We start from the raw sequence: 57,163 nt of genomic DNA, 5'->3' as shown, positions 1-57,163 counted from the left end.
GACGTTCATCAGGGTCAGGGGATAGCGTCCCCATTAAGAGACCGACTATACGCACGCATCGGCTTATGTTGTTCATCATCGGAGCTTGCAACCGGGGAGGAGTCCCTATACGCAATGACATCCCCCGCCCAAATTGCCACGCTTCAGTCGCAATGACATCAGTCAGATGGCGCGTTTGCAATTTCCTCCTCCAACTGCCGCTTAACTGCACCTGGCGAACCCGTGTGACGCGCGAGTAGATCGTAAGCGACGGGCACCACAAACAGCGTAAACAGCGTGGCCGAGCCGACTCCCGCCATAATCACGGTACCGATGACCAAACGCGATTCGGCCCCCGGTCCTGTCGAGATGATCAATGGAATGGCGCCAGCCATAGTGGTGACAGCCGTCATTAAGATAGGCCTCAATCGCGTCACAGAGGCTTCAATCAACGCCGAGCGAAACGCTTTACCCTCGTCGCGCAACTGGTTGGCAAACTCGACAATCAAAATGCCGTTTTTAGCGGCTAAACCAATCAGTAGCACTAAGCCTACTTGACTGTAGATGTTCAATGACTGGCCAGTGAGCAGCAGGGCAAGCAGAGCGCCACTCATTGCCAGTGGCACCGTGAGCATGATGACAAAGGGATGGATTAAGCTCTCGAACTGGGCAGCGAGTACCAGGAACACCACCAGTGCGCCCATTAACAATAGGAAGGCGGTGGCGCCACTAGCCTGCTGGAAGTCGCGCGATGCGCCTGCCACATTGGTTTGTGCCTCTTCTGGCAGCAACTCAGCAGCGCTCTCCTCTAGGTACGCCAACGCTTCGCCGAGCGGGTAACCATCTGCCAGGTTGGCCTCAATGGTAATCGCGCGTATGCGGTCAAAGCGATTCAGGGTGCTGGCGCCAGCAAAGTCGGAAAGCGTGACAAGGCTGGCTAGAGGAATCAGCTCACTAGAGCGCGCCGAGCGAACCTGAATGTTATCCAGCGCTCTGGGGCTATTCTGGCTACTGCGATCGCCTTCCAGGATGACATCATACTCCTCACCCTCATCCACATAGCGAGTGACATTGCGACCGCCCAACAACACTTCCAGCGTTCTGCCGATTTCCGAGACGGTAACCCCTAACGAGGCGGCACGCTCGTAGTCGATCTCTACCCGCAGTTGCGGTTGGGTCTCGTTGTAGTTGCTTTCCAGGGCTGTTAAGCGCGTATTGTTTTCACGCACATGGTCTATCAGCATATCCCGCCAGCGGGCAAGTTCCTCATACGTGCCGCCACCCAGCACAAACTGGACCGGTTTTTCGGTGCGTTGTCCAAAGCCCTGGCGCATTACAGGGAACGCTTGTACGCCGGGTAGGGTACTCAGTGTCTGGCGTACGTCGGCCATTATCTCCCAGGCGCTGCGTCGGCTGCCCCACTCGGCCATATTGACGATAATAAAGCCGCTATTAAAATTCTCGATGTTGCCGTAGCCACGAGGGGCGCGAACGACGACGCGCTCCAACTCACCGCTCTCCACTAGTGGCGTCATCCTCGCTTCGATCTCATCCATGTAGTCCATCATATAGTCGAAGGTGGCGCCTTCGGGGCCATTCACCAATACGATAAAGTTGCCGCGATCCTCCTGAGGCGTGTATTCGTTGGGCAGTGCCGTGGCCAGCCAGGCGGTGGCACCTATCAGCAATACAAACGCCGCGACCACTAGCCAGCGCATTTTGAGCATCCACTCTAGCGTGGCCTGATAGCGGCGTTGAGTGCCGCTGAGCAGCCACTGCACGGCTTTTCCAATCCGGCTGTCGTGCATGCCCGGCTTAAGAATTTTAGACGCCATCATCGGCGTAAGCGTCAGTGCCAGCAGCGTAGAGACGACTACTGCGGCGGCCATGGTCAGTGCGAACTCGGAAAATAGTCGGCCAATATCGCCTTGCAACATGCTGAGCGGCAAGAAAACCGCCACCAACACCAGGGTGGTGGCGATAACTGCAAAAGCGATTTGCCGGGTACCGCGAAAGGCGGCGACTAGCGGTGTCTCGCCGTAGTCGTGCATACGCCGGTTTATATTTTCAAGCACGACGATGGCATCATCGACAATCAGGCCGATCGCCAGCACCAGCGCCAGCAGCGTTAGCAGGTTGATTGAGAAATTCATCGCGGCCAGAGCGGTAAAAGCCCCAATAACGGCAATCGGAACGGTCACCGCAGGTACCAGGGTAGTGCGCAAATTGCCCAAAAACATAAAGATCACTACCACCACCAGGCCCATGGCGATAAACAGCGTCATAACGACCTGCTCAATCGCCCCTGAGACGAACAGCGAGGCGTCGTAGTTCAGGCTTAGCGACATGCCTTCGGGCAGGGTGCCCTGCAGCCGTTCAAGTTCGACCTGAACGGCTTCGGAGAGCTCTATTACGTTGGCCGTCGACTGCATGATCATACCCAGGCCGACCATGGGGATGCCGTTAGAGCGGAAGACAGAACGATCCTCCACCGCGCCGACTTCTACTCTTGCTACGTCAGCAAGGCGCACCAGATAGCCGTTTTCCTCCTGGTTTTGAGGAGAGCTGAGGGCGAGGCGCTGAAAATCTTCGGCGCTGGCAAAGCTGCGGGGGAGACGGACAATAAACTGACGATCTTCGGATTCAAGCGAGCCTGCCGGTAGCTCTACGTTCTCAGCCCGCAACGCATCTTCAATATCGCTAACGGTGAGTCCGCGTGCGGCTAAGGCATTGCGATCCAGCCATACGCGCATGGCGTAGTCACTGCCGCCGCCGACACGCACTCGAGCCACTCCCGGTTGAACGGAAAGGCTGTCGACCAGAAAGCGGTTAGCGTAGTCGGTCAATTCAGTTATGGAGTAATCTTCGCCGGAAAGGCTTAGCCACACCACTATCTCTTCGCTGCTATCGGCTTTGGTGACCTCTGGGTTGTCAGCGTCGTCGGGTAGGTTGCGCAGCGCGCCGGAGATACGGTCGCGAATATCATTGGCGGCGGCATTGATATCCATATCGATGCCAAACTCGATCTCGATCTGAGAGCGACCATCTTCGCTTTGCGAGGTAATTAGCTCGATGCCTTCAACACCCGCAATGCGGTCTTCTAATACCTGGGTAATACGTGTTTCGACAACGCTGGCCGAGGCGCCGGGGTAGCGGGTATCGATGGTGACCACTGGCGGGTCGATGGTGGGGTACTCTTGAAGCGGCAAACGATTGAGCGCTAGCAGACCAAAGGCAACAATCAGCGCCGCAATCACCATCGCCAGTACCGGTCGCTGTACAGAGATATCCGATAAGCGCATTAGCGGTCGGCCTCCAGCAGCGCTCGGATACCGGTCTCGTCATCGGCGATCCCGATTAACCTGGCTTCTTGTCCATCTCTGGCTAGCTGTAGACCATGAAAGACAATTAAATCGTTGGCGGTGAGCCCCTCAAGAATTTCCACCTCGCCATTGCGCCGCTCGCCGATCGCCACTTCGCGCCGTGCCAAGCGTGTGCTACCTTCACTCTGCTCAATTAGCATCACGAAGTGACGGTCACCGCTAGGCTCTATGGCAGCCTCAGGGATGACGACAGTATCGCGTACGCGCTGTTGAACGATCACTTCCATCAGCATGCCAGGGCGCAGGCGGCCGTCGGCATTATCGAGATCAGCGCGGACGCTTACGCTGCGCGTTATTGGATCCACCCGTGTGCCGATGGTGGCAATTTCACCGCTAAAGAGGGCGTCAGGGTAGGCGGCAGTCGTGGCGTTGAGCATCAAGCCTGGCGATAGGCGACCAAGAAATACTTCTGGAACGCTGAAGTCGAGCTGCATAACATCCAATTTATCAAGCGTCACCAGGTCCATGCCTGGGGTGACCAGAGCGCCAATACTGATATTGCGAAAGCCCACACGGCCGCTGAAGGGCGCTTTTATCTGGTAATTAGCCAACTCCGCTTCAATCGCTTGTATATCGGCATCTGCCTGGCGCAGCCGTGATTGGCTATCTTCTACATCGGCCCGGGCCGCCAGATTGCGTTCTTGCAGCTGGGAAGCGCGATTTGACGCGTTGCGCCGCTCTTCGCGAAGTGCCTGGGACGCCCTAAGCTGCGCCTGCTCCTCGGCATCCTCTAGGCGAATAAGCAGCTGCCCCTCTTCAACCTGCTCGCCGTCACGGAAATTGATCTCGGCAACGATGTCCGTGACGGTAGCTGATAGCGTCACGCTCTCATCAGCACGAAGGGTTCCCAAGGCTTCCAGTGGATCGGACCAGGTCGTCAAGATTGCCCGTGTGCCGATGATGGAGGGCGCCGATTGGGCGAACGTCACACTGGCAAGCAGAAGGGTGAGAGGCACAAGCGCAAGTCGCAACAGCCGTCGTCGATGAAAAGGCAAAAGCATAGAGTTCTCAGCGTTAGATAATATTTATACAATTATTGTATAGGGTAATTTGATCATATAATAATTTTTAAGTGCGACCCTGTTAGAATGCCTGCTTTTTATAGCGGGAATCGTCCTCAATATGAGCTGTCCATTATGATCTATGACGTTGTCATCATCGGCGCTGGCGCCGCAGGCTTAATGTGCGCAGCGCAAGCAGGCTATGCCGGAAAGCGGGTCTTAGTGCTTGATCATGCTAACAAAGCGGGCAAGAAGATTCTCATGTCCGGGGGCGGCCGTTGCAACTTTACCCATCTTGGCACGACGCCGCAGCACTTTTACTCATCAAACCCTTACTTTTGTATTTCGGCGCTCAAACGTTATCGTCCCGAGCACTTTGTCGAGCTGGTTGAGCGCCATGGCGTTGAACATGTTGAGAAAACGCCGGGTCAGCTATTCTGTGCCACCTCGGCCAAAGAGATTGTCCGTACGCTTCTGACCGAGTGTGAGTGGGCGGGGGCTGATATAAAACTCAGCACACAGATTACTCGCGTGGAGCAGCAGGGCGGTGCCATGCGGCTAACCACCTCGATAGGTAACATTGATGCGGGTGTAGTGGTCGTGGCGAGCGGCGGGCTTTCCATTCCGAGCATGGGGGCGACGGGATTGGGTTACGATATAGCCCGTCAATTTGGCTTGGAAGTATTCGATACCCGCCCGGGGCTGGTGCCGTTCACGCTGAGCGATACTTGGAAGGCGCGCGCAGCAGAGCTATCAGGCGTCAGCGTGCCAGTGGCCGTTAGCGCAGGCAGTCGCCGCTTTGTAGAGCCCATGCTATTTACCCATCGTGGCTTGTCTGGGCCTGCGATGCTGCAGATATCCAGCGTTTGGCAGCCAGGGGAGGCGATTAGCATTGATCTGCTGCCCGGTGAGAACGTGGCGGAGTCACTGCGCGAAGCGCGCCAAGAGACCCCCAAGCGCCAACTCTCTACCTGGCTTGGCGAACGCTTCCCGAAACGCTTGGCGCAAGCGCTGTTGGAGTGGTACCCCGACAATGACCCGGCGCGACCACTGGCCCAGTATGCCAACGCAGCGCTGGATGAGTGGGCAGGAAGGCTCAACGCTTGGCAACTGAAGCCAGCGGGGACTGAAGGTTGGCGCACCGCAGAGGTGACCATGGGCGGGGTCAATACCGAGGCGCTATCGTCCAAGACCTTTGAAGTTAAAGGCCTGCCGCAACTGCGCTTTATTGGAGAGGTATTGGATGTGACGGGAGAGCTAGGCGGGTATAACTTTCAGTGGGCGTGGGCGAGTGGCGTCGCTTGTGGGCAAGCCTGCTAGGCTAGGAAATGCGTTTCACGTACATCCTAGCCCAGTACAAAAAAGCCCAGTACAAAAAAGCCCAGTACAAAAAAGCTTTAATTAAGTAGCCACTTTGGCTAATAACTTAAGCTTTTTGAATAGCATGTAGCCCGCAAGCGCTTTTCGGCCTGCCGCCATAGCGCCACCTGGGTGGCGTGCTAGCTTATAAGCAGCAAAGCCGCCGACGGCGTAGAGCGGCAGTTTAAAGCTTTGCCAGCTTTGGTCTAGCGGCGAGGCTGCCTGCTGCAAATAGTCGCTATCCACCAAAATATCCACGCGCTGCTGCTCTAGTTCGGCTAGCAGCAGCGCTTTGCGCTCAGCGCGGCTTAAAGGTTTCGTTGGCGGTTTAGCGTTGTCTGCGGATGGTTTCATCACTTGGCTCCTCAAGCAGTGCTCGGTCTGCAGCAAGCTGTTTGAGTGTTTCTTTTAAAAGAGAGTGTTGCTTGGACTGGCGAATCGCGATGACCGCGAGTAGCAAACTGGCGCCGATTAACGCACCTGCACTGATGGCAATGGCGGTTAAGCGATAGGTATCCCAGAACAGAACCACTACTAATGCCGTCAGCGTGGCAATACCCAACAAGAGCAGCAGTAAGCTTGCTCCTGCGAGAAGCAGTAGAACCAGTAAGCGAGCACGCTCCTCTTCTAACTCAAACACCGCCAAACGCAGGCGGGTTTCGCTATTAGCAATCAGCGATTTTAGTAAGCGTTTGGCGGCAGAGAAGACGCGTTGGGTTGGACCCAAAGCCATTAGCGACGACCGAGCAGCATACCTACAACCATACCTGCAGCGGCACCAATACCAATGCTCGTCCAGGGGTTTTCATGCACGTAGCGATCACATGCATCGGCTTGATGGGTCAACGAGTCACGAGTTTCGTCATAGATACGTTCGCCGCGAGCTTCGAGGCGTGCACGGGTGTCTTTCAAACGGCGTTCGGCACGGGTACGTAGATCGTTCATCTCTCCGCTGGCATCTTTAGCGGTCGCGTTGACCAGCTCTTCAACGGTTTCACTCAAGTGGCGCAGATCATCTTTGAGTTGATCGGCTTGAGTAGAATAAGTGGGTTGACGTTTAGCCATGGAGTCTTCCTTTGACGAATGAATGGTTTAGCTACTATGAGCATAGCAGCCATTTAATAACAGACAAGCAATTGCGCCTATCGGTTCAGCCCTGTCGTACTAAATAAGGGATTTAAGCTAAACCCAAGGCTCAAGCGGTGCACGCGATGATCATAATCGATCATGCTTTCACCATATCCGTAGTAGTACTGTACATGCGCCCGCAAACTGTTGAAAGCAGGCCAGCTGTAATCAATCTGGGTGCCTATATTCCCTGCGCTGGGGTTGCCGCGTAACTGACCGCTCATTTCATGGTTATTATTGAGGCGCTTGGCGAGGCGAATATCGCCGTACCCCATGTAACGTTCGATATCCGGGTTGTCGTCGTCCTCTGAGGATTCCGGTATCCGCCAATGCGGTGCCAGGGTGAACGCCCAGTCACCGCGCTGGAAGGTGCTTTCAAGATAAACCCGGTTCCAGCTACGGGAGAGAGGATCTGAGCGACCATTAGACTGGTGATTAAGGGCAATTCGGTTGCGTGTATTCACCCAGCCAAGCGCCTCCCAGGCATTGTCAAAGTCGATGAATATTTCAGGTTCGTAGTTGGTTTCTCGGAAAGGCGATGAAGCGTCGGTATTGTAGGCTTGCCACCAGCTGCGCTGGGTGTAGCCAAAAAAGACGTCGCCGTAGTTGCCAAACACCTGTTCAGCCAGATTTACCTTGGCGCTGAACTGGAACTTAAGCTCTACGCTATCTATTTCGCTGTCGTCTGAGATATTGCGAAAGCTTTCGCGGTTCTGGTTCGTATTATAGCTAACCGGGAACAGATAATTGGTGCGGTGCGCTGTGATTGAAAACGGGTTTCGGCTCGATTCCTGTTCGAGTTCACGGCGCTCGCTCAAGTCTTCTCTGGCGGCTTCTTCAGGCAACTGCTCAAATGGCACGCCTTGAGCGGCTTCTTCGGGATTTTCTACCTGCTGCAACTGTTGATGCAGATCATATAGCTCAGCGTTGAGGGCACGGATACGCGCCTCAATCTCTTGTTGGGACTCAGCGAAGGAACTTGCACTAAACGTAGCAAGACTCAGCAGAACCAATAATTTCGTGACCGGTAGTTTTCGGATAACCATCTAAGGTGGCTCGCAAAATGAATGAATAGGCAAATGCCATGGTTGTTTCTATCACGCCGCCTGCGGAAGTCAACACCTCTGATTGCGCTGGCTATCAGAACGCCTGACAATAACCTTATTATCCGTGTCTGCGGAGCTATCGATGTCAACGAGGCATATGAAACGTGGTGAGATGCGCCTGTAAGTGGATCGTAACGTGCTTATTCTTGCTGCTTATTGTTAGCAGTGCCGCGGCCCAGGCTACATTCCCGGCCAGCATGCTCGAGCGTGTACCTGAACAGGCTGAGCTGGCATCCAGGCTTGCTCAGTTGGAAGCGCTTGAGGGCGCATTGACTGCTCAACAAACCAGCGATAAAGAAGCCTTGGAGGCCGCCCTTGATGCCTATGAACGGCTAGCCTCTGTCGATGAGCGCCTGGCCGCGTTAGATACGCGCGTAGAGCAAGCCCCAGAATTACTAACTCGTTTGCAGCGTGAGTTGAGCGAAGCCGAAGAAGCGTCACAGCAGCTTTCCGTGGCTGGTTTGAGTGACCGGCGCCTTGACGAGCTGGAAACCCTGCAAACTGAGGCGGTGGTCGAGCTTCAACAGTTGCAAAGTCAGCTAGCAGAAGTGAACTCTCAACTCCTGGCTGCGCAAACACTCCCAGAACGCGCCCAACAATCCATCGCTGAAACTCTCCAGCGCGCGGAGAGTTTACGCCGACAACACGATGAGCGCGAGGCTTTGCTAGCAGATCGGCAACTTTCGGCATTGAGTGATGCACGGCTTATACAGCTGCGCCTTGAGCGCGCACTTGCTGACCGCGAAGTAAGCTTTTACCAGCGTGAACTCAGCGCGAATAGTCGGCTGCGCGAATTGGCGCAGGAGCGCCGTGATGTTCTGATGTTGCAAATTGATTATCAAGAGCAGCAGCTCAGTATGTTGCAAGGGGTGATAGACCAACAGCGGCGTTTGGCCTCAGAGCAGGCGATTGCTGATGCCGCCCGGGATAATCCCTTAATTGCCGCTGGCCACCCATTGGTGGTGCAAGCCCAACAAGCCAACCAAACGTTAAGCCTTGAACTGCTACGGGCCACCGACCGCGCTAACAGTATCGTGCGTGAGAATATTGAAGCCCAGCGTCAGTTGGAGCATGTCCGCCAACTACAGCGCAGCCTGAATGAGCAAATTGACGCCATACGCGGAAGCCAACTGCTGTCGCGTATTCTGCGTGAGCAGCGCCAATCCCTCCCGCCATTAACCGCACGGAGCGATTTGCAGGATGAAATTGCTGATCTGCGTTTGAAGCAATTTGATTTAGTCCGTCAGCGTGACCAGTTACGCCAAAGCGAGCAGTTTGCGGCTGCGCAGCTAGCCGAAGCGGGTATAGAAGCGACGCCAGGACTGGTGGATTCACTCTCGCGGCTCTATCAGTCCCGGCGAGAGCTGGTCGAACAATTGGAGCAGTCCTATGGAAGCTTGTTGAGTGCAGCGATCGAGCTACAGTTGAATCAGCAGCAGGTGTTAACGACCACCAGTGAGCTGCTCGAAACCATTGATGAACAGCTATTTTGGGTGGCCAATAGCCGCCCGCTGGACGTTAACTGGCTGCGCCAGTTGCCGCATAATTTACGCCTGGAGTGGCAAGAGGGTGAGTGGCGTGCCATTTTGCCCACCCGTTGGCAAGGACTCTCTTGGCAAGTGCTTAACGGGGCACCGCTTGTGTTGGTGGGACTCGTGCTGATGGGGTTACGTCGCCAAATTAAGACACGCTTGGCGAACCTGCATTCACAAATCGGACGCTTGAAAAGCGACACCCAGCTGCACACGCCTAAAGCGGTGCTGCTAAATGCGCTGCTGGCGCTGCCTGGCCCATTAGCGTTAGCGGGCATTGGGGTTGGGTTGTTAGGCGCAGCGGGGCCGTTGGTAAATAGCGTTGCTCCGGCACTGCTTCAGTTAGCCTTGAGTTGGGGCGTAGTGGCATGGGTGCGCCGACTATTGGTTGCTGAGGGGGTGGCTGAGCGTCATTTTACCTGGTCACCACAATACACCGCTCGGTTACGCCAACTGTTAGGCGGGTTAGGGGTTGCTTTGGTGCCCGTCATTGCCATTGCGGCTATGTCGGGTGAAGTGGAGACTCCGTTAGCAATGCGCCCCGTTGCGCTAGCATTACTCTCGCTTGGTTTGATAGCCATGAGCTGGTGGCTGGCGCAGTTGATACTGGCGCATATCCCCATTTTTGGCGTGCGTCTGTTTCGTTTGCTGTTGGGGCTTGCGATGGCGTCGGTGCCACTGATGCTGTTGGGATTAGTCGCCTGGGGCTATGAATACACTGCGTTGCGCCTAGTAGGCAGGTTCGCCATTACGCTTTACCTGCTGGGGCTGTGGGTGGTGGTGGAAGCTACGTTGGTGCGCAGCTTGGCAGTAGCTGCTCGTCGGCTCGCCTATCGTCGTGCACTGGCCCGTCGTCGCGCTCAAGTACAAGAGGGGGCGGAAGGTGGTCTCGAAGTAGTCGAAGAGCCCCCGCTTGATATGGCGCAGATCAATAGCCAATCGCTGCGGCTTTCCAAGCTGATTGTGTTGATTGGCTTTAGTGCGCTGCTTTACTTGGTCTGGTCAGACTTGCTCTCGGTGCTCGGCTATTTGGACAACGTGTCACTGTGGGAAGCGCAAGAGGGGGATCTGGTTGATAACGCGCTATCGATATCCGACATCTTTGCTGCTCTGCTGATCGTCGCTATTACGTTTATTATGGCGGGCAACTTACCCGGCCTGTTAGAAGTAATGGTGCTATCCCGGCTGTCATTGAAACAGGGCAGCGCTTATGCGATTAGCTCGCTGCTCTCCTACACCATTGTGGGCACGGGGATCGTTATGGGGCTATCGACCCTTGGGGTTTCCTGGGACAAACTGCAGTGGCTGGTAGCCGCATTGAGCGTAGGATTAGGGTTTGGTTTGCAGGAGATTTTCGCCAACTTTATATCCGGCTTGATCATTCTGTTTGAACGTCCTATCCGTATTGGCGACACGATCACGATTGGCAATTTGCACGGTACCGTCAGCCGTATCCGCATCCGAGCGACGACTGTCACTGATTTTGATCGTAAAGAGATTATTATCCCCAATAAAACCTTTGTGACTGACCAGCTGATCAACTGGTCGCTGTCGGATAACATCACCCGAGTCGTGCTTACCTACGGCGTGGCTCACGGCTCGGACATGCCGAAGGTGCATCAACTGCTGCGCAAAGCCGCAGATGAAAACCCGCGCGTGCTAGCTGACCCTGAACCGCAGGTTTTCTGTTTAAGCTATGGGCAGCACAGCCTCAATTTTGAGCTGCGTATTTTCGTCAACGACCTGCTCGACAGGCTGTTTGCGGCCGATGAAATTAACTGTCGGGTTGATGCACTGTTTCGTGAAGCGGGCGTACGCGTGGCCTTTGAGCAGATGGATGTATGGCTTCATCCCGAGAAAGGCGAGGCGATAAAAGTGCAGTCTGCAAATCAGCTCACGCCTCCTTCGTCGACTTGAGACTCTTTTCAAGCCTCTTTCTTACGTTCCTTGATGGCATGCAGGAGGAACTCCCGATTGCCATCGCCGCCGGTAATCGGGCTCTCCTGCCAGTGGCGAATGGCGAACCCGCAGGCGTCACAGGCGCTGCGAATATTGGTTTCAACGTCGTTATAACGCCTAGCATCACGTACCACGCCGCGTTTATCGAGAGCTTCTGCGTTCAGCTCAAACTGAGGTTTAACCAGCGAGATCAATTGCCCCTCCGGCGGCAGCAGGGCGGCAATTTCAGGCAGAATCAGCGTTTGCGAGATAAATGACACATCCATAATGGCGCTATGAATGGGTTGGGCGGCAAGCACGCTTTTTAGTGCTTCATCGCTACTCATGTAACGCGCATTTAATCCCTCCAGGCACGTCACGCGTGGGTCGCCACGTAGCTCGGGGGCCAACTGCCCATGGCCAACTTCTACACCAATGACATGGCGAGCGCCAAAGCGCAGCGCGCAGTCGGTGAAGCCACCGGTTGATTGGCCTATATCGAGTACCACTGTTTCATCCAAGCGCATTTCAAGCGTTGTCAGTACCGCTTCGAGTTTCAGACCCGCGCGGGATACATAGCGCTCTTCAGGGTCCTCCTCCACTTCAAAGCGAGTATCTTCGGGCCACTTTTCTGACGCTTTAGTTAATGGCTTGCCGTTACCTGGGAGACGAATCCGGCCATGTCGAATAAGCCGCTGGGCGCGGGTACGCGAATTGGCCAGCCCTTGGCTGACCAACAGTTGATCGAGTCGCATCATAATGATTGAGAGTGTCGTTAATAGGGCGGCTTATTCTGCATCCGGTGGGGCATTAGGGCCTTGATCAGCCTGTAGTTCGACAGGCGGTAAACGCGATGCCCCCCAGCTACGGTGCAGGTAATACTTAACATTTTCCAACTCTTCACTGGTGACAGAGACTATTTCACCGCGCTCGAGTGGGTCGTAATGATAGATATACAGCCGCGATGCAAAGCGTTCGAATGGCAGTGATGCTTCACCAAAGCGTTCACCGTTACCCGATGTGCTGACAATGACGCCGTCGCCCCAATCCTGACCGCTATCGTTGTTGGGATTATAAAAATAAACCCGCATAACGTCAGAGGGGTCGAGGGACGCCCGCAAAATGGTGATGGCGTGCCAGCCAATGAAACGCGCTGCGCTATCGGTGACCGCAATGCCCGCTGGCTGTGGATGAATCAGCGGTTGGTTGCCATTGTAGTAGGGGTGATAGCTGGCGTAGAAGTGGCGTACAAAATCATCCACATCGCTTAGCTGACCGGTGGCAACATCGACATTGATGCGGAAACCACGTCCTGACCACCAGCCATGAAATTCAGGATTCACCCAGCGGTGAGGGTCGCCCTCACGACCAATGCAGCGTCGGCCCATTTCGGCATAAATGCGATCCAGATGTGGCACGACAATTAGCGACACCGGGTCTAAATCCATAGGCAGTTCAGTTGCAACGCCAGAAAGGCTCTCCATTGATGATATGGCCTGTCCCTCGAAATGCATGATGATTTCGTCATCGCGTGCTGCCCATGCCACCATCTGTAGCAGATAGTCCGGGTCATTGTAGGCCCACATGGAAAGGGCGCGTGCCGATTGGCAGGTAGGGTTATTGCCCTGTCCCACACCTAACGGTAGACCCAGCATGCATAGCACACCTTCAATCAGTCGTGCGCGGGGAGAAACAGTGTCGCCATAGGCGATAGAGAGTCGTGACTGCGCCCACTCTGAGAGCGGTAGATTAAGCTGACGCCACATTGCCGGTGCCACCGGCGGCTGATAGAGAATACCGCGTTCGAGCATTAGCGCAAGGCCGTAGACTGCCTGAGAGGTAGCAGGATAAACCCCACCACGAATCAACGCTTGAACCAGCTCACGGTAGCAGAGTAAGCAATCACGCCCGGTAGACGACAAGCCCAACGCTTCAGAGAGTAAATGATCCCCCTCTTCAAGCAGGTGGCGTAGCAACACGGCGTGGTAGGGCGATACTAAGCCGGTATCGTGCATTGCTCTGGCAAAGCCCGTGGATTCAGCCTGCAGCGCCGTCTGATCCATGTGCTCCAGTCGATCGCGATAAACATCGACACCAGGGTCTTCTCGGCAGGCCTGAGTGGGCCCGTAAAGTGAGCTGACCAAACGGTCGGCACCTTGACCACTAGCGCCTAGATCAATTGCTGGGTTGGCTTGGCAAAGGGCAATTTGGGTGATCATCTGCTTGATTGCGTCAACCTGGATAGGTCGCTGCTTTAAAATGCGCCAAATTTCATCAATCAGTTGATCGACAATATGTTCGTAGCCGATTCGATCCGCTAAGTGCTGGAAAAGCAGGCGAGGAATGGTCGCCAGGCGCCCCTGGGTTTCCCGCTCCGCCTCGCTAGGCGGTAAGAACAGTAGCCATAAATTAATCGCCATGACCTGAGTAAGGTAATGGTGCGCATGCTCTGCAGAAACCAGCGGGTGTACAAAATCGCCTTTAGCGACAGAGAGCAGTCGCAGCTCGCTTAATGACTCAATAACGACCACGTTGGCATCTGCGCTTTTCAGCGAGAAAGTCGTCAAAGTAGGCACCAAGTATTGAGGGGTTTCCCAATCAGAACCTAAAAATACACCGGCGTCCTCGAACGCTTGCGCACGTGTTTCCAGTGCTTCACAACCGCCATCCTGAAGTAATATTCGCCGCGCAGTATCCATTACTCGCGGCAGCTTGGCGGGCTTCGAGAAGGCGGGCGCCTGCGTAAGCAGGCGCACGGCGTCATCAAATTTGCTCAACAATCCATTGAGCTTGCTATCTTCTTGAGAAGACGTCACTTGATCTGTCTCCACGGTGACTCCTTATCCCAGCGTTAGCGGGGATTATACATAGAAGTCGAGGTCTTCTTGGCGTTTTAATAGGTCGCGTATGGTATGCGCATCCTCGCCTTTAAAGTAGACCAGACCCCAATGGGTACCAAACGCGGTGCGTTTAGTAACGGTTTCTTCTACTGGTGAGGTTAGCTCATGAGACTCAAAGTAGGGGTGATCTTCGGTCTCTTCGGGAATTTCCAAACGGCTGACTACACGACGGCGTGGGTATACGCCAAAGCAACCGGCAAAGCCATCGGCATCGACCACTTCTTTGGGGAAAAACTTGGCCACTTCTTCTTTCGTGGTTTTCGGGTCGAACACCAGCATTGACGCCTGATAGGCATTAAAGCCGTAAACACGTTCTAACAATTCGAAGACTTTAAAACCGGGCGGACGATACGCCACTTCGCCAAAGTACATCTCACCATCGCTGGTGACAAAGTATTCGGGGTGGATCAAACCAAACTCAATGTCGAACGCCTTGATCAACTTTTCAATCTGTTGGGTAATCTGCTCGCGGTAAATCTCAAGCTCAGGCGACGCGGGCACGAATACCGAGTAGCCCAGTGTCACGTACTCCGAGATATTCAAGAAAGCGATTTTGCCATCGTGAATCCATGCTTCAACGGCAAATTCCCAGCCATCCAGGTGCGATTCCATTAACACCGGAAACTCTTCCTCAGGGATGGTGTCCACTTCATCCGGCGTACGAATGACACGGTGGCCCAAGCAGCCTGCTTTATCGAAGGCCTTGAGGTGAATCGGGTCGTTAGGGTCGCCGTCCAGCTTTAGCAGCGTCTGGTTAACGCGCTTGAGGAAGCGCACTACGTCTTCTTTATCGTGGGCTTCTTCAAAGATACCGACGCGGATACCGCCTAACTGGGCCCGACGCTTCATCAACGCCTTGTCGCGAAGCAGTAGCGATTGACCATAAATGCGTGGATTATCAAGCAGTACGGAGTTGATGGCCCCAGCCCACTCTACGGTTTCTTCATAGAGAGGAATCGCGACATCAACACCTTTTTCTTTAAGCGTCTCGGCAATTTCCATCGAGCGATCATTAAGACGCTCAAAATTCCAAGGCACGTAGGGAATGTCGTGTTTTTGGCAATACTCTTCGGCCCAGTCAGGTGCAACGACAATGTAGCGACGGTCAAAATTCTCAGCCGCTTCAATCGCATTTAGGCTCCAGCCTAATAGAGCAATATAGCCCTTATTTGGATCCTTTTGCATGTTGATGACTCCTACTTGGTGAATAAACAGAACTGCCAAATTACCTGCCCCACCATACACGAGGGGGGCATGAGCGGCTAATGAGCGCTTTATCCGTAGCATTAACGCAGACCTTGCCAACGGCTTACCTTAAAGGCGTAGCAATAGGAATATGGTAAGCTAGGCGGTTCAACTTCATGTACAAATGGCAAGAGGAATAGGCCAAGATGGCGGCCAAGCCGATCTACCGTGTGGTGGTTCACCAGCAGGGTGAAATTTGGGATTTATACGTACGAGAAATCTTTCAGAGCGAACTCTGGGGCTTTATTGAAGTCGAGGAGTTTGTCTTTGACGATGCTTCACGGGTAGTCGTCGACCCTGCGACTGAAAAATTGCAGCGAACCTTTGATGGTGTCAAACGTAGCTACCTACCGTTAAATGCTATTGTGCGCATTGATGAAGTAGAGCGTGAAGGCCCATTGAAGGCGGTTAAAACTGATGCCCGGGTAGCAGAGTTCCCCCGTCCCTTTTCGTTGCCACCGCGCGGCGAAGGGTAAGCTTATGAGACAAACGCACCGCTAAGTTAGACGATAAGCGCTGTTGGCTTCGTCCGCCTTGCAGCGTTTTTAATCAGGACATGATGTCATGCAGGTAAATAAAATTCGTTTTCGAAATTACGCCGCTGCGGCTGGCGTTTTACTAAGTGTGGCGAGCATTAATGCTAACGCCCAATCCGATAACCAGGCATGGGTGACCGACGAGTTAAGTACCTACGTACGCAGTGGCCCGACGGATGGTTATCGCATTATTGGTACGCTAAATGCTGGCGAGCAGGTGGAAGTGCTTGAAACCAGTGGCAATTATACCCGCGTTCGCAATAGTGATGGCAATGCGGTCTGGGTATTGAGTGATGAACTGCAGGAAACACCCAGTGCCGTTGAGCAGTTACCCGCGTTAGAGGCGCAGGTTGAAGAGTTAACGGCTGAGCTTGAAGGCATCAATGAATCCTGGGAACAGCGTGTTTCCTCAATGACTGAAACCCTTGAGGTTCGTGAACGGCGTATTGCCGAGCTTGAAGCAAGCAACCAAGAGCTGGATAGCCAAGCCGAGGAGTCGCGCCAACAGGTAAGGGGACTTCAAGCTCGCCTAGAGACACAGGAAGAAGACCTGTTGATGCGCTACTTTATGTACGGCGGTGGTGTGGCTGGCGCGGGCTTGTTGGTTGGCCTGATTGTGCCGCACCTGCCACGTCGACGTAAAAAGCGTGACCGTTGGTTTTAATAGCGCGATCAACGAAAAGGTAGCAAAAGAATGAGTGATCAATGGCGCAAGCGCTGGCAAGAAGGGCGCATTGGTTTTCACCTGCAGCAGGCGCACCCGGCGCTACTGCGTCATTGGGACTCGCTTGGTGTTGCCAAGCGCACCAAGGTGCTTGTACCGCTGTGTGGCAAGAGTCTGGATATGCGCTGGCTGGCTGATGAAGGATATCCGGTATTGGGTATTGAGTTTGCCCCTGAAGCCATTGAGCAATTTTTGGCTCAGCGTAGTACCTCGGTGTCGCGATATCGCCAGGCAGGGTTCAATGTCTCCCGTCAAGGCAACGTTGAACTCTGGTGCGGAGACTTTTTTCACCTGCATATTCAGCAGGCCGCAGAAATTGGGGCGTTTTATGATCGCGCTTCACTGATAGCACTGCCGCCAGCAACCCGTCAGCGCTATGCGTTTCATCTTGCTCAACTGGTACCGCCCGGTGCCAAAGGTCTGCTGATTAGTTTGGCCCACAGCGAGGGTGATGCAGGGCCTCCCTATAGTGTCCCCGCCAGCGAAATTGAAAGCCTGTTCGCCCCTAATTTCACGTTAACGTTTCTAGAGCAGGGCAGCCCCGATGAGCGCGGCTACACGGAGAGCGTGTGGGCGCTAGAACGACGCGGGCCGCGCCTCTAAGCGTTTAGAGGGGCAGCCCGCATTTGTGCGGTTTGTGCCAAGGGAGTAGCTTAGCGGGCGAGCAATTGGCCCAGTTCAGGGTCGCTAAAAGCACGGTTCATACCATCGCTAAGTAGATCGCTCAGCATGCGTGCATTACTGTCGGCATCGGGCTTAAGGGCGTAGCCCTGAGTACGGCGCGATGTGTAAGTGCCGGTATAAGTAGTGCCCTTATTTTGTGCGATAGCGCGGAAGATACCTTCAAGACGCGCTTCGTCTACCAATGGCTGGCCGCTCTCGCCACGTGCGTAATTCAGGCTGGCAAGCTCCAGCGTCAAACTCGGACGCCCCTCGGCTTGCTCTGTAGTGGGCGTAAAGCCCATATCGCTAACGGCGCGCTCTGCTTCTTGCTGTAAGCGTGGAATCAATTCGTGGCTGCTCACGGTGATATGCGCGGTGGACATTCCGCCGCCAGCACGATTGCCAATAATATCGCTTTCGCGCCCATCTTGGGCAATTACCGTGACCTGCTGGCCGGAGCCAACCTGAGGCACCTGGGCGCTGCGTTCAGGGCTGAGTTGCAGGTACTGCGGGCTAGTACAACCGGCTAGCCAGGCGCTGGCAAGCAGAACACCTGAAATCCGTAAAAAGTGACGCCGAAACATATGTTAAATCCTTTCTAACGATCATTATCAGAGGACACTGTTATAGAAGATCAGTATAACGTATCCCGCATTCAGGGGTGAGAGTGAGCATTGCTATAGTAAAGAATTGTTTCTTACGATGAAGGGCACATCCAGATGAGCTGAATGGTAACCTGAGACTATAGAATGTAGCTTGTTGTGTGTGTCAGATAGCAAACCATATATCTGTTGACAGCCCCACGCTAATATCCACGTTATTATAAAAGGATGGATTATGTTCACCCGGCATCAGGCTTTCAATTTCCTCCCAAGATAATGATGAGCCAGGGTCTTAGCTTGGAACTCTTTGACGAGACCAGCTAACTGAACGAAGCTTCGCCAGAAGCCCGTTGTTCTTAGTGGCTTATCACTTGTGTGATGCGAATAGCCACCAAGACGAGCGATGGCAGTCATGTAAAAGGCAATGTCGTAATGTGTGCTCTGCCTGTTAAACGATCATTGATCGGCCAAGGGATTTTTTCAATTTCAGTAAAATTGCTATCGGTGAATTGGGCGGGAACTGGCGGGAAAGTGGTCTCCAGCGTGTTTCCTCGCTGATGTTTTCATTTGAGAAAAAGAGGTAGGCGACCTTTATCTTCGACCAGTCTTGAGATTCTGTGTGTGGGGGGCGTTCATTAATATTATCCGAAATCATTGCTAACATTCGGTTCAATCGTACATCACCCAGAACAAAGCCAATGATTTCTTCACTCACCCGGCGTTGTCCATCTTTGAGCCACTGCTGCCCCCCCACCCGCTACCTGGCCTGCTGTGTTGGCGGGGGCACAGCAGGCCTCCATGCTCTTTATGCAGTAGCTGGAGAGGGTTGAGCGTTAAGGCCCAGCGCCCAAAGAATAAACGCGTCTTGGCGGGCGGTATCGCGCCACGCTTTGAATCGACCGGATGCGCCGCCGTGGCCACTGCTCATATCGGTACGCATCAAAATCGGCGCTGAACCCTGCTGCAGTTGCGCCACCTGAGCATAAAACTTGGCTGGCTCCCAGTAGCTGACCCGGGTATCGAACCAACTGCCCTCAATCCATAGGGCAGGGTATGCCTGCTCTTTAATGTTATCGATAGGCGAGTAAGCGGCTATTCGCTCGGCGACCTCTGGTTCTTCAGGGTTGCCCCACTCGCTGTACTCCGCAGTGGTTAGAGGCAGCTCCGGGTTCTGCATCGTGCGCAGTACGTCTAAGAAGGGCACATCTAGCAGCGCGGCGCAGAACGCGTCAGGCGCACGGTTGATGCAAGTTCCAACCAGTAGCCCGCCGGCGCTGGCGCCATAGGCCACGACATGCCGCGGATCACTAACGCTTTGCTCAACCAGTGCCTCGCGAGCTGCCAGGAAATCATGAAAGCTGTTTTCCTTATGGGCCATCTTGCCGTTTAAATACCAAGGTTCACCGCGTTCACCGCCACCTCGCACGTGAGCAACAGCAAAAGCTGCGCCGCGCTCTAGTAACTCTAACCGGGCGATAGAGAACCAAGGGTCTAACGCCTCGCCATAAGCGCCGTAGCCATACAGCAGCGTGGGTAAAGGCTGATCCGCTAGATCGGCACGCATGACGACTGACACCGGCACCTGCTCACCGTCATGGCTGGTGGCCCATAGGCGCTTACTGATTAATTGCTCAGGCTGAAGATTGCCGTAAACGGGCACACGTTTGAGCAGCGTGCGTTCGCCGCTGGTGAGATCAAGTGCGAACCAGCTGGGCGGCTGGGTAAACGACTCTTCGCGCAAGTGCAGTACCTGGCTATCAAAGTGTGGTGCATCTTCCAGTAGTTGCGAACATGGCTGTTCGGGCAGGGTCAGGTACTCATCCAGCGTGCAGGCATGCTGCGCGTCAAACACTAATCGCCTTAAACGCACCTGCGCTAGGTCATGATCGCGCTCACCCAGCATCAGCCCCCAGGAGAACGCATCAACGCCTTCAAGCGTAGCCTCTTCACGGTGAGCGATTAAAGTTAGCCAACCTAATTGGCGCTGGCCAAGCTGGCTTTCCGGTAGATAATCAAGCTGGAAGTGAGCACCTGCTTGATTATGCAGTCGGTAAAAGTTGCCCGGGCGGTGGTCAATGCTGTACTCCACCCCCGCTTGGCGCTGCTGAATGCACCGCGGCGTCTCGGCAGGGGTTTGTGCAGGCAGCAAATGAATTTCGCTGGTGTCCTTTGAGCCGCTTTCGAGCAGCAGCCAAGATCTTGAACGCGTTTTGCCAATGCCAATCCAGAACTCCGGATCATCCTCACGCAGCACCAGCTCAGGCGCTAGTGAGGCGCTGGGAGTGTCCAGGTTTAGCAGTATGCGCCATACGCTATCGGGGCGCTGGGTGTCATCAAAGCGGGTAAAGAGTAGGGTGGCTGTGGTGGCCGTTTGATCTTCTGCCCAGCATAGGCCAGCGCCAATATCGCTGAGCAGTTGAACGGGTGATCCGTTAGGCAAGGCTTTCAGCCAGAGCGTAAACCGTTCATCCCCTTGGGTATCTTCTGTCCATGCTAGCCACTGCTCGTCGGGTGAAAGCGCCATGTCACCCATGTCGTAAAAATCGTGCTCGGCAGCGCGGGCGCTAACATCGAAGAAGCATTCATATTGTTCAGGTTGGTTATTGGGGTGACGCCACCAGCTTGGGTAGTCGTCTTTGGCACCGGTCTTACTCCAGAACGTAAAGTGGTCCAGTGGTGTCTTAAGGCTGGTAATGGCCAATTCGCGCCGCGCTAGATGGCTCTGGTATAACGCTTCTTCTAGCGGGGCTAGCGGGATAAACCAATCGGCTTGTTGCTGGTTGGCGGCTTCTAAAAAGTCGCTCACTTCAGTGTTTTCGCGCTCTTCTAACCAGTGCCATTGCGGGTCATTAGCGCGATAATAGCGCGCAGCGGGTAAGCCTGATTGTATGCCTAGCTGTGCTTTCATAAATTGATAGGTACCATAACGGGAAATCAACGTCGGGTGAGTTCACCCACATGAGGGGTATTATGCTGTTTGCAAATTCAACGTCACTGCTGTGGTTGAGTTATTACGGTCTGTCGCTGTTAGTGATTGTCGCGGTCTACTTTGCGCTCACTTTTTTGCCTCGTTTACCACGCTTAGTGCTGACCTGGGCAGTCGCTGGGGCGATATGGGCACCCGCTAGTTTCCGATTGCCGCTAATAGAAGAGGGTGAATTCTATACCGGTTGGGCACCTTCGGCGATGGTGGCGGCGGTTGGCTTTTTAGAAAATAACGGATCAGCGCTGCGTGGCGGGCTGATGTGGCTGGTGTTGGGTATGGCGCTAGGCGCGCTTATTGGTGTCGCCCTTTGGTGGTGGCGTCGTTCGAGCAATGCTAAGTACGTGACACAAGAAGAGGAACCTAATGATGACCAGCCGCCTTCTCGTCGTCGTGAACCGGTGATTGGTTAATGAGCCCCTTAACCAACTGTTCGGCGTTAAAACATGTGTAAAGCGTATGTGTGAACTGCTGGGTATGAGCGCCAATGTGCCCACCGATATCTGTTTTAGCTTTTCGGGTTTTTTGCACCGCGGTGGAGGCACCGGCCCCCACCGCGATGGTTGGGGAATTGCCTTCTACGAAGAGGGTGGTTACCGCGATTTTCGCGATCCCCACCCCTCCGTCGATTCCCCCATCGCGCGGCTAATTTGCGACTATCCCATTAAGTCTAATGTGGTGATTAGCCACATTCGTCAAGCGAATGTGGGCGGCGTAAAGCTTGCCAACACCCACCCTTTCACCCGTGAAATGTGGGGGCGACCTTGGTGCTATGCCCACAATGGCCAATTAAGTGGCTGGGAAAGCCTAGCATTAGGAAACTACACCCCGGTTGGCAGCACCGATAGCGAGCACGCCTACTGCTGGTTAATGGGTGAGCTTCGCCGCGAGTTTCCTGCCCCGCCAGCAGACCCCACAACGTTGTGGGAACGGTTGCATCAGCTATGTGAGCGACTCAGGGCATTGGGCGTATTCAATATGCTGCTCTCTGATGGCCGCTATTTATATACGTTTTGCGCCACCAAGCTGGCTCACATCACCCGCTGCGCGCCTTTTGGCGATGCGGAACTCTCCGATGCAGAAATGACGGTAAATTTTGCCGAACACACCACCCCAGACGATATCGTTTCGGTCATTGCCACTGAGCCGCTTACCCATAATGAAGCGTGGCAACGTATGGTGCCAGGAGAGCTATTGGTTTGGCGGGATGGAGAAATCCAGGCGCGATACTGTCCATAAAGGGTGTCCATAATAGACTTAGTGACTTACGTTAATGGTAGGAACCATGTTTTTTACCTACCCAGTACTAGGGCTAAAGTTGAAACGTAAGTTTCAATCGATCGTTTTACAGCCTGTCGTGGGTCGTATATTGTTGGGCGTCTGTACTTTGTGACACCTGTACTTTGCGACATTAGCCTAGCGACAACAACAAGGTCGGTGAGCACGCCGACATTGATAGCGGAGATTGCCCATGAGCGAACACGCCAACGCCGCCGTTTTACGTGGCCCAGCGCTTGAAGGGTTGGATCAATATGATTCAGTCACGGATGTTTTTCATACCGCAGTAGAACGTTTTAAGGACAAACCTGCATTTTCCTGCATGGGGAAAACGCTAACCTTCGCCGACCTTGACCGCCTGTCAGCAGACTTCGCCGCATGGCTTCAACACGAAACCGACCTTGTCCCCGGAGATAGGATTGCGATCCAGCTACCTAACGTACTGCAGTTTCCGGTGGCGGTATTTGGCGCGCTTCGGGCGGGGCTGGTGGTGGTGAATACCAACCCGCTATATACCGAGCGGGAAATGTCCAACCAGTTCAAGGACTCCAACGCTAAAGCCATTTTGATTTTGGCCAATATGGCCGACAAGCTGGAGAAAGTGCTCGATAAAACAGATATCAAACACGTTTTAGTCACCCAGCTAGCCGACTTACACGATGTTCCCAAGCGCTGGTTAATCAATGCAGTGGTCAAGCACGTTAAGAAAATGGTGCCTGCTTATTCACTGCCCAGTGCGGTGGGTTTTCGCGATGCATTGAAAAAAGGTGCCTCGCTAAATCACACTGAGGTTAAGAGAAGTCCCGACGATTTAGCTGCGCTTCAATACACCGGCGGCACTACGGGAATGCCGAAAGGGGCGATGCTTACACATCGCAACTTGATCGCTAATATGCTGCAGGCACGCGAAGCCATTGGGCCTCATCTAAACGATGGTGAAGAGCTGATCATTGCACCGCTGCCGGTCTATCACATCTACACGTTTACCGTTAACTGCTTATTTTTGATGGAAACGGGCAACCACTCTTTGTTGATCACCAATCCTCGCGATTTGGATAGTTTTGTCAAAGAGCTCAAAGGGTTGCCATTCACCGCTTTCATCGGCCTCAATACCCTGTTTAATGCGCTATGTAATCGGGACGATTTCAAACAGCTCGATTTCTCTAAACTAAAGCTAACTATCTCAGGCGGTATGGCGCTCACCAAAGCAGCGGCGCAGCGCTGGGAACAAACCACCGGTTGCCCGATTGCCGAAGGTTACGGCCTAACGGAAACATCACCTATTGTAAGCTTCAATCCCACCGATGCGATTCAGTTGGGCACCATTGGTAAGCCGGTTGCGGGTACCGCAGTCAAAGTAGTCGACGCGGATGACAATGATGTGCCAATGGGCGAGCCTGGGGAGCTGTGCGTTCAAGGGCCACAGGTGATGAAGGGTTACTGGCAGCGTGAAGATGAAACGCGGGTTTTTATTGATGAAGATGGCTGGTTCCACACCGGTGATATCGCCGTGCTGCAGGATGATGGCTATATTCGCATCGTGGATCGTAAAAAAGACATGATCCTGGTCTCCGGCTTCAATGTTTATCCTAACGAAGTCGAGGATGTGGTAGCTGCCCACCCGGACGTTCTTGAATCGGCAGCGGTGGGTGTGCCGGACGAAAATGCTGGCGAAGCGATTAAGCTGTTTGTGGTGAGCAAAAATAGCCAGCTTGATGAGAAAACGCTGCGTGACTGGTGCAAAAAAGAGCTAACCGGCTATAAAGTGCCTAAAATCATCGAGTTTCGAGATGAGCTGCCCAAAACCAACGTGGGCAAAGTGCTCCGCCGCCAGCTGCGTGATGAGAAACCTTCAAAAGCCTGACCTGCTCGCCAACATTCAATCCTCGATCCGCAGTTAGGCGTCTAGGAGTTGAAAGCGTTACACTAGGCAATTGTGTTTTAGACCCGCTCATATGAGCGGGTTGATTTTTTGTATCTCATGTTACTTTTTCTTATTCAATGTCTTTTGTTAAATGCCCAAGTGAATGGAAGCCGACTCAATCGTGACCACCGACACATCCCCAGCCCCCACCGATAGCCAACGTCTCGCGTCGCTGCAACAGGCGGCTGGGAGGGTGATGCTGCGCGATGCAGAGCGGCTGGAGCGTCGCCTGGCGGGTTTATACCGCCGTCAGCGCGACAACAAGCCCATCAGCCGTGGTTTGGATGAAGTGCAGCGTGAGCTCGATCGCTCTCAGCAACAGCTTAGCCTGCGTGAAGCCCAGCAAGTCGCGCTGAACTATCCGCCCGAACTACCGGTAGTTGAACGCAAAGAAGACATCGTTAACGCAATACGCGATCACCAAGTGGTGGTGGTGGCAGGGGAGACCGGCTCAGGCAAAACCACCCAGCTACCTAAAATGTGTTTGGAGCTTGGGCGGGGTCGCCGTGGTTTGATTGGTCACACCCAGCCGCGTCGCCTGGCTGCTCGTAGCGTTGCAGGGCGTTTGGCTGAAGAGCTGCAGGTCTCTCTCGGCGATCAAGTGGGTTATCAGGTGCGCTTCACCGACCAGAGCAGCCCGAGTACGTTGGTTAAATTGATGACCGACGGGATCTTGTTGGCCGAGACCCAGCACGATCCGCTGCTACTGCGCTACGACACCATCATTATCGATGAAGCCCACGAACGTAGCCTGAACATCGATTTTCTGCTCGGCTATTTAAAACGTTTGTTACCTAAGCGCCCCGACCTGAAGATCATCATTACCTCAGCGACGATTGACGTCGATCGCTTTGCTAAACACTTTGGCACTGCGACAACGCCCGCCCCGGTCGTTGAAGTCACCGGGCGCACTTATCCTGTTGAAGTGCACTATCGGCCGCTAATACGTGACGACGAGGATGAGGAAGACCGCACGCTGCAGGAGGGAATCCTGCACGCGGTGGGTGAGATCGAAGCTATTGAGCGTGAGAAAGGCTGGCTACATGGCCCCCGGGATGTGCTGGTGTTCTTACCCGGCGAGCGTGAAATTCGTGAAACTGCCGATATTCTGCGCCGTGCCGATCTAAAGGGTACCGAGATACTGCCACTTTACGCCCGGCTCTCCAATGAAGAGCAGAATCGGGTGTTTGCGCCTCATCGAGGGCGGCGTATCGTGCTGGCCACCAATGTCGCGGAAACTTCGCTAACGGTGCCCGGCATTCGCTATGTGATCGACCCAGGGCTGGTGCGTATCAGTCGCTATAGCTACCGCTCCAAAATACAGCGTCTACCGGTGGAAGCGGTTAGCCAAGCCAGCGCCAACCAGCGGAAAGGCCGCTGTGGACGGATCGCCGAAGGCGTGTGTATTCGCCTCTACAGTGAAGAGGATTTTCTATCCCGGCCTGGTTTTACCGACCCCGAAATTCAGCGCACCAACTTAGCATCGGTGATTCTCTCAATGCTGGGGCTTAAACTGGGTGATATTGAGGCGTTTCCGTTTGTAGATCCCCCCGATAGCCGCTTTGTTAAAGATGGTTTTCGGCTGCTGTTCGAGCTGGGTGCCGTCGATGAGCGACAGCATCTCTCGCCACTTGGCCGTAAGCTGGCGCGGCTGCCGATTGACCCACGCCTAGCGCGCATGGTGTTGGCGGGCGCCGAATTCGGCAGCCTGCGCGATGTACTGATCGTGGTCTCGGCGCTGGCCATCCAAGACCCTCGTGACCGGCCTGCCGACAAACGGCAAGCCGCCGATCAGGCTCACCAACGCTGGCACGATCCGGATTCAGATTTTGTCGCCCTGCTCAACCTCTGGCACGGCATTGAGAACGCCCGGGAGGCGCTGTCGGGCAATCAACTGCGCCGCTGGTGCCGCGATCACTATATCAACTACCTGCGCATGCGCGAGTGGCACGATACCTTCCGCCAGCTGCGTCAACTGCTGCGAGATATGGATATCGACGTACCCGCGCCGCCTGTACGTGATGAAGAAGAGAGCGAAGAGCAGGCTAAGCAGGCACGCCGTAGAACCTCCGGAAAAGTTCACCAGGCGCTGCTTTCAGGGCTACTCTCCAATTTAGGTACGCTGGTGGAGAACCGCGAGTACCTCGGCGCCCGCAACCGTAAATTTATGATCCACCCCGGCTCTGGATTGGCCAAGAAGTCGCCCAAATGGATCATGGCGTTTGAAATGGTGGAGACCTCCAAGCTGTTTGCCCGCACCGTGGCCAAAATCGATCCCCAGTGGATTGAACCCCAGGCGCAGCACCTGGTTAAACGCAGCTACAGCGAACCGCATTGGGAAATGAAGCGCGCCCAGGTAGTGGCCTTCGAGCAGGTCACGCTGTTTGGTCTGCCGATTGTGGCGCGGCGCAAGGTACATTACGGGCCAATCGCTCCCCAGGAATCCCGGGAGCTATTTATTCGTCGTGCGTTGGTGGAAGGGGAGTTTCAAACCAAAGGCGCCTTCTTTGCTCATAACCGTGCGCTGATCGACGAAGTCGAAGCGCTGGAAGATCGTGCTCGGCGGCGAGATATTCTGGTCGATGAAGACACGCTCTATGACTTTTACGACCAGCGGATCCCGGCCGAGATCGTCAACGGCAAGGGCTTTGAGCACTGGCGCAAGCAGGCCGAGCAGCAGGAGCCGAAATTACTCCACTTCGATATTGATTCGCTTAAAGCGCGCGACGCGGAAGACATTACCCAGGCGCAGTATCCCGATCATTTGATTCTGGCGGGCGTTGCGTATCCGGTCAGTTACCACTTTGACCCCGAAGCCGAGGATGACGGTGTTACCCTGACCGTTCCCGCCGCCATGGTGCCCCAGGTGCCGGTGCACGCACTGGAGTGGCTGGTGCCTGGGCTATTGCGTGAAAAGTGTATTGCGCTGTTCAAATCGCTGCCGAAAAGCATCCGGCGCCAGGTGGTGCCGATTCCCGATTGGGTGGATTCAGCGCTGGAAACCCTGGTGCCCGATCAGCGCCCGTTAACCGAGGCGTTAGGGGAGTTTATTCGCCGCCGGACATCAACGCGGGTGCATCCGGACGACTGGCGCTTGGATTTGCTCGAGCCGCATTTGATCATGAATATTCGCGTGGTGGATCATGCGGGCGAAGCCTTAGGGCAGGGGCGCGATCTGCGTGCTTTAGAGCAGCGTTTTGAAGCAGCTGCCAGTGCTGGCGCCCAGGCGCTGGCCGAACAGGTGAGTTCTGAGCCTGCTGTTGCTGGCTTGCCTAAAGCGCCATTGCCTACCTCTCGCGTGACCACCCAAGCAGGCATTCGTGTTGAGGCGTATCCTGCGCTGGTCGTTGAAACCAGGGGGGGCGAAGCCAGCGAATTTAAGGTGGCGCTGTTTGATCACCCGGCGAAGGCGGATGCTGCCCATCAGGAAGGCATCGCCCGGCTGGGCATTGCCAAGCTACCCGAGCAAGTGAAAGCGATTAAGCAACTGCCCGGTGTTGAGAAGTGCGCGCTGCTATTTGCCAAAGTAGGCAGCAAGCAAGCTCTGATTGACGACCTGCTGCTAGCGGTGTTTACCCAGGTCGTCGCTCAGCACCCGCTGCCGCGCTCAGAAGGCGAGTTCAGTGAGCGACTGACCGCTACTCAGAGTCAGCTCGTTGAAGAAGCCAAAGCATTGCTGGTTAAGGTGGAAGCCGCACTGCAAGGGCACTTGGCAGTCAGTAAGGTGCTAAAAGGTAAGCTTAATTTTGCCTTGGCGCTGGTGTACAGCGATGTTAGTGCGCAAATGCAGCGTTTGGTTTATCCAGGGTTTATACGCGATGCGGGCGAGTGGCTGGATGAATATCCACGCTACACCGAGGCGGCGCTGCTTCGGCTCGAAAAAGCCGCTCGTGAACGTGGTCGCGATCAAATGATGATGCAGGATGTTCAGGCATTAGAGGCCCGTTTTGACGCCCGTCGAAAAAGTGAGCGGCGAGGGAGTGTCGAAGACCCGACGTTAGTGAGCTTTGGCTGGTGGTTGCAAGAACTCAGGGTGTCGCTCTTTGCACAGCAGTTGGGTACCCATATGCCCGTATCGGTGAAACGCCTTGAAAAGCGTTGGCAAGAGATTATCAGCGTTTAGCAAGTGGTTGAAAAAGGTGCTGGAAAAAGCGCTATTTTACGCACACAGTAACGTGATGGGTTCGTCGCAGGTTATGCGCTAGCCAACAATGGCCAGCCACGTCGGCAAGCCGCTTAAAGGAGATTGGCATGACACATGTGGTGATTACCGGTACAGGACTCTATACACCGGAACACGCCATTGATAATGCGGCCCTGGTGGCGGCATTTAATGCTTGGGTAGATGGTGAGAATGAGCAGCACGCCGAGGCCATTGCGCGAGGAGAACGCGAGCCGCTGGCACACTCGAGTAGCGAATTCATCGAAAAAGCCTCCGGTATTAAGAGCCGCTACGTGCTCGATGCATCTGGCATCCTTGACCCACAGCGTATGCGGCCTAAACTGCCGCGGCGGGGCAATGACGAGCCCTCGCTTCAGTGTGAGATGGCGACCGAGGCTGCACGTCAGGCACTGGCCGCCGCTAAAGTGGATGCCGCTGATATCGAGCTAGTGATTGTTGCCTGCTCAAATCTAGAGCGTGCCTATCCTGCCGTGGCCGTTGAAGTGCAGCAAACACTGGGAACAAGTGGCTATGGGTTTGATATGAACGTGGCCTGCAGTTCTGCCACGTTTGCTTTGGAAATCGCGGCAAATGCGATAGCCTCCGGTAGCGTTAAGCGCGCACTGGTGGTCAACCCTGAGATCTGCTCAGCGCATCTTAATTTTCGAGACCGTGACAGCCACTTCATTTTCGGCGATGCTTGTACTGCTGTGGTACTAGAAAATAGCGCTGTTGCCGTTGCTGATGAGCAGTTTGAAATTCTCGGTACGCGTCTGGTCACTAAATTTTCCAACGCGATTCGTAACAATGCGGGTTTTTTAAATCGCGTGACGGATAGTGATCCGCTGGCTTTGGATAAGCTATTTGTGCAGGAAGGGCGGCGGGTATTTAAAGAAGTTTGCCCAATGGTGGCCAAATTGATCACTGATCATCTGGCGTCTTTGGAGCTAAACGGAAGCGACCTTAAACGCATGTGGCTGCACCAAGCTAACCGGCATATGAACGATTTAATAGCTCGTAAAGTGTTGGGATATGACCCAAGTGAAATCCAGGCACCGATCATTTTAGATCGTTATGCAAACACCAGCTCAGCAGGCTCCATTATTGCCTTTCACCTCCATCGCGAGCAGTTCAATCAGGGCGATATTGGCGTGATTTGTTCATTTGGAGCTGGCTATAGCGCGGGCAGTGTCGTCATCCGTCGGGTGTAGGTTTCTGTCAACGTGCTGCAGAATTGTAAAAAGGAAAATGTCATGTGGCAGTGGTTAAGTAACGACAAGACAACGCTTTCGTGGCGCTCAAAAGGGTTACCGCTACTGCTGGTGGCGTTATTAGCAAGCGGCGGTTGTGCCAGTACCCAAACGGCAGAAAACACCAACCCTGACGACCCATGGGAAGGCTTTAACCGTAAAGTGTTTGCGTTCAACGACGTACTGGATCGTTACGCGCTTAAGCCGGTGGCAAGAGGCTACCGCACGCTTACCCCTGATCCGGTGGAAACAGGGGTAGGTAATTTTTTCTCCAATTTAGGCGAAGTACGTACCGCGCTTAATAGCGTGCTCCAGGGTAAGCCTGCTAATGCGGGCCTTGCTACCTCGCGCTTTTTGATTAATTCCACCGTGGGCATTGGCGGGTTGTTAGATTACGCAACGCTGATGGAAGTTACCGCGGATAAAGAGGATTTTGGCCAAACGTTGGCGGTATGGGGCTGGGATGATTCACGCTACTTGGTGCTGCCTTTCTTAGGCCCCAGTACGCTACGTGATACCACGGGCTTACCTGCTGACATAGCCGCGTATCCGGTTACCTACGTAGAGGACGACACTGTTCGCATAAGCCTGACAGCGCTCAGCTTGATTGACACCCGAGCGGGGTTGCTCGACCAGGAGGAGTTGATTCGCGGTGATCGCTACCGCTTTATTCGTGACGCTTACTTACAGAGCCGCCAGTTCGAGGTGAGCGATGGAGAGTTGGGCGATGACCCCTTTGCCAGCGATACCTTCGACTTTGATGATAGCGATTTTGATGACAGTGACTTTGAAGACAGCGGCGCTGGTGACGACGGCATTGGTGGCGAAAATAGCGCCGATTGAGGCTTATGATGGAGCATTCTAAGCAGTTGATCGCGGTGATCGACGAGCCGGGTCGAGAGCGCGATGCGCTGGCCGAAGCGATTACCTGCGACGGTATGTCGGTATTTGCTGCTGAAGATATCGACCACTTGCCTGCAGATACGGCGCTGATTGTGGCGCATGCCAGAGCCGTGCCGCGCCAGCAGTGGTCGCAGCTTACGCGACGCTTACCAACGCTGGTTGTGAGTGACTCGCGCCAGGATGCTGACCTTATCAAAGCCATTGACGTTGGGCTGGTGGATTATATCGTCCACCCTCTACGCCATGCCGAACTGCTGCGGCGAATGATCCGTAAAGCCGTCGAGCTAAATGATTTGGCCCTAGAGCGTGAGCGTGATCACGAGCGTCTCGCTGAGTTAAATGAGAGCCTTGAGACGCATTTAGCGCTACTGCGTATGGATCAGCAAAGTGGCGGCCATATCCAACGGCGTTTACTGCCGCTGCGACCCAAAATCATCAACGGGGTCTATTACGACTACGTATTTGCGCCTTCGCTCTATCTGTCCGGTGATTTTTTAGACTATCAACGCTATAACGAGCGTTATAGCGCCTTCTATTTTGCCGATGTGTCGGGCCATGGCGCGTCGTCGGCCTTTGTCACCGTACTGCTCAAATATTTATGTAATCGTTGGCTGAGTGAGTGGGATGGTCAGCAGCCGGAAAAGCTGCCGCCGGATTGGCTAAAGGCGATGAACCGGGAGTTGCAGGGTACGGATATAGGGAAACATGCCACCTTATTTGTCGGGGTTATTGACCATGAGGCGCATACTCTGCACTATTCGCTCGGCGCTCAGCTTCCCATGCCACTTTTAGCAGCAGGAGGAGAGCTAAGACGTCTTGAAGGCGAAGGAATGCCGGTAGGCCTTTTCCCCGATGTGGAGTATCCTTCGCTTAGCTGTGCGTTGCCGAACGACTTTTGTTTATGGCTTTGCTCAGATGGTGTATTGGAATGCTTGCCGGGTAAAACGCTCGACACGCGGCTCAAGGAGCTTGAGCAATTAGTAAGCGAGAGTGTCACGCTTGAGCAGTTGCGCGACCGGCTAGCAGAGACCAATGCTCTCCTTGCAGAAGGGGACGCAGAGTTCGATGCTAACCAGGAACGCGATGCTTTACCCGATGATCTAACAATCATGATGGTGAGCGGATTTGGTCATGCTGATTGAAGAAGGCCGCATTAAAGCGGCGTTCGATTCTGGTGTTTTTGTTTTAAAGCTGTGTGGCGATGTGCGTTTAACGCTTTGCGCGACACTCGATACCCAAGCCCAACGTCTCGCTGAGACACCGGGGTTGCGTGCCGTACTGATTGACCTGCGCGAAGCCACCAACGTGGATTCAACTGCGCTGGGTTTCTTGGCTAAGGTGGCAATGGCAGTAAAAGGGCGCTTAGAGCAGCCACCGACCATTATTGTCGATAATGATGACGTTCGAAAAATGCTTGACGTGATGGGTTTTGCGCGCTTTTTCACTCTGATGGAAGCACCTATTCAGCAAGCCACAACGCTTAACGATGCTCTCGAAGAGTTACCTGAAGAGCCTGCCGATGAAGAGGGGCTCCGTGACCGCATCCTCGAAGCGCATCGTATTTTGATGCATATGAACGAGCATAACCGCGAGCAGTTTCAGCCGCTGGTTGATATGCTTGAGTCGCAAGACGCCGCCACACATCAATAAGCATTCATCTTTAATCTGGTTTGACTTTCCTCACGCTATCGCAGTGAGTGATTCATCGTTTTCATCTACTGCGATAGCGCTGTGCCTATAGCGTTTAGCCCCGACAAGGGTCTTAAAATCGGCTATGATTAGCGGCCTATCTATTCCCGCGCGTTCGTTATCGCCGTAAGGAGACCCATGCATCTTAATCCCCGCCGCGTAGCGTTGCTAGTTGCCGCCAACACGGCGCTTGCCCCCTTTGCGATCGACGCCTACCTACCTGCGATGGGAATAATCGCCGAAAGTATCGGCGCAAGTATTCATCGCACTGAACTTTCCATTAGCGTGTTCTTGTTTGGTTTTGCGCTGGGCCAGCTCTGCTTTGGGCCGCTTTCGGATCGCATGGGCAGAAAGCCTGTACTCCTGGGCGGACTAGTGGTGTTTATGCTGGCAAGCCTGGCTATTACGATGGTCGACAGCTTGCCTACACTGCTGGCCTGGCGGTTTATTCAAGCGCTGGGGGGCGGGGCCTGCGTGGTCAACTCGGCGGCAATTGTGCGCGACTGCTTTAGTGGGCGCGAGGCCGCTAAAGTAATGTCCACCATGGCGATGATTATGATGCTGGCACCGTTGGTGGCGCCCGCCGTGGGAAGCCTATTGTTGCATGTGGCCGGTTGGTGGTTAATTTTTGTTTTCTTGGCTGTTTATGCAGGCTTTTTACTCTGGCTGTTAGGAACGCGACTGCCTGAAACTCGCGATATGTCGCTTCCTGCGGCGTCACCGCGGCAGGTTATTCGCAATTACGCCAGCGTGCTCAAACATCGTGAAGGGATGGGCTATATCTGCGCAGTAGCCGCTTCCTTTGCCGGCCTTTTTGCCTTTGTAACCGCTTCGCCGTTTCTCTATCTCGACTATTTTGGTCTATCGCCAGGTACCTATCCGCTCGTGTTTGGTGTCAACGTACTGGTCATTGCGCTCTCCAACCGCGTCAATATTCACCTGCTGCGTAAACGCACGCCACAGCAAAATCTACGCTTGGGGCTGCTTATACAGTTAGCGGCAGCGCTAGGGTTAGTAGTAGTGACGGCGTTAAATATCGCGTCACTCATGGTTGTTGTGCCACTGATTATGCTGTTCACCGGCATGATTGGGCTGATTACCCCGAACGCAATCTCTTCATTGTTGGATCATTTTGGTCATATTAGCGCTACTGCAACGGCGCTGTTAGGCGGCATCCAGTTTACCTGTGGTGCTCTCGCGGGGGTGATGGTCGGATTGTTTGAAGTTGAGCATCTATGGCCAATGGTGCTGACCATGTTGGGCGCCGCTTTGTTGGGAAATATCGGCGTACGCAAATTAACCAAGGCGCCCGTCATAAGTGATTCACAGGGATGAGTCGTAGGCATGAGCAATAAGAATGAGCAGCAGTGATGGATAGCATGTTGGCTTGGGTCAATATGCCGATGAGTACTTGGTTAGCCTGCGCAGCCGTGCTGCTACTGGGTGCCTTTGTTCAGCGGGCAACCGGTTTCGGTTTGGCCGTGATCGGAGCACCATTGCTGCTGATGCTTGAGCCACGATTGGTGCCGGTCATTTTAGTGCTGTTTGGCTTTACCGTTTCGTTAATGATGGTGCGTCACTATTGGCATGAGGTGCGTCTGGATTCCATTGGCATGGCGTTAGTGGGGCGCCTGCCTGGCAATGCGCTGGGTATTTGGCTGCTGCTCGCCGCGCCGATGTTTTTGTTAGAAAAGCTAATTGCCATCATCGTACTGTTTGCTGTGCTGGTGACGTTGTGCCGCTTTAAACTGCCGGTTAATCGAGTAACGCTATTCGGCGCCGGTGTGTTGTCAGGTATCTTTGGCACCGTTGCTGCCATCGGGGGCCCGCCCATGGTGATATTGATGCACGGCTTGCCTGCTGATCGGGTGCGGGGAAATCTGGCGGCCTTTTTCATTTTGACCTCAATGCTGACCATTATGACTCTCGCCTTCGCTAATCAGATTCAGCTCTGGCATTTTCAGGTTGCCCTTACCTTTCTCCCTGCGGTACTCGTAGGTAATGCAGTGGCGGACGCCATTGCTCATCGCTTGGATAGACGTTTACTGCAAGGCGCTTCGCTAGCATTGTGTACCTTGGCGGCACTGGGTTTACTGCTGTAAACGAAAGCGAATTCCTCATGTAGCAAAAATTCTTTCATGTATTACTCACTGTCATGAAGTTGTCATGGAACCAGTGCAAGGTATGCCTTGCGAAGGTTAGATCCCTACATGAACAGGAGTTTTTCGCATGAACCGTATTCTAAAAACCACCGTTATCGCGGCTGCTGTAATGAGCGTTGCCGGTGTTGCCCAAGCCCGTGATCAAATCCGTATCGTAGGCTCCAGTACCGTTTACCCGTTTGCCAGCTACGTAACTGAAGAGTTCGGTGCCACTACCGGCAACCCGACGCCTGTTATTGAATCAACTGGTTCGGGCGGTGGTTTGCGTCTGTTCTGTAACGGTGTTGGCGAAGGCACGCCAGACATTACTAACGCTTCACGCCGCATGAAAGTCGCTGAGTTTGAGCGTTGTGAAGAGAACGGCGTTACCGATATCACCGAAGCTAAAATCGGCTCTGACGGTATCGTTTTAGGCCAATCCAACGAAAATGACGTTGTTGACCTGACGCTTGAGCAGATTTTCATGGCAGTAGCCGCCCAGGTGCCGGTTGATGGTGAGTTAGTTGATAACCCCTACACTAACTGGAGCGAAATTGATTCTTCGCTGCCAGACCGTGAAATCTCCATCTATGGTCCGCCAACGACTTCTGGTACCCGTGACGCTTTTGAAGAGCTGGTCATGGAAGTGACTTCTGAAGAGATGGACGAGTATGAAGAAGCCTATACTGAAATTCGCTCTGACGGTGTGTATATCGACGCTGGCGAGAACGACAACCTGATCGTTCAACGCTTGAGTGAAGATACCGGTGCAATGGGTATCTTTGGTTACTCGTTCCTTGAAGAGAATACCGATACGCTGAACGGTGCCAGCATCAACGGTGTTGAGCCAGAGCCAGAAGCAATCAGCTCGGGTGATTATCCTATTGCGCGTTCACTATGGTTCTACGTGAAGAACCAGCATGCTGAAGAAGTACCGCCGATGTATGACTACGTCGACATGTTCATGAGTGAAATGATGATTGGTGCAGACGGTTACTTGAAAGATATCGGCTTGATCGTTCTGCCTGAAGGCGAGCGTGAAGAGTGGCGTCAAGCGGTAGCAGATCGCACTACAATGTCAGTAGACGTTCTTAAGTAAGTCGTTAAGTTAGAAATGAAAGTGGCCGGCAGCGTAAGCTGTCGGCCTTTCATTTTATGACAGCGATAAATTGGCGTTTGTCACATTGCTGTAATGTTTGTGCCCCAAAGTAGTCGCCAATACGATTTCATTAAGTAATGCGAGAGAAATTCGATGCAGACTAACCAGCTTCTTCTGATTTTTTGCGGTGCGTTACTACTGCTGGGGCTGCTGGCGTTTTTTGCTGGCCGTTCAAAAGCCACCCGTTTACGCAGTGCGGGCACGGCTATGTTTGCTCAGCCAGATCAATACGCCTGGTTCACCGTGCTTTCGACCGCTGGTCCAGCCGTGGTAGTGAGTGCGCTGGGGGCTTTTGTGCTGCTTCTAATGGGCGCCGATATCCCCACGCTCTATTTGCTGTCCGCGAGTTTAGTGATTGCAGCAATAGGGCTGATGGTAAGTCTTAACCAAGTTAAACCTGATTTTCACGCCCGTCAGGCCATTGAGCGGGTTATCCGCATGGTCTTGGCCGGGGCAGCGTTAATCTCGATTTTCACTACGTTCGGCATTTTGTTCTCGATTATTTCCGAGGCGCTGCGCTTTTTCCAAATGCACAGCTTCTGGGAGTTCATTACCGGCACCACGTGGAATCCAGGCGCGAGCTTTTTAGCGTCAGCGGGTCGTGGAGACGGTAGTGGGGCTGAATTTGGTTCGGTACCGCTGTTTGCCGGTACCTTTATGATTACCGCTATCGCTATGCTGGTCGCTGTTCCTATCGGCCTGCTCTCCGCGATTTATATGTCCGAGTATGCACCACGTAACGTGCGCACCATTGCCAAGCCCGTCCTTGAGGTTCTGGCAGGTATTCCTACCGTGGTTTACGGCTTTTTTGCCGCGATTACGGTAGCGCCGATTATCGTCAATATCGCCGGTTTTTTTGGGCTCGACGCTTCTTATAATAACGCCGTCGCCCCTGGTGTCGTGATGGGCATCATGATCATCCCGTTTATCTCTTCGCTGTCGGACGATGTGATCAACTCTGTGCCCGATAGTATGCGCCAAGGGTCGCTGGCATTAGGCATGACCAAAGGGGAAACCATACGAGATGTGGTCATTCCTGCTGCTCTGCCGGGTATTATTTCAGCCACTCTGTTGGGTATGTCGCGCGCGCTAGGTGAAACCATGATTGTGGTGATGGCGGCAGGCATGCGGCCCAATCTTACCGCTAATCCGCTGGAAGATATGACCACGGTGACCGTGCGTATTGTGGCGGCTTTAACCGGGGACCAAGAGTTTGCAAGTGCTGAAACGCTGTCAGCTTTTGCCCTGGGGCTGGTGCTGTTTGCGGTGACGCTCACGCTGAACCTGGTATCTGTACTGATGATCCGTCGTTTCCGCGAAAAATACCGCGTGAATAACCTGTAACGCTGAGGAACTGTTTCGATGAGCCATACTTTTGACGAAATCAGCCAGCAGCTTAAGCGGCGTCACCGTAAGTCTGCCCGCCTTAAATGGATATCAATGGGATCGTTGGGCTTGGCAGGCCTGTTTCTGGTGCTGTTTTTTGCCGATATGCTGAGCAAGGGGTTGCCAGCCTTTCAGCAGGCGTATATCCAGACCGAGATTAGTTACACCGAAGAAGCGCAAACCGATGGACGGCAGGCGTTTGACCAAGAGTTGCTACCGTTAATCAGTCGCACGGCGGTGCGAGTGATTCCCATGGAGTTGCGCAATAACCCTGGGATGATTGGTACCAGCGAAGCGCAGTGGGTGTTGGCAAACAGTGAAGTTGACCAGTACCTGAAGGGGCACCGAAATCGCCTGAGTGAAGAAGAGCAAGCCGCTCTTGATGAGCGTGTTGAAGCAGGCCAGGTGGATCTTCGCTTCAATAGCACCTTTTTTGGCTCTGGGGATTCCAAAATCGCCGAGAATGCCGGTATTTTATCGGCAGTGGTCGGCACCGTGATGACCATGATCGTAACGCTGGCGATCTCATTTCCTATCGGGGTAATGACAGCGGTTTATTTGGAAGAGTTTGCGCCGGATAACCGTTTTACCCAGGCGATTGAAATTAATATCAATAACCTGGCCGCCATCCCTTCGATCTTGTTCGGCTTGTTAGGTTTGGCGATCTTTATCAACTTCTTCGGTGTGCCACGTTCATCGCCGTTGGCCGGTGGTATGACGCTAGCGCTGATGACGTTGCCGGTGATCATTATCTCAACGCGAACCGCATTACGTAGCGTGCCGGACTCCATACGCCATGCCGCCTTTGGGGTGGGCTGTTCGCGCTGGCAAGTGGTACGCGACCACGTTCTGCCGTTGGCAATGCCGGGCATTATGACAGGCTCCATTATCGGCCTTGCTCAGGCGATGGGTGAAACAGCACCGCTGATTATTGTCGGCATGGTGGCGTTTATCCCCGATGTTGGCGCTTCGTTTACCAACGCGGCCACCGTTATGCCCGCGCAAATATTTACTTGGTCAGGCGAGCCTGAACAGGCGTTTGTAGAAAAAACAGCCGGTGGTATTTTGGTGCTACTCACCATACTCATCTCACTCAACGCTTTTGCCGTTGTGCTACGTAAGAAATTTGAGCGCCGCTGGTAGGCCAGTGCGTTATAGAGGACATTGCTATGAATAGCCAAGCACCTGTAATGAACGACCAGCATGCACCTGCGGTTGGGCAGCCTTACACGCGTAATAATCAGGCCTGCCACGATTTGAGCATCCGAGTTCGTGATTTGAATCTGTGGTATGGCAAAAACCAAGCGTTGAATAACCTTAATATTGATCTGTTTCAGAAAAATGTGACGGCGCTAATTGGCCCTTCTGGGTGTGGTAAATCGACCTTCTTACGCTGCCTGAATCGCATGAACGATCTGATTCCTAGCGTGCGCACCGAAGGATTGGTCGAAATGGATGGGCGTGACGTCAATGCCGCCAAAATGGATGAAGTCGCGCTACGCCGCCGGGTGGGAATGGTCTTCCAAAAGCCCAACCCATTTCCTAAATCGATTTATGAAAATGTGGCTTACGCCCCGCGCATGCACGATTTGGTTAGCCGCAAAGCCGAGCAGGATGAGCTGGTTGAAAAAGCGTTGCGTAGTGCTGGCCTTTGGAACGAAGTGAAAGATAAGTTACAAGAACCCGGTACCTCACTATCGGGTGGTCAACAGCAGCGCTTATGTATCGCCCGCGCTATTGCCGTGCAGCCTGATGTAATCTTGATGGATGAACCAACGTCGGCGCTTGACCCGATCTCGACCGCGACCATCGAAGATTTGATGGATAAGCTAAAGGAAGAGTTCACCATCATCACCGTAACCCATAACATGCAGCAGGCCGCGCGGGTGGCGGACTACACGGCGTTTTTCCACCTGGGTGAAATTATTGAGTACAACGACACCAAAGTGATGTTCTCAACCCCCGCTAAGAAAAAAACCGAAGACTATATTTCGGGTCGTTACGGTTAATTAACGCCTTTCAAGCAGGCCCATCGTCAATCGATGGGCCTGTTTTTAATGTGTGTTTTTTTATGCATTAATATATGTTTATACGTATATAAACGATATCCTTTTTAGCAACGAATCGCTTTAAAAACACAAACCTGGAAATAGACCCCATAGAACAGAGAGTCTAGGAGGCACCATGGCACTTCGAATTGGTATCAATGGATTGGGACGTATTGGTCGCTTAACGCTGAGGATTTTGTGGCAAAAAGTGTCGGCGGGTGAAGTGGAGCTTGTGCGGATTAATGACCCGGGCGGCGATGCGGCAACCTTTGCTCACTTATTGGAATTTGATTCAGTACATGGCCATTGGGCTCCTGGGCAGGGCATTACGGCGGCTGATAACGCTATTATTGTCGATGGAAAATCCGTTGCCTTTAGCGCCAACAAATCAATTACCGATAGCGACTGGTCTAACTGCGATGTAGTCATCGAATGTTCAGGCAAAATGAAAACCACTGAAAAGCTACAAGCGTACCTCGATCAAGGCGTTGGTCGTGTGGTGGTGAGTGCGCCTATTAAAGAGGAGAGCGTGCTCAATGTCGTGGTAGGGGTGAACGACCATCTCTTCGATCCGGCTCAACATAAGATCGTCACTGCTGCTAGCTGCACCACCAATTGTCTGGCGCCGGTGGTAAAAGTCATTCAGGAAACGTTCGGTATCCGCCATGGCTCAATGACCACCGTGCACGACATTACCAATACACAAACGATTCTGGATGCCCCGCATAAAGATCTGCGTCGCGCCCGCGCTTGTGGCATGAGTCTGATTCCCACCACAACGGGATCGGCGAAAGCCATCACTGCCATATTCCCTGAGCTAGAAGGCAAGTTAAATGGCCACGCGATTCGTGTCCCGTTGGCTAACGCATCGCTTACCGATATGGTGTTTGAACTTGAGCGTGATGTTACCGTCGACGAGGTGAACGCTGCATTGAAAGCCGCAGCAGATGGCCCGCTGGCAGGCATTCTGGGCTATGAAGAGCGCCCGTTGGTGTCGATCGACTACCGCACTGACCCCCGCAGCTCCATTATTGATGCGCTGTCTACCATGGTGGTCAATGGCACGCAGCTAAAACTCTACGCTTGGTACGATAACGAGTGGGGTTACGCGAATAGAACCGCTGAGCTATCCCTGATGGTAGGGCGTAAGCGGGTGGTTTGTGGCTGATTCAATGCTTACGCGGGTAAGGGCGCTACCTTTCGAGGTGCGTCAGTACATGCTGATTACCGGCAACTACTGGGCGTTTACGATCACCGACGGCGCGCTTCGTATGCTGGTGGTGATGCACTTCCACCAGTTGGGTTATTCGCCGTTAGCCATCGCGATGCTGTTTTTGTTTTACGAAGCTTTTGGCGTGGTGACCAATTTGGTGGGTGGTTGGCTGGGCGCAAGGCTGGGGCTCAACCGCACCATGAACGTGGGCTTGGGTTTGCAGATTGTGGCGCTGGTCATGTTAATGGTGCCCGCGAGCCTGCTAACAGTGGCCTGGGTCATGGCCGCTCAGGCGCTATCGGGGATTGCCAAAGACCTCAACAAAATGAGCGCTAAAAGCGCCGTTAAGGTGCTGGTGCCCAAAGAGAGTGCCAACGCCAATAGCTCGCTCTACCGTTGGGTGGCGATGCTGACCGGCTCTAAAAACGCGCTAAAAGGTTTGGGCTTTTTTGTCGGTGGCCTGCTGTTAACATTGATTGGCTTTCAGGCCGCTGTGTTGGTGATGGCAGTGATGCTTGGCGGTGTGTTGCTGCTTTCGCTATTCCGGCTAAAGGCGGATTTAGGACGCCAAAAAATAAAGCCTAAGTTCTCCGAAATTTTCTCAAAATCACGTGCGATTAACGTGCTCTCCGCGGCGCGTTTTTGCCTATTTTCGGCGCGGGATGTGTGGTTTGTCGTAGCACTGCCGGTGTTCTTATACGACCAGCACGGCTGGACACACTGGACAGTGGGTGGGCTGCTGGCGGTGTGGGTGATTGGCTACGGCGGCGTGCAAACCCAGGCGCCTAAATTAACCCGGCTGATCAAAGGCGATGCGCGTGCGCTTACTGCCGGTTGGGCCGCGGCGCTGGCGGTGCTGGCGATTGTGTTGGCGATGCTGCCCTTGGCGCAAGTGGGCTGGCTGGTCGTCGGGCTGCTCGCCTTTGGGGTGCTGTTTGCGATTAACTCCAGCTGGCACAGCTATTTGATCGTGCATTACGCTCGCGCCGACGGCGTCTCAATGGATGTTGGCTTTTACTATATGGCCAATGCCATGGGGCGCTTAGTAGGCACGCTACTGTCGGGCTGGCTGTATATGGCCTATGGGTTGAGCGCCTGCCTGTGGGTGTCGGCTGCCTTAGTGGCTTTAAGTGCTTTGATGGCGCTCGCGTTGCCTAAACAAGTCGCATGATCCGCTCTTCGCCCAGGCTGGGGTTAACGCTCACCTTAGGCAGTGCGCAAACGCTCGCCTGGGCATCCAGTTACTACTTGCCCGCTATTCTGGCGGTGCCCATGGCCCGCGAGCTGGAAATATCGTCAAGCTGGGTGTTTGCGGCGTTCTCTGTCGCCTTGCTGTTAACCGCTATGCTTGGCCCCAGCGTAGGGCGCTTGATTGACCAGCAAGGTGGGCGAGGCGTGCTGATGGCATCCAACGCTGTTCTGGCGTTTGGCCTAGTGATCATGGCGCTGTCCCAAGGTGTGTTAAGCCTAATGCTTGCCTGGCTGATTACCGGTGTGGGCATGGCGATGGGGCTATACGACGCCGCCTTTGCTACCCTCGGGCGGCTATTAGGTCGCAGCGCTCGTTCCTCGATTACTGGTGTGACGCTACTGGCGGGTTTTGCCAGCACCATTGGTTGGCCGCTAACAGCTTTGTTGGAAAATGAATTTGGGTGGCGGGTCGCCTGTGGTGCCTGGGCCATTCTGCATATAGTGATAGGCCTGCCGCTTAATGCTCGTTTGCCTAAAGCCGGTGATAGCGTAAACCACTCAAATGACGAAAAATCTGCCCCATCGCCTGAGCGGCCTCGCTTGGCTATGGTGCTATTAGCCTATGTGTTTGCCGCGGGCTGGTTTGTGTCGACGGCGATGGCAGCACATCTGCCCAGGCTTTTGCAGGAAACCGGCGTATCGCTTTCAGTCGCCGTTGCCGCCGCCGCGTTGGTTGGTCCCGCGCAAGTGGCGGCTAGGTTAGGTGAATTTGCGCTGCTGCGTCGCTTGCATCCGCTTGTAGCCGCGCGCGTGGCCACAACGCTCCACCCCTTAGGTGCGGCACTTTTAGCAACCGTGGGTATGCCCGCCGCAGGGTTTGCGCTACTCCATGGCGCGGGCAATGGCATGATGACGATTGCTTCCGGCACGCTGCCGCTGGCGCTGTTTGGCCCAAAAGGCTTTGGCCAGCGCCAAGGTTTGATTATCGCCCCGGCCAGGGCCGCGCAAGCCTTTGCGCCGCTGCTGTTTGGCCTATTAATAGAGCAAAATGGTGCTGGAGCGTTATGGTTGACTACGGGGTTGATGCTGGCGGCGTGTCTAGCGCTAGTGTTTATTCGTGTGCCCAGAGCGCGGGTATGAGCCATCCACATACAGATGGCGCAACTTCCAGACCCCTTCAACGTCAACACGCAGTCCTTGGTAGGCAAGCTCTGTCGCAATGAAGAGAGTTATATCTTCATCACTATGGCGCTGGTAAAGCGAAGGGTTTTTGGGGGCACTCGCCTCGGCGACGGCAACGTTGGCGAGCCCCCCACAGCAGCCGTGGCGGGGTGATAAACGCACGGTCACCACGCCTCCCTGTTGCTTGATAAACGCTTTTGCAGCGTCAGACACATCGATAATTTCCAGCATTGAGACGCCTGTTAAAAGAGAGCTCCCAGCTTACCAGGAAGTAATCGGGGAGCCTGAGCGTAGTGGGTGAACTTGAGGTTTTTAGGCTTTCAATATAGCTTCAATTTTTTTGCGATCTGGAACACCTCCGCTGTGAGCAAGCTGGCCATTGACCGCGACTGCTGGGGTCGACATGACCTGATAGTGCATGATGATTTGTGGGTCAGTGACTTTAGTCACCTCAACTTCGATGCCTAGCTCTTTGGCGGTAGTTGTAATTTGCTCCGCGGTGACGGCGCACTTTTTGCAGCCTGTGCCTAATACTTCGATCTTTTTCATGTTGTGTCCTCTTGGGTTTACAAACTGCTGAATAACCAGGGCGATAACAGGTTAATTAGCCAGCCCACCAACATAAAGTTGATGAGGAGAATGATGAATGTCGTGGCTAATAAGCGCCACAGCATGACCTGTTTAAGCATGATAAATTCAGGAAAGCTCGCCGCGACGGTGCTCATGCAGAAAGCTAACGTTGTGCCGACAGGTAGCCCTTTGGTAATCAAGCTTTCCATGATGGGAATAACGCCGGTTGCGTTGGAGTAAAGCGGTAAGCCCGCTAATACGGCTACCGGGACATTCCACCATTGGCCGCTGCCCAGGTTGTCACTGAACCAGTCATCCGGGACAAAGCCATGCAGCGCGGCGCCCAGCCCCACGCCGATAATGATCCACTTCCAGATCCGCGCGACAATCTCGTAAAGCTCATTGCGTGCAAATTCGTGGCGCTCTTTTAACGTCAGTGAAGGACGTACAGGAGCGAGCTGATCCGCTTGCGGGCTTTCGGCGGCGTTTTGGTAGGCTTTAGCTGCAAACGCTTTTAACCAGCGTTCAGCGCCTAAGCTATCGAGCAGTATGCCGCCGCCTATGCCCACGGTCATCCCGATGGCGATGTACACCAGGGTGAATTCCCAGCCTAGCAGGCTCCATAGCATAATCACGGCAACTTCATTAATAATCGGCGAGGTAAACAGAAACGCCATCGTAATGCCCAGGGGAATGCCTGCACTGGTGAACCCGAGAAACAGCGGAATGCTTGAACATGAGCAAAACGGTGTGATTGCCCCAAAACCAGCACCTAAACCGTAGCCTGCGAAACGGTTCTTTTGCTGAATGTAATAACGCACACGCTCCAGATTGAGCGACGCGCGTAACAAGGCAATGGCGTAAATCATCACCACCAGCAACGCAAAAATCTTGCTCGTGTCCTCGACGAAAAAATGCAGTGAGCTGCCTAACTTGCTGTTAGGGTCAAAACCGCCCAGGTCGTATACCAGCCAACTGGCTAGCCAGGTAAAGATCTCCAACATCGCTGCCTTCCTTATATATGAACGGTTCTATAAAGAAGACGAAGCAATGTGGAAAAGGATGCAGGGAAAAGCCAAATAATTATTCGGTAAAGGGTATTGCCCAGTGGCAGCAGACATGGCCTTGTTCATCAAAGACAATCCCGCACTGGGCAACCAACGTTTCGCGAAGACGTTTTCGGGCGCGCAGTAGCCGCGCTTTGGTCGCAGGGAGCGTTAAGCCATGACGCTGGGCATAGTCACTTTGCTTAACGCCGTTAAGGTCGCAGGCCCCAACAATATCAGCGTCTTCGTCAGTACAATGAGCCAGTGCCTTCGTGATACAGGCAGCCAAACTCTCTAAGGGGAGGTTGGTATCAATATGACAAGGTAATGGCGCTGCTGTCGCGGTATCTAGCGATTGTGAATCAGGCGTTGAACGGCGCAACTCATCAATCCACTCATGTTTGGCAACCGTATAAAGCCAAGCTTTGGGCTCTGCCAGTTGGCAAAACTGGGCGCGATGCGTCAGTGCTTTTACATAGACACGCTGCAAGATTTCGTCGGCGGCGTCCCGATTGTTGCATAGCGCTAAGAGGTAATAGCGCAGTGCCTGGTGGTGGCTGTTCCAAGCCTCCTCAATACAGGATGAGGTTTGGGATGAGGCAGCTTTTTTCCTCATGGATAGGTCACTACGTCACCGTCTTCTTTGGTGAAGTGTTTGATCGGTTTTTCCAAAAGCGCTAATACTTGCTCGGAAGGCCGGCAAAGTCGCGCGCCTTTGTTAGTCACCACAATAGGGCGATTAATCAGAATCGGGTGGGCCATCATGGCGTCGATAAGCTGGTCATCGCTAAGGGAAGGATCATCCAGCTTTAGCGCATCATAGGGTGTGTTTTTTTGACGTATCAATTCCCGAGGTGATAACTGCATCATCGCGAGTAACTCGACCAGCTTTTCGCGGCTGGGCGGTGTTTCCAGGTAATAGATCACCTCTGGCGTTTCTCCAGAGGCTTCTATCATTGCCAGCGTATTGCGCGACGTACCGCAGTTGGGGTTGTGGTAAATAGTGACGGGCATGGTGACCTCACGATCGATTAGTTGCTTTCACTACCGGGCGCATTACGTTGAGAGGGCGCGGTTTTAAAGGCGGGCGATACCCGCGTTGGGTCTACCTGCTGTTTATAGCTAGCCGCGGCTTCAGCCCACCACATTAATTGGCCTAATGTACGGCCAAAGTAGCTTTCCCAGCGCGCCTGCTCTTGCTCAAATTGCCCGTCTTCGTTTAGCGCTTCCTGGGCTTTGGGTACGTGTACCATGGCCGAGACCGGCAGGCAGCCAAGCTCCGAGAGAAACGCACGCATGGCGACTGCCGCACGCACGCCGCCCCACTGGCCCATTGAGTAGGTCACGATGGCGCTGGGTTTAAACGCAAACAGCGATGCGCCGAAGTGGTTTAGCAAATGGCTAAGTGCTGGGCTCATGGAGTGGTTATATTCCGGGCTGAGCATCACGTAGCCATCGGCAGCGGCGATTTTATCAGCAAGCTCTGCTAAGTCTTCCGGTACGTCGGCTTTTGCGTAAGCAAAATGTGGCTTAAACGGGTCGCTTAAGTTTAGCGCTAGCGGATCAATAATTTCAGCCGTGGTATGCGGTAACGATGAAAGCAAGCGCTCGCAGGCCTTTGCCACCCGCTCGCCAAGGCGAGCCGGGGAGGGTGGTGTGCTGGTACGAGTTGAGCCTAGAAATATCAAATAGTGGGCCATAGCGCTTACTCCCAATTAATGAGCGTCTGCCGGAAAATGATGGCGGGTTTTATTGGCGATTCTTACCAGCGCGAGCATCAGCGGTACTTCGACCAATACGCCAACAACGGTCGCCAGCGCCGCGCCCGACTGTAAGCCAAACAGCGCGATAGCCGCTGCCACGGCCAGTTCAAAGAAGTTGCTGGCGCCGATCATTGCCCCCGGTGCGGCAATGTTATGCGGCAATCGCCAGGCTTTAGCCCAACCATAGGCAATAAAAAAGATTAGAAACGTTTGAATAATCAGCGGTATCGCAATCAATACGATATGTAGCGGATTATTCAGAATGACCTCGCCCTGGAAGGCAAACAGCAGCACTAGGGTAATGATCAAGCCAATCGGTGTGATGGGGCCAACGCGCTTCATAAACACATTGTCGTACCACTCGGCGCCGCGTTTTTTAATCAAGCTTTGCCGCGTTATATAACCTGCCGTCAGGGGGATCACGATATATAGCACGACGGATAGAGCCACGGTGTCCCAGGGCACCTGAATATTGGAGACACCGAGTAGGAAGACCACAATGGGGGCAAAGGCAAACAGCATGATCAGGTCGTTGAGCGCCACTTGTACCAACGTATAAGCAGCATCGCCGCGGGTTAAGTAGCTCCATACAAACACCATCGCGGTACATGGCGCGGCGCCGAGTAAAATCGCGCCCGCTAGATACTGACTGGCTAACTCAGCGGGAATAAATGGTTTAAAAATCACCATCAAAAATAGCCAGGAGATGGCAAACATGGTGAAAGGCTTGATTAACCAGTTAACCGACGTGGTGATGATCAAACCTTTAGGCTGGCGCCGTACTCCAAGCAGTGAGGTAAAATCAATTTGCGCCATCATGGGGAATATCATCGCCCAAATGAGTATTGCGACCGGAATGGACACTTGCGCCACTTCAAAGCGTGAGAGCGTTTCCGGTACCGCTGGCGCTAGCTGACCGACTAAGATGCCCAGCACAATAGCTAGCGCTACCCAAAGCGAGAGGTAGCGCTCAAAGACCCCCATGCCTTCGGCGGTAGAGGGTGATGCACTCTCTTCCAATGCTGACATACGAAACTCCTTATTAAATAGCGCGTTGGTTAACCCGTTTGGAAACTTCTTCAGCGCTCTCTTTGCGTTCTGAATAACGATCTGTGAGAAGATCGCTACGCTCGCGCACCAGCAGCGTGAATTTCACCAGCTCTTCCATAACGTCGACGATACGGTCGTAGAAAGGGGAGGCTTTCATCCGGTCGTTATCATCAAACTCCATAAAGGCCTTGGGCACTGACGATTGATTGGGAATTGTCAGCATGCGCATCCAGCGGCCTAAAATGCGTAGTTGATTGACCGTATTGAAGGACTGCGAGCCGCCGCAAACCTGCATCACTGCCAATGTTTTGCCTTGTGTCGGGCGCACGCCACCTAGCGAAAGCGGAATCCAATCTATTTGCGCTTTCATAATGCCGGTCATTGCGCCGTGACGTTCAGGGGAGCACCACACCATCCCCTCTGACCATTGGGCCAATTGGCGTAGCTCATCGACTTTGGGGTGGCTGGCATCTTCAGTATCCGGTAGCGGTAGCCCACTAGGGTCAAAGATTCTTGTTTCTGCGCCCATGGCGTTTAGCAGGCGGGCAGCTTCCTCAACCGCTAGCCGACTGAAAGAGCGCTCGCGAAGGGAGCCGTACAGGAGCAATATTTTCGGTTTGTATTCAGCGCCTTGAGGTAGTTTCAGCTGTTCGTTGCTAGGTGCTTTAAAGAGTCCAGAGTCGATATTGGGTAAATCATTGAGTGAGGTCATTGCGTTCTGCCTGTTTCACTGCATGTTAAGTTCATAGTGCCATCATATATGTTTTTTCGTATATTTCTAGCATTGGCGTATGTTTGCAATATTGCCGTCATGAATCCGGCGTAAAGTGACAGGCATTAACTACATAAGAGGCTGTTTATTTATGACGAAGCGCCGTGTGTTATTCCTCTGCAATGCTAATTCTGCACGCTCGCTGATGGGAGAGGCGCTGCTTCGCCATTTGGCAGATGATCGTTTTGAGTCGTTTAGTGCTGGTTCTGAACCGGATGAGCCCCATGCATTAACGCTGGAGGCGCTCCGCAAGCAGGGTCTACCCACAGAAGGTTTACGCAGTAAGTCTCTGGATGAGTTCGAGAGCGAGACTTTCGATTACGTCATTGTTCTGTGTGATAAGGCCCAGCAAGCCTGCCGGGATTGGCAAGGGCAGGCGGGCGAAGTGCTGTTCTGGGATATTCGCGACCCCCGTCTGATTGGCAAGCCTGATGCTTATGAGCAAGCATTACTAGAAATTCGTCGACGTCTGCATCTTTGGCTACCCCTGCATAAGTCTGCGTAATTCTACTAAAAGGGGCAGGTCGAGATGAAATAGATCAATAACTTAGCGTCAAAGTGAGCTGGGCGCTTGTGCTGTTAGCGTTCAGTGGTCTGGGCGGCGTCATTGGTGCTGTCCGCTAACCATTTTGGCCGAGAGGCGTTTACATCGCTCCATGAGCGGGACATGGCGCAAATCCTTGAGTGACATGGCACTTTACTCAATTTGCAGCGAGTGACTTTGATGCAGATCAACTGGCTCTGGTTGATCAATTAGCTGCCCCCTATCGGTCTTTCTTTAATAATCTCAGTTTACAGATGATGGTGCTTGAGGAGCGCGATGTTCCTGGATTTCTGTCAGGGGAATCGCGTGTGGATGAAAGCAGCCAACGATTTGTATCGTGTGCCGAGACCTTTTAGATGCCTCAAGCCAGCGAGGTAACCACCGCTTGTGCGTTTTGAGCAAGTGTCATCGTTACTGTTGTGGGGGTGATAGCCGTGCTGGGGACAGCGCTGCTAGTGGTAGCTGTGGTCGCTTGGGGTGTGCGTAACAATGTGCTGCGTCCCTTAACCTCGATTACTCGTCATTTTCAGCGTATTGCTAAAGGGGATCTATCTGCACCTGTGTAGTCAGCGCTATCATGCGTTTTTCTCTGAGCGACTTATCTTTTGCAATTGATCCAACGGCTCATCTCGCCCGTCGTCTTTATCTCTCAGCGTTTACTTTACGATCCTATGCTGCTCTCGATGAGCGGCCTTTGGGTCGTTTTGTGGTGGCTGCAACCTCAGCCATTGTCTGATATGGCTGAGCGGGTGCATTGGAGCACGCTTGCTGTGTTGACCGGACTTATGCTGCTCAGCCGGTCGTTGGAGCTCAGCGGTTATTTAACGCTCTGGGGGCGCCAGTTATTGGCTCATCTTAGTGAGGAAAGGCGCCTAGCGGTTAGTTTGGTGCTGTTTTCAGGCCTGCTTTCTGCCGTCGTCACCAATGACGTAGCTCTGTTTATTGTAGTGCCACTAACCCTTGGCCTCGCCAGAATGACGACGCTGCCTATTGCGCGTTTAATTGTGTTTGAAGCGCTGGCGGTAAATGCAGGGTCATCGCTGAGCCCGATTGGAAATCCACAAAACCTTTATCTATGGCAGCTTTCAGGCCTACGCTTTGGCGAATTTCTATGGGTAATGCTACCGCTTAGTATTGGCCTAATGCTATTGCTATTGCTCTTGCTGCTTGTTCCTGTGGCGTTTCCAAAAGCGCCGATTCATTTGAAGTCAGCTTCTCTTGGAACAGCGGTGCGGCAACAAAAGCCGCTATGGGCCGCGCTGATCGGCTATCCGCTTTTTTTGATTGCGGTGGACATGGGCTGGGTGTTGCCAGCGATGGTAGGCGTAATACTAGTGATGTTATTCGTGGCCCGGCGAGCGGTGTTCAGTATTGATTGGCTGCTACTGGTAGTGTTCGTACTAATGTTCATCAATTTAAGTGTTATCGGTGAGCTAAGTGTCGTTCAGCAGGCAATTAACATGATGCGCCAGTGGCCTGGTGGCGATATCAGCGTAGGTGTGCTGCTTTCACAGGCTGTTTCCAACGTACCGGCAACGCTGTTACTTGCGGAGCAGAGTGAGTGGCAGCCGCTTGCTTGGGGCGTCAGTGTTGGCGGCTTTGGTTTGGCGATCGGTTCAATGGCTAATTTAATTGCCCTGCGTTTAGCTCGCCAGCCGGGCATTTGGACAGAATTTCATCGTTGGTCTCTACCTATGTTAGGGCTTGCTTGGCTGTTTGCTGTGCTATGGAAAAATGCCCTGTCGCTATAGCGCCAGGGCATTACCCTCTCGGGATTAGATCCTCACGAGGAGTGGTTAGTCGATGAGCTCCACAGCCACCGCCGTCGCCTCTCCACCGCCAATGCACAAGCTAGCGATGCCGCGCTTGCCACCTTTAGTGCGCAGCGCATGAATGAGCGTGGCGATGATGCGTGAGCCGGTAGAACCTATCGGGTGGCCTTGGGCGCAGGCGCCGCCAAACACATTGACCTTGTCATGGGGGAGGCCCAAGTCATCCATGGCCATGAGTGTGACCACCGCAAAGGCTTCGTTAATCTCGAATAGATCGACGTCATTCACGCCCCAATCGAGCTTTCTCATAAGCTTCTCAATCGCACCCACCGGGGCAATGGTGAACTCGCTAGGGTGTCGCGAGTGAGTTGTGTGGCCTAGCATACGCGCTAGCGGCTTAATACCTTGCTGATCGGCAGCTTCCTGGCTCGCCAAGATAAGTGCCGAAGCGCCGTCGGAAATTGAGCTGGCGTTGGCGGCGGTAATCGTACCGTCTTTGGCAAAGGCGGGTCGCAGCTGGCGGATTTTGTCGAGCTTGGCTTGGAAGGGCTGCTCATCGTGTTCGACAAGGGTTTCGCCCTGACGAGAGGTGACCATCACCGGTGCCATCTCTGCGCTTAGGTGGCCAGAGTTGGTGGCGGCCATGGCACGCTCAAGGGAGGCAATAGCAAAATCATCCAGGCGCTCGCGCGTGTAGCCGCGCTGAGTAGCCACATCCTGGGCAAATACGCCCATTAATTTGCCCGTTTCGGCGTCTTCCAGTCCATCCAAAAACATATGGTCTTTCAGCTCGCCGTGTCCCAATCGGTAGCCACCGCGTGCCTTAGTCAGCACGTGTGGGGCGTTAGACATAGACTCCATGCCGCCCGCCAGCAAAATATCACCACTGCCTGCCTTGATTAGGTCGTGGGCAAGCATGGTGGCTTTCATGCCCGAGCCGCACAGCTTATTGATCGTCGTGGCGCCATTGGCGTCGGGAATACCTGCTTGTCGCATTGCCTGACGTGCTGGGCCCTGTTTAACGCCTGCAGGCAGTACACATCCCATAATGCCCTCGCCGATCGCAGCAGGGTCAATGCCTGACGCTTCAATCGCTGCTTTGATGGCAACAGCGCCAAGCTGTGGCGCCGTCATGCTCGCCAGGCTGCCCATCATGCCACCCATCGGCGTGCGTTTGGCAGCGAGAAAAACAACATCGGTGGGGTTACTCATGGCCAATCTCCTTCAGGATTATTGTGATTATCATGCCAAGTGGTGGTTGATACGTTGACCCGTAGACGGTGCTGTGGTTCTCTCCAGAGTAACCAAGCAAGCGCTAGTGTAAATGACATGAATGTAATTAATGCATCCCCTCGCCGCAAGGAATTGACGCGCCTCGCTGCTCAGCTATTCGTCCAAGAGGGCTTTGATCGCACAACGGTGCGTATGCTGGCGCAGGAAATGGGTATTAAGTCCGGTAGCTTGTTTCATCATTTTAAAGATAAGCAGGAAATCCTCGCTGCGGTCATTGAAGAAGGCACGCAAAATGCCTTGGTGATTGCGCGAAAAGCGCTGAATGAGTGCGCCGCCGAGCCTGAAATACGCCTACGCACCATGGCGCGCGCCCATCTCGAAACCCTCTTTACTGACCGCAATGCCCATGTGGTGGCACTGTTTGAATGGCGCCGACTCGACCCGGCGGCCAGTGCTCATTTGAGCCATTTACGGGATGCTTATGAAGCGCTGTGGGTCGCTGTTATCGACGATGCTTTGGAGGCTGGCTTGATCCATGGCGACCGCTTTCTTGTCTCGCGCTTTGTGTTGGGAGCGCTTAACTGGACAGTGCGCTGGTACGACCCCAGCGGGCCACGCTCGCCTGATGACCTCGCTGACGAGCTGGTTGCCATGATTATGCCTACCTCAGCTTGATGCTCCCCTGACCTCGGTCTCGACCAACGTCTAACGCTACAACTTAGAACAGTGCTTGCTCTCTGCGCCGTTTACTTTTAGCGTTGCTATTATCTTTAAGCTTACGTTAACGTCAACGGATAAATATAACAACACTGCTTGCGCCTATTCTCACTACGAGCTCATTTCCAATAACACAAGAGAGCCATCATGACAGCGACATCACATTCACTGCCCGACTACCACCACTACCTCGATAACTTTTCCGTGGATAGCGTTATCGCTCGCCTGGATGATCACCGGGACGGCCTGCTAAACGCCTTTGAGGCCTGCTGTGGACGTCATGTTCGCGCTGGCCGCGGCGATTTGCTGGCGCTGGTTCAAGAGGATTCTCAGGGTGATATGCATACCCTGACCTACGCCGAGCTAGACGAGCAGAGCGCCAAGCTGGCGGGGTGGTTCCAATCTCAGGGGTTGGGTATAGGCGACCGCATTGCTTGTATGCTGCCGCGGTCACCACAACTATTGATTGCCGTGCTCGCCACTTGGCGTATTGGCGCGGTTTATCAGCCCCTGTTTACTGCCTTTGGCCCCGATGCGGTGGACTATCGGCTAGGCCGTGCTGGCACCAAATTGGTGATTACGGATCACGCTAACCGCTATAAATTCGATGGCCTTAGCCAATGTCCACCGGTGCTGGCAGTGGGTGGGGCGACCAGTGAGCATGCTGATGATCACGACTGGCGAGCAGCGTTGACGCATACGTCAATGAGCGACAAGCCACCTAGGCTCGCGCCTGAAGCACCATTTCTGCAAATGTTTACCTCTGGCACCGTGGGCAAACCGAAAGGCGTTGCCGTTCCATTGGCAGGGATGACCGCTTTTGCGATATATATGGAGCTGGCCATTGACCTGCGTGATGATGACCGCTTCTGGAATATGGCCGACCCCGGCTGGGCCTATGGTCTCTACTATGCGATTGCCGGGCCTTTACTGCTTGGCGTGACGACGCATTTCTGCGAAGCAGGGTTTAGCGCCGAGGGGGCGCTGGCGTTTATGAAGCGCCATCACATTACTAATTTTGCTGCCGCGCCGACCGCTTATCGGCTAATGAAAGCGTCAGGCCTGTTTGATGATGCACATGAAACGCTAGAGCTACGTGCGGCGAGCTCGGCGGGCGAACCTCTTAATACTGAAGTGGTGACATGGGTGGAGAAGTCGCTGGGCTGTCCGGTCATGGATCACTACGGCCAGACCGAAACCGGCATGACGTGCAATAACCACCATGCCCTTGACCATCTTAAGCATGTGGGCGCAATGGGCGTGCCGATGCCAGGTTATCGCCTGGCGATTTTGGACGCGGAGTATAAAGAGCTGCCTGCCGGGGAGCCTGGTGTCCTTGCCGTCGATATCAAGAATTCCCCTGCGCACTTTTTCCAGGGCTACACCTGGCAAGAGAAGAACCCCTTTGTGGAAGGCTATTACCTGACTGGCGATGTGGTTATCCGCAATGAAGACGGTACCTTTCAATTTGCCGGGCGTGATGACGACATTATTACCACGGCGGGTTACCGGGTAGGGCCTACGGACGTAGAGAATAGCGTGATGACGCATCCTGCGGTCGCCGAGTCAGCGGCTGTGGGGCAGCCTGATGAGATCCGCGGCGAGGTGATCAAGTCGTATATCGTTCTCCGCGAAGGCTATGAGGCCAGTGACGAGCTTGCTGATGAAATCAAACAGCGAGTGCGCGAGCGACTTTCGACCCATGCTTTTCCACGCATTATTGAGTTTGTCGATGAGTTACCCAAAACCCCTAGCGGCAAAATTCAGCGCTTTAAATTACGTGCCCAGGCGGTAGAAGAAGCCAAAGCTAGCGAATAAACCCATCTACTATATGTGGCTGCCATTCATAACAAACATAGGGAATGCGGAGATGCAGGTTAAGGAGAGGACATTTTTAATTACCGGGGCCGCTTCGGGGTTGGGGGCGGCTACCGCGGAGCGCTTAGTCGCTGGAGGTGCTCGCGTCGTGTTGTGCGACCTAAATAGCAGCGTAAATACCCATGCCCAGCAGTTAGGGGCAAACGCTCGCGCCATTCTGGCGGACATTACTTCAGGCGAACAGATGCAGCAGGCCGTAGATGCGGCGGTAGCGCTGGGTGGCGAGCGTGGACTCTCCGGCGTGGTTCACTGCGCGGGGGTGGTGAGCGTAGCCAAGCTGGTTGATCGCGAAGGCAACCCAACTGATTTAGAAAGCTATATGAAAACGGTCAATATCAATCTGGTCGGCACTTTTAACGTCATGCGCCTTGCGGCTGCCGCAATGGCTAAAAATGCGCCTAATGAGAGTGGCGAGCGCGGGGTGATCATTAATACCGCTTCCATTGCTGCTTTTGATGGGCAGGTAGGGCAGTGCGCTTATAGTGCCTCTAAAGCGGGTGTTGTGGGTATGAGCTTGCCAGCAGCGCGGGAATTGTCGCGTCATGCTATTCGCGTAATGGCCATCGCCCCTGGCGTATTTGAAACGCCGATGATGAGTGAAATTCCCGACGAGGCGGCCCAGGCACTAGCGGCGGCGGTACCTTTTCCTAAGCGTTTAGGTAAGCCAGATGAGTTTGCTCAATTAGCCGAGCAGATAATTACCAATCCCATGCTCAACGGTGAGTTGATTCGTTTAGACGGCGGCATTCGCATGCAGTAAGACGGTGGTAAGTAGGTGAAAGAGAGATAAAAAACTCGTCGGCTTTTGGTTGACGAGTTTTTTATTACTAGTACCAGGGGGTTATAGGTTGGGCGACCAAAGTTCTAGGGAGTTTTTAGGCTAAATTCAAACGCCTGCTTGACTCTGAGAGGCGCTCGCGCTAATTTTCAAACATGTGTTTGAAAGCCGTGAGCTTATATGTACTGATCGGCTCTCAACCCCCCCCCTTTAGGAGAAGTGCGATGCCCAGCTATCAAGCCCCTATTCGTGATATGCGTTTCGTTATGGACGAGATGCTTGACTACCCCGCTCATTACGCGCGCCTACCAAACGGTGACGATGCGTCGCCAGATGTTGTCAGCGCTATTTTGGAAGAGGGTGCACGCTTCGCCCGCGACGTACTGCTGCCGATCAATCAGAGTGGCGATGAAGAGGGGTGTTTGCTGGAAGGGGGCGAGGTCAAAGCGCCTAACGGTTTCAAAGAGGCCTACCAACAGTACGTAGAAGGTGGTTGGCCGAGTCTGGCTGCAGATCCTGCTCATGGGGGGCAGGGGCTGCCGCCTTCATTGGCGATGTTGCTGTCGGAAATGATCTGTGCGACTAACTTGGCGTGGGGTATGTACCCAGGGCTCTCCCATGGCGCAGCGGATGCATTGCGTCACCATGGCACGGATGACCAGAAGGCAACGTACCTTACCAAGCTGGTAGAAGGGGTATGGACAGGCACCATGTGCCTAACCGAGCCACACTGCGGTACTGACCTCGGCTTGATCAAAACACGAGCGGTGCCCGCCGATGGCGACGCCTATGCGATTACCGGCACCAAAATCTTTATCTCCGCCGGTGAGCATAATCTGGCTGAAAATATCGTCCATTTGGTATTGGCAAAACTGCCCGGCGCACCGGAAGGCTCTAAAGGTATCTCGCTATTTGTAGTGCCCAAGTTCTTGCCTGATGCTCAAGGTGATGTGGGTGAGCGTAATGGCGTCACCTGTGGTTCGCTCGAGCACAAAATGGGCATTCATGGTAATGCCACCTGCGTAATGAACTTCGATGGCGCAACCGGTTACTTAGTAGGGCCGCCCAATAAAGGACTGGCGTGCATGTTCACCATGATGAACGCAGCGCGTCTCGGGGTGGGTATTCAAGGGCTGGGTTTGATTGAAGCCAGTTTTCAGAATTCATTGAGCTATGCTCGCGATCGGCTACAGATGCGCGGCTTATCGGGAAAGCAGGCGCCTGAAAAGCCCGCTGATCCGATTATCGTTCACCCCGATGTCCGCCGCATGTTGCTGACCCAGAAAGCCTTCGCCGAAGGCGGGCGTATGCTGGTGCTTTATGCCGCGCAAATGCTCGACGTGGTGGAGCATGGTGAGCCGGGTGAAGAGCGAGATCACGCTGAAACCCTGCTTGGTTTGCTAACGCCTATTGTTAAGGCTTTCCTGACCGAAGTTGGTTTTGAAAGTACCAACGAGGGCGTACAGATTTACGGCGGTCATGGCTTTATTAAAGAGTGGGGCATGGAGCAATTGGTGCGTGATGCGCGTATTACTCGACTCTATGAAGGCACCACAGGCATTCAGGCGCTTGATCTGCTGGGCCGTAAAGTGCTCATGAGTCAAGGTGAGTCGCTAAAGGTTTTCACCAAAGAGATCCATAAATTCTGCAAAACCGAAGCTGACAATCCAGCCCTTAAGGAATTTGTCGAACCACTGGCGAAGCTCAATGCAGAGTGGGGCGAGCTAACCATGGGCGTGGGTATGAAGGCGATGCAAGACCGTGAAGAAGTCGGCGCGGCGAGTGTTGATTACCTTATGTATTCAGGCTACGTCACGCTGGCCTATCTATTTGCCCGCGCGGCCAAGCAGGCATCTACATCGCTAGAGGGCGACGATAAAGCTTTCTATGCCGCTAAGTTGAATACTGCCCGTTTCTATTACCAGCGGCTATTGCCGCGCACCAAGGCTCATGCGCAGATGATCCAGTCAGGCGCTTCCAGCCTAATGGCTATCTCCAGCGAAGATTTTGGTTTGGGTTTTGAAATTTGAAACGTCGATTACTGAAGGCGTGAGCTAAAGCACGCCAACAGGCACTCTCTGGTCAGGTGTTCTGATCGGTGGTTTGCGGCAAAAGGGCAATCTTTTGCCGCTTTTTTATACGCAATACGTCTTTTACTTGCTATCTTGATAGTGAGGCCTTAAAGTACGCATCCGCTGCCGGGGACGCCAAGCGTTTCCAGCGGTGAATGAAGTGTAAAAGCTTCGGTTTGTCAGGAGGTTAGAGCAGATAGTAGCGTTCGCCTCACTCGCTAAAAAACAGCGATTGACAAACACCAGGAACTGCGTAGAATACGCCTTCCTCGCTGCGGCAAGCTAGTTCAACGGTTCGCCAGTCAAACACAGCGAAATCGCTCTTTAACAATTTGATCAGGTAATTCATGTGGGCGCTTGCTG

50 protein-coding genes are annotated in these 57,163 nt (G+C 53.8%); 29 read left to right on the top strand and 21 right to left on the bottom strand.

The window, feature by feature from the left end; translation table 11 throughout:
• Positions 1-158: 158 nt before the first annotated feature.
• Both HZS80_RS19345 and HZS80_RS19340 read right to left on the bottom strand, forming a co-directional pair.
• Complete coding sequence (locus HZS80_RS19345) at positions 159-3,281, bottom strand: efflux RND transporter permease subunit (RefSeq protein ID WP_035563263.1); 3,123 nt, start codon at positions 3,279-3,281, stop codon at positions 159-161.
• Positions 3,281-4,363 (bottom strand): efflux RND transporter periplasmic adaptor subunit, encoded by a 1,083-nt coding sequence (locus HZS80_RS19340; protein WP_035563266.1) that lies wholly within the window; start codon positions 4,361-4,363, stop codon positions 3,281-3,283. The genes HZS80_RS19345 and HZS80_RS19340 overlap by 1 nt, the downstream gene beginning before the upstream one ends.
• A 135-nt stretch (positions 4,364-4,498) precedes the next feature.
• Between HZS80_RS19340 and HZS80_RS19335 the strand changes: the two genes are divergently transcribed.
• The gene (locus HZS80_RS19335; protein ID WP_035563269.1) at positions 4,499-5,683 is read left to right on the top strand and encodes a BaiN/RdsA family NAD(P)/FAD-dependent oxidoreductase; all 1,185 of its coding nucleotides are present in this window, start codon (positions 4,499-4,501) and stop codon (positions 5,681-5,683) included.
• An 81-nt stretch (positions 5,684-5,764) separates the two neighbouring features.
• On the opposite strand, the gene HZS80_RS19330 is transcribed toward HZS80_RS19335, so the two are convergent.
• The 4 genes from HZS80_RS19330 to HZS80_RS19315 form a co-directional block, all read right to left on the bottom strand.
• Positions 5,765-6,076: a YqjK family protein gene (locus HZS80_RS19330; protein WP_035563271.1), complete on the bottom strand. Its 312-nt coding sequence runs from the start codon at positions 6,074-6,076 to the stop codon at positions 5,765-5,767.
• A complete protein-coding gene (locus tag HZS80_RS19325) occupies positions 6,051-6,455 on the bottom strand; it encodes a phage holin family protein (protein ID WP_035563273.1) in 405 nt (134 codons plus the stop codon). Before HZS80_RS19325 ends, HZS80_RS19330 begins: the two co-directional genes overlap by 26 nt.
• Positions 6,455-6,787, bottom strand: coding sequence for an ElaB/YgaM/YqjD family protein (locus HZS80_RS19320; protein ID WP_035563274.1), 333 nt, complete (start codon positions 6,785-6,787; stop codon positions 6,455-6,457). The genes HZS80_RS19325 and HZS80_RS19320 overlap by 1 nt, the downstream gene beginning before the upstream one ends.
• Positions 6,788-6,864: 77 nt before the next feature.
• Complete coding sequence (locus HZS80_RS19315) at positions 6,865-7,896, bottom strand: phospholipase A (RefSeq protein ID WP_179917015.1); 1,032 nt, start codon at positions 7,894-7,896, stop codon at positions 6,865-6,867.
• 206 nt (positions 7,897-8,102) lie between these two features.
• Between HZS80_RS19315 and mscK the strand changes: the two genes are divergently transcribed.
• Positions 8,103-11,405 (top strand): mechanosensitive channel MscK, encoded by a 3,303-nt coding sequence (mscK, locus tag HZS80_RS19310; RefSeq protein WP_218927784.1) that lies wholly within the window; start codon positions 8,103-8,105, stop codon positions 11,403-11,405.
• An 8-nt stretch (positions 11,406-11,413) separates the two neighbouring features.
• Here the strand turns inward: mscK and HZS80_RS19305 are convergent, their stop codons facing one another.
• Genes HZS80_RS19305 through HZS80_RS19295 form a run of 3 tightly spaced genes read right to left on the bottom strand, consistent with a single transcriptional unit; the run spans position 11,414 to position 15,511 of the window.
• Positions 11,414-12,184, bottom strand: coding sequence for a TlyA family RNA methyltransferase (locus HZS80_RS19305; protein WP_179917013.1), 771 nt, complete (start codon positions 12,182-12,184; stop codon positions 11,414-11,416).
• 30 nt (positions 12,185-12,214) lie between these two features.
• Positions 12,215-14,257, bottom strand: a complete 2,043-nt coding sequence (locus HZS80_RS19300; protein WP_179917012.1) for a hypothetical protein — start codon at positions 14,255-14,257, stop codon at positions 12,215-12,217.
• A gap of 30 nt (positions 14,258-14,287) precedes the next feature.
• Positions 14,288-15,511, bottom strand: coding sequence for an ATP-grasp domain-containing protein (locus HZS80_RS19295; RefSeq protein WP_179917011.1), 1,224 nt, complete (start codon positions 15,509-15,511; stop codon positions 14,288-14,290).
• A gap of 206 nt (positions 15,512-15,717) precedes the next feature.
• On the opposite strand from HZS80_RS19295, the gene HZS80_RS19290 reads away from it, so the two are divergent.
• From HZS80_RS19290 to HZS80_RS19280, 3 genes are all read left to right on the top strand, one after another.
• On the top strand, positions 15,718-16,047 hold the full coding sequence (locus HZS80_RS19290) for a DUF1820 family protein (RefSeq protein WP_008959579.1): 330 nt from the start codon (positions 15,718-15,720) through the stop codon (positions 16,045-16,047).
• A gap of 88 nt (positions 16,048-16,135) precedes the next feature.
• Positions 16,136-16,771 (top strand): TIGR04211 family SH3 domain-containing protein, encoded by a 636-nt coding sequence (locus HZS80_RS19285; protein WP_179917010.1) that lies wholly within the window; start codon positions 16,136-16,138, stop codon positions 16,769-16,771.
• 30 nt (positions 16,772-16,801) lie between these two features.
• A complete protein-coding gene (locus HZS80_RS19280) occupies positions 16,802-17,434 on the top strand; it encodes a class I SAM-dependent methyltransferase (RefSeq protein ID WP_179917009.1) in 633 nt (210 codons plus the stop codon).
• Between the two features lie 50 nt (positions 17,435-17,484).
• On the opposite strand, the gene HZS80_RS19275 is transcribed toward HZS80_RS19280, so the two are convergent.
• The 3 genes from HZS80_RS19275 to HZS80_RS19265 form a co-directional block, all read right to left on the bottom strand.
• Positions 17,485-18,078, bottom strand: coding sequence for a YajG family lipoprotein (locus HZS80_RS19275; RefSeq protein WP_179917008.1), 594 nt, complete (start codon positions 18,076-18,078; stop codon positions 17,485-17,487).
• Between the two features lie 466 nt (positions 18,079-18,544).
• Complete coding sequence (locus HZS80_RS19270; RefSeq protein WP_179917007.1) at positions 18,545-18,811, bottom strand: transposase DNA-binding-containing protein; 267 nt, start codon at positions 18,809-18,811, stop codon at positions 18,545-18,547.
• Between the two features lie 90 nt (positions 18,812-18,901).
• Positions 18,902-21,004, bottom strand: coding sequence for a S9 family peptidase (locus tag HZS80_RS19265; protein WP_179917006.1), 2,103 nt, complete (start codon positions 21,002-21,004; stop codon positions 18,902-18,904).
• Positions 21,005-21,066: 62 nt separating this feature from the next.
• Between HZS80_RS19265 and HZS80_RS19260 the strand changes: the two genes are divergently transcribed.
• The 17 genes from HZS80_RS19260 (at position 21,067) to HZS80_RS19180 (ending at position 42,563) form a co-directional block, all read left to right on the top strand.
• The gene (locus HZS80_RS19260; protein ID WP_179917005.1) at positions 21,067-21,492 is read left to right on the top strand and encodes a hypothetical protein; all 426 of its coding nucleotides are present in this window, start codon (positions 21,067-21,069) and stop codon (positions 21,490-21,492) included.
• 46 nt (positions 21,493-21,538) lie between these two features.
• A complete protein-coding gene (locus tag HZS80_RS19255) occupies positions 21,539-22,318 on the top strand; it encodes a class II glutamine amidotransferase (protein WP_179917004.1) in 780 nt (259 codons plus the stop codon).
• 232 nt (positions 22,319-22,550) lie between these two features.
• On the top strand, positions 22,551-24,221 hold the full coding sequence (locus tag HZS80_RS19250) for an AMP-binding protein (protein ID WP_179917003.1): 1,671 nt from the start codon (positions 22,551-22,553) through the stop codon (positions 24,219-24,221).
• Between the two features lie 163 nt (positions 24,222-24,384).
• The gene (hrpA, locus tag HZS80_RS19245; RefSeq protein ID WP_179917002.1) at positions 24,385-28,404 is read left to right on the top strand and encodes an ATP-dependent RNA helicase HrpA; all 4,020 of its coding nucleotides are present in this window, start codon (positions 24,385-24,387) and stop codon (positions 28,402-28,404) included.
• Positions 28,405-28,532: 128 nt separating this feature from the next.
• Entirely contained in the window at positions 28,533-29,654 is a 1,122-nt protein-coding gene (locus HZS80_RS19240) for a beta-ketoacyl-ACP synthase III (RefSeq protein ID WP_035563317.1), read from the top strand.
• Between the two features lie 42 nt (positions 29,655-29,696).
• Complete coding sequence (locus tag HZS80_RS19235; protein WP_179917001.1) at positions 29,697-30,536, top strand: MlaA family lipoprotein; 840 nt, start codon at positions 29,697-29,699, stop codon at positions 30,534-30,536.
• Between the two features lie 8 nt (positions 30,537-30,544).
• A complete protein-coding gene (locus tag HZS80_RS19230; protein ID WP_179917017.1) occupies positions 30,545-31,738 on the top strand; it encodes a PP2C family protein-serine/threonine phosphatase in 1,194 nt (397 codons plus the stop codon).
• On the top strand, positions 31,728-32,246 hold the full coding sequence (locus HZS80_RS19225; protein ID WP_008959515.1) for an STAS domain-containing protein: 519 nt from the start codon (positions 31,728-31,730) through the stop codon (positions 32,244-32,246). The genes HZS80_RS19230 and HZS80_RS19225 overlap by 11 nt, the downstream gene beginning before the upstream one ends.
• 177 nt (positions 32,247-32,423) lie before the next feature.
• Positions 32,424-33,620 (top strand): multidrug effflux MFS transporter, encoded by a 1,197-nt coding sequence (locus HZS80_RS19220; protein ID WP_008959514.1) that lies wholly within the window; start codon positions 32,424-32,426, stop codon positions 33,618-33,620.
• Between the two features lie 35 nt (positions 33,621-33,655).
• Entirely contained in the window at positions 33,656-34,387 is a 732-nt protein-coding gene (locus HZS80_RS19215) for a sulfite exporter TauE/SafE family protein (RefSeq protein WP_008959513.1), read from the top strand.
• A gap of 127 nt (positions 34,388-34,514) precedes the next feature.
• Positions 34,515-35,525 (top strand): PstS family phosphate ABC transporter substrate-binding protein, encoded by a 1,011-nt coding sequence (locus HZS80_RS19210; protein WP_179917000.1) that lies wholly within the window; start codon positions 34,515-34,517, stop codon positions 35,523-35,525.
• Positions 35,526-35,678: 153 nt separating this feature from the next.
• The gene (gene pstC / locus HZS80_RS19205; protein ID WP_008959511.1) at positions 35,679-36,929 is read left to right on the top strand and encodes a phosphate ABC transporter permease subunit PstC; all 1,251 of its coding nucleotides are present in this window, start codon (positions 35,679-35,681) and stop codon (positions 36,927-36,929) included.
• A gap of 18 nt (positions 36,930-36,947) precedes the next feature.
• Entirely contained in the window at positions 36,948-38,114 is a 1,167-nt protein-coding gene (gene pstA, locus HZS80_RS19200) for a phosphate ABC transporter permease PstA (protein WP_035563331.1), read from the top strand.
• Positions 38,115-38,140: 26 nt separating this feature from the next.
• Complete coding sequence (gene pstB, locus HZS80_RS19195) at positions 38,141-38,980, top strand: phosphate ABC transporter ATP-binding protein PstB (RefSeq protein WP_179916999.1); 840 nt, start codon at positions 38,141-38,143, stop codon at positions 38,978-38,980.
• A gap of 175 nt (positions 38,981-39,155) precedes the next feature.
• A complete protein-coding gene (locus HZS80_RS19190) occupies positions 39,156-40,187 on the top strand; it encodes an ArsJ-associated glyceraldehyde-3-phosphate dehydrogenase (RefSeq protein WP_179916998.1) in 1,032 nt (343 codons plus the stop codon).
• 4 nt (positions 40,188-40,191) lie between these two features.
• Positions 40,192-41,403 (top strand): organoarsenical effux MFS transporter ArsJ, encoded by a 1,212-nt coding sequence (gene arsJ, locus HZS80_RS19185; RefSeq protein ID WP_035563399.1) that lies wholly within the window; start codon positions 40,192-40,194, stop codon positions 41,401-41,403.
• Positions 41,400-42,563, top strand: a complete 1,164-nt coding sequence (locus HZS80_RS19180) for an MFS transporter (RefSeq protein ID WP_179916997.1) — start codon at positions 41,400-41,402, stop codon at positions 42,561-42,563. The genes arsJ and HZS80_RS19180 overlap by 4 nt, the downstream gene beginning before the upstream one ends.
• Here HZS80_RS19180 and HZS80_RS19175 read toward each other — a convergent pair.
• The 8 genes from HZS80_RS19175 to arsH form a co-directional block, all read right to left on the bottom strand.
• Positions 42,528-42,836, bottom strand: coding sequence for a CC/Se motif family (seleno)protein (locus tag HZS80_RS19175; RefSeq protein WP_179916996.1), 309 nt, complete (start codon positions 42,834-42,836; stop codon positions 42,528-42,530). The genes HZS80_RS19180 and HZS80_RS19175 overlap by 36 nt on opposite strands.
• Before the next feature lie 81 nt (positions 42,837-42,917).
• Positions 42,918-43,154, bottom strand: a complete 237-nt coding sequence (locus tag HZS80_RS19170) for a thioredoxin family protein (RefSeq protein ID WP_179916995.1) — start codon at positions 43,152-43,154, stop codon at positions 42,918-42,920.
• Positions 43,155-43,171: 17 nt separating this feature from the next.
• On the bottom strand, positions 43,172-44,179 hold the full coding sequence (locus tag HZS80_RS19165) for a permease (RefSeq protein WP_179916994.1): 1,008 nt from the start codon (positions 44,177-44,179) through the stop codon (positions 43,172-43,174).
• 79 nt (positions 44,180-44,258) lie between these two features.
• Positions 44,259-44,837, bottom strand: coding sequence for an RNA polymerase sigma factor (locus HZS80_RS19160; protein WP_045812106.1), 579 nt, complete (start codon positions 44,835-44,837; stop codon positions 44,259-44,261).
• The gene (gene arsC / locus HZS80_RS19155) at positions 44,834-45,235 is read right to left on the bottom strand and encodes an arsenate reductase (glutaredoxin) (protein ID WP_179916993.1); all 402 of its coding nucleotides are present in this window, start codon (positions 45,233-45,235) and stop codon (positions 44,834-44,836) included. The genes HZS80_RS19160 and arsC overlap by 4 nt, the downstream gene beginning before the upstream one ends.
• 17 nt (positions 45,236-45,252) lie before the next feature.
• Complete coding sequence (locus HZS80_RS19150; protein WP_179916992.1) at positions 45,253-45,921, bottom strand: NADPH-dependent FMN reductase; 669 nt, start codon at positions 45,919-45,921, stop codon at positions 45,253-45,255.
• A 15-nt stretch (positions 45,922-45,936) separates the two neighbouring features.
• Positions 45,937-47,013: an ACR3 family arsenite efflux transporter gene (gene arsB / locus HZS80_RS19145; RefSeq protein WP_179916991.1), complete on the bottom strand. Its 1,077-nt coding sequence runs from the start codon at positions 47,011-47,013 to the stop codon at positions 45,937-45,939.
• Positions 47,014-47,026: 13 nt separating this feature from the next.
• Positions 47,027-47,746: an arsenical resistance protein ArsH gene (gene arsH, locus HZS80_RS19140; RefSeq protein ID WP_179916990.1), complete on the bottom strand. Its 720-nt coding sequence runs from the start codon at positions 47,744-47,746 to the stop codon at positions 47,027-47,029.
• Between the two features lie 151 nt (positions 47,747-47,897).
• Between arsH and HZS80_RS19135 the strand changes: the two genes are divergently transcribed.
• The 3 genes from HZS80_RS19135 (at position 47,898) to HZS80_RS19130 (ending at position 50,101) form a co-directional block, all read left to right on the top strand.
• Positions 47,898-48,311 (top strand): arsenate reductase ArsC, encoded by a 414-nt coding sequence (locus HZS80_RS19135; protein WP_035563354.1) that lies wholly within the window; start codon positions 47,898-47,900, stop codon positions 48,309-48,311.
• A gap of 458 nt (positions 48,312-48,769) precedes the next feature.
• The gene (locus tag HZS80_RS24005) at positions 48,770-48,916 is read left to right on the top strand and encodes a HAMP domain-containing protein (RefSeq protein WP_340162623.1); all 147 of its coding nucleotides are present in this window, start codon (positions 48,770-48,772) and stop codon (positions 48,914-48,916) included.
• A 39-nt stretch (positions 48,917-48,955) separates the two neighbouring features.
• A complete protein-coding gene (locus HZS80_RS19130; RefSeq protein ID WP_246362312.1) occupies positions 48,956-50,101 on the top strand; it encodes an SLC13 family permease in 1,146 nt (381 codons plus the stop codon).
• Between the two features lie 45 nt (positions 50,102-50,146).
• On the opposite strand, the gene HZS80_RS19125 is transcribed toward HZS80_RS19130, so the two are convergent.
• The gene (locus HZS80_RS19125; RefSeq protein WP_179916989.1) at positions 50,147-51,334 is read right to left on the bottom strand and encodes an acetyl-CoA C-acyltransferase; all 1,188 of its coding nucleotides are present in this window, start codon (positions 51,332-51,334) and stop codon (positions 50,147-50,149) included.
• A 117-nt stretch (positions 51,335-51,451) separates the two neighbouring features.
• Between HZS80_RS19125 and HZS80_RS19120 the strand changes: the two genes are divergently transcribed.
• The 4 genes from HZS80_RS19120 to HZS80_RS19105 all read left to right on the top strand — a co-directional run bounded on the left by HZS80_RS19120 (position 51,452) and on the right by HZS80_RS19105 (position 56,758).
• Complete coding sequence (locus HZS80_RS19120) at positions 51,452-52,030, top strand: TetR/AcrR family transcriptional regulator (RefSeq protein ID WP_035563366.1); 579 nt, start codon at positions 51,452-51,454, stop codon at positions 52,028-52,030.
• Between the two features lie 189 nt (positions 52,031-52,219).
• Positions 52,220-53,890 (top strand): AMP-binding protein, encoded by a 1,671-nt coding sequence (locus HZS80_RS19115; protein WP_179916988.1) that lies wholly within the window; start codon positions 52,220-52,222, stop codon positions 53,888-53,890.
• 52 nt (positions 53,891-53,942) lie between these two features.
• The gene (locus tag HZS80_RS19110) at positions 53,943-54,710 is read left to right on the top strand and encodes an SDR family NAD(P)-dependent oxidoreductase (protein WP_035563372.1); all 768 of its coding nucleotides are present in this window, start codon (positions 53,943-53,945) and stop codon (positions 54,708-54,710) included.
• Between the two features lie 242 nt (positions 54,711-54,952).
• Positions 54,953-56,758 carry an acyl-CoA dehydrogenase C-terminal domain-containing protein gene (locus HZS80_RS19105; protein WP_179916987.1) on the top strand — a complete coding sequence of 602 codons (1,806 nt, stop codon included), beginning with the start codon at positions 54,953-54,955 and terminating at the stop codon, positions 56,756-56,758.
• Positions 56,759-57,163 lie beyond the last annotated feature (405 nt).

It is taken from the genome of Vreelandella glaciei (genome assembly GCF_013415125.1).
GTDB lineage: Bacteria > Pseudomonadota > Gammaproteobacteria > Pseudomonadales > Halomonadaceae > Vreelandella > Vreelandella glaciei.
This window is presented reverse-complemented; position numbering and strand designations above follow the sequence as displayed.

What these genes read in the sequence shown, in the direction of transcription:
- HZS80_RS19345 (WP_035563263.1), bottom strand. Translation starts at nt 3,281, where the DNA reads ATGCGCTTATCGGATATCTCTGTACAGCGACCGGTACTGGCGATGGTG.
- HZS80_RS19340 (WP_035563266.1), bottom strand. Translation starts at nt 4,363, where the DNA reads ATGCTTTTGCCTTTTCATCGACGACGGCTGTTGCGACTTGCGCTTGTG.
- HZS80_RS19335 (WP_035563269.1), top strand. Translation starts at nt 4,499, where the DNA reads ATGATCTATGACGTTGTCATCATCGGCGCTGGCGCCGCAGGCTTAATG.
- HZS80_RS19330 (WP_035563271.1), bottom strand. Translation starts at nt 6,076, where the DNA reads ATGAAACCATCCGCAGACAACGCTAAACCGCCAACGAAACCTTTAAGC.
- HZS80_RS19325 (WP_035563273.1), bottom strand. Translation starts at nt 6,455, where the DNA reads ATGGCTTTGGGTCCAACCCAACGCGTCTTCTCTGCCGCCAAACGCTTA.
- HZS80_RS19320 (WP_035563274.1), bottom strand. Translation starts at nt 6,787, where the DNA reads ATGGCTAAACGTCAACCCACTTATTCTACTCAAGCCGATCAACTCAAA.
- HZS80_RS19315 (WP_179917015.1), bottom strand. Translation starts at nt 7,896, where the DNA reads ATGGTTATCCGAAAACTACCGGTCACGAAATTATTGGTTCTGCTGAGT.
- HZS80_RS19305 (WP_179917013.1), bottom strand. Translation starts at nt 12,184, where the DNA reads ATGATGCGACTCGATCAACTGTTGGTCAGCCAAGGGCTGGCCAATTCG.
- HZS80_RS19295 (WP_179917011.1), bottom strand. Translation starts at nt 15,511, where the DNA reads ATGCAAAAGGATCCAAATAAGGGCTATATTGCTCTATTAGGCTGGAGC.
- HZS80_RS19290 (WP_008959579.1), top strand. Translation starts at nt 15,718, where the DNA reads ATGGCGGCCAAGCCGATCTACCGTGTGGTGGTTCACCAGCAGGGTGAA.
- HZS80_RS19285 (WP_179917010.1), top strand. Translation starts at nt 16,136, where the DNA reads ATGCAGGTAAATAAAATTCGTTTTCGAAATTACGCCGCTGCGGCTGGC.
- HZS80_RS19280 (WP_179917009.1), top strand. Translation starts at nt 16,802, where the DNA reads ATGAGTGATCAATGGCGCAAGCGCTGGCAAGAAGGGCGCATTGGTTTT.
- HZS80_RS19275 (WP_179917008.1), bottom strand. Translation starts at nt 18,078, where the DNA reads ATGTTTCGGCGTCACTTTTTACGGATTTCAGGTGTTCTGCTTGCCAGC.
- HZS80_RS19265 (WP_179917006.1), bottom strand. Translation starts at nt 21,004, where the DNA reads ATGAAAGCACAGCTAGGCATACAATCAGGCTTACCCGCTGCGCGCTAT.
- HZS80_RS19260 (WP_179917005.1), top strand. Translation starts at nt 21,067, where the DNA reads ATGCTGTTTGCAAATTCAACGTCACTGCTGTGGTTGAGTTATTACGGT.
- HZS80_RS19255 (WP_179917004.1), top strand. Translation starts at nt 21,539, where the DNA reads ATGTGTGAACTGCTGGGTATGAGCGCCAATGTGCCCACCGATATCTGT.
- HZS80_RS19250 (WP_179917003.1), top strand. Translation starts at nt 22,551, where the DNA reads ATGAGCGAACACGCCAACGCCGCCGTTTTACGTGGCCCAGCGCTTGAA.
- hrpA (WP_179917002.1), top strand. Translation starts at nt 24,385, where the DNA reads ATGGAAGCCGACTCAATCGTGACCACCGACACATCCCCAGCCCCCACC.
- HZS80_RS19240 (WP_035563317.1), top strand. Translation starts at nt 28,533, where the DNA reads ATGACACATGTGGTGATTACCGGTACAGGACTCTATACACCGGAACAC.
- HZS80_RS19235 (WP_179917001.1), top strand. Translation starts at nt 29,697, where the DNA reads ATGTGGCAGTGGTTAAGTAACGACAAGACAACGCTTTCGTGGCGCTCA.
- HZS80_RS19230 (WP_179917017.1), top strand. Translation starts at nt 30,545, where the DNA reads ATGGAGCATTCTAAGCAGTTGATCGCGGTGATCGACGAGCCGGGTCGA.
- HZS80_RS19225 (WP_008959515.1), top strand. Translation starts at nt 31,728, where the DNA reads ATGCTGATTGAAGAAGGCCGCATTAAAGCGGCGTTCGATTCTGGTGTT.
- HZS80_RS19220 (WP_008959514.1), top strand. Translation starts at nt 32,424, where the DNA reads ATGCATCTTAATCCCCGCCGCGTAGCGTTGCTAGTTGCCGCCAACACG.
- HZS80_RS19215 (WP_008959513.1), top strand. Translation starts at nt 33,656, where the DNA reads ATGGATAGCATGTTGGCTTGGGTCAATATGCCGATGAGTACTTGGTTA.
- HZS80_RS19210 (WP_179917000.1), top strand. Translation starts at nt 34,515, where the DNA reads ATGAACCGTATTCTAAAAACCACCGTTATCGCGGCTGCTGTAATGAGC.
- pstC (WP_008959511.1), top strand. Translation starts at nt 35,679, where the DNA reads ATGCAGACTAACCAGCTTCTTCTGATTTTTTGCGGTGCGTTACTACTG.
- pstA (WP_035563331.1), top strand. Translation starts at nt 36,948, where the DNA reads ATGAGCCATACTTTTGACGAAATCAGCCAGCAGCTTAAGCGGCGTCAC.
- pstB (WP_179916999.1), top strand. Translation starts at nt 38,141, where the DNA reads ATGAATAGCCAAGCACCTGTAATGAACGACCAGCATGCACCTGCGGTT.
- HZS80_RS19190 (WP_179916998.1), top strand. Translation starts at nt 39,156, where the DNA reads ATGGCACTTCGAATTGGTATCAATGGATTGGGACGTATTGGTCGCTTA.
- arsJ (WP_035563399.1), top strand. Translation starts at nt 40,192, where the DNA reads ATGCTTACGCGGGTAAGGGCGCTACCTTTCGAGGTGCGTCAGTACATG.
- HZS80_RS19180 (WP_179916997.1), top strand. Translation starts at nt 41,400, where the DNA reads ATGATCCGCTCTTCGCCCAGGCTGGGGTTAACGCTCACCTTAGGCAGT.
- HZS80_RS19175 (WP_179916996.1), bottom strand. Translation starts at nt 42,836, where the DNA reads ATGCTGGAAATTATCGATGTGTCTGACGCTGCAAAAGCGTTTATCAAG.
- HZS80_RS19170 (WP_179916995.1), bottom strand. Translation starts at nt 43,154, where the DNA reads ATGAAAAAGATCGAAGTATTAGGCACAGGCTGCAAAAAGTGCGCCGTC.
- HZS80_RS19165 (WP_179916994.1), bottom strand. Translation starts at nt 44,179, where the DNA reads ATGTTGGAGATCTTTACCTGGCTAGCCAGTTGGCTGGTATACGACCTG.
- HZS80_RS19160 (WP_045812106.1), bottom strand. Translation starts at nt 44,837, where the DNA reads ATGAGGAAAAAAGCTGCCTCATCCCAAACCTCATCCTGTATTGAGGAG.
- arsC (WP_179916993.1), bottom strand. Translation starts at nt 45,235, where the DNA reads ATGCCCGTCACTATTTACCACAACCCCAACTGCGGTACGTCGCGCAAT.
- HZS80_RS19150 (WP_179916992.1), bottom strand. Translation starts at nt 45,921, where the DNA reads ATGGCCCACTATTTGATATTTCTAGGCTCAACTCGTACCAGCACACCA.
- arsB (WP_179916991.1), bottom strand. Translation starts at nt 47,013, where the DNA reads ATGTCAGCATTGGAAGAGAGTGCATCACCCTCTACCGCCGAAGGCATG.
- arsH (WP_179916990.1), bottom strand. Translation starts at nt 47,746, where the DNA reads ATGACCTCACTCAATGATTTACCCAATATCGACTCTGGACTCTTTAAA.
- HZS80_RS19135 (WP_035563354.1), top strand. Translation starts at nt 47,898, where the DNA reads ATGACGAAGCGCCGTGTGTTATTCCTCTGCAATGCTAATTCTGCACGC.
- HZS80_RS19125 (WP_179916989.1), bottom strand. Translation starts at nt 51,334, where the DNA reads ATGAGTAACCCCACCGATGTTGTTTTTCTCGCTGCCAAACGCACGCCG.
- HZS80_RS19120 (WP_035563366.1), top strand. Translation starts at nt 51,452, where the DNA reads ATGAATGTAATTAATGCATCCCCTCGCCGCAAGGAATTGACGCGCCTC.
- HZS80_RS19115 (WP_179916988.1), top strand. Translation starts at nt 52,220, where the DNA reads ATGACAGCGACATCACATTCACTGCCCGACTACCACCACTACCTCGAT.
- HZS80_RS19110 (WP_035563372.1), top strand. Translation starts at nt 53,943, where the DNA reads ATGCAGGTTAAGGAGAGGACATTTTTAATTACCGGGGCCGCTTCGGGG.
- HZS80_RS19105 (WP_179916987.1), top strand. Translation starts at nt 54,953, where the DNA reads ATGCCCAGCTATCAAGCCCCTATTCGTGATATGCGTTTCGTTATGGAC.